We start from the raw sequence: 52,925 nt of genomic DNA, 5'->3' as shown, positions 1-52,925 counted from the left end.
GAGGCTCTGCTGATCTGCGGCTCCGCCGCGAGGGCGCGCGGGGGAACGGCAGCAGCACGGGACGGCCGGCGCAAGTGGTCACCCCGGGGGCGCGAGGCTCTGCTGATCTGCGGCTCCGCCGCGAGGGCGCGCGGGGGAACGGCAGCAGCACGGGACGGCCGGCGCAAGTGGTCACCCCGGGGGCGCGAGGAACTGCGCGAGTACGGAAGGCGGACCAGCGCTGGATCGGGGCAGGCGAGCCAGTTGCACGTGCTGCCGTTCCCCCGCGCGCAGTTCCCCGCGCCCCCGGGATTACCTGGGACGAGGCACTGTCAGGCGGACGGTGAGCCCCGTGGGGTCGACGGGGGTGAAGTCGAGGGAGCCGCCGCCGGCCAGGAGGAGGGTGCGGGCGATGGAGAGGCCGAGGCCGGAGCCGTCGACGTTCTGGTGGCGGGGGCTGCGCCAGAAGCGGTCGCCGATGCGGGCGAGCTCCTCCTCGGTGAGGCCGGGGCCTGCGTCGGAGACGGTGAGGGTGAGTTCGCGCTTGTCCTGTTCGAGGCCGAGGCGGACCGCCTCGCCGCCGGGCGTGAACTTGAGGGCGTTGTCGAGGACGGCGTCCAACGCGCTGCCGAGGCCGATCGGGTCCGCCAGCCCGACCGCCGTGGCGGGGCCCTCCCAGGCGAGGCGGATGCCGCGCTGGTCGGCGACCGGCCGCCAGGCGTCGATGCGGGCCAGGACGAGGGCGGTGAGGTCGACCCGCTCCGGTTCGGGGCGGGCGTGCTCGGCGGTGGCGAGGCCGAGCAGGTCGTCGAGGACGCGGGCCAGCCGGGTGCCCTCCTCGCGGACGGCGCCGAGCTCCTCCTCGTGGCCCTCGGGCAGCTCCAGGCCGAGGAGTTCGACCCGGAGCAGCAACGCGGCCAGCGGGTTGCGCAGTTGGTGGGAGGCGTCCGCGACGAAGGCCCGCTGCTGGTCGAGGGCGAGCAGCACGTTGTCCGCCATGTCGTTGAACGAGCGGGCCAGGCGCCGGAGTTCGGGCGGGCCGGAGCTGGGGGCGACCCGGGCGTTCATCCGTCCGGTGGCGATGTCGTGGGTGGCCCGGTCGAGGGTGCGCACGGGGCGCAGCACCCAGCGGGTGAGCCGGACGGCGAGCAGGACGGCGGCGACCATGGCGAGGGCCTCGCCGGCGCCGAGCCAGAGCCAGCGGTCCAGCACCCGGGAGCGGAGTTCGCCGGTGGGCGACTCGGTGATGACCACGGCGATGACGTCGCCGTCGCGGACCACCGGGGCGGCCACCGTGATGGTGCGCTCCGGGGTCCAGGGCCAGACCTGCGGCGGGTTCTTGCTGCGGCGGCCGTCCACCGCGTCCTGGAAGGCCCGGGCTCCGGGGCCGCCCTCGGGGACCTGCCAGCCGGCCGGGGCGACCGCGACGGCGCTGCCGTCGCGGTGGAAGACGCCGGCCCGGATGCCGTACAGCTCGTGGTAGCGCTGGACCTCGGCGGCCAGCGAGCGCAGCCGTCCGGTGTCGCCGTCCTCGGGGACGGCGGAGCCCTTGACGGCGGTGCCGGCCGGGGGCAGGCCCTGGGTGGGGAGCTGCTGGGCGAAGCGGGCGGCGTCGTCCATCCGGTCGACCACCACCAGGCTCTGCTCGGCGGCGGCCTTGGCGGCGGCCAGCGGGACCCCGAGGGCGGCCAGGACGGCGGCCATCAGGGAGAGCAGGATGCCGAGCAGGCGGGTGCGCACGGGGGTTCAGCTCTCCCGGGCGGGGGCTGACGGACCGTCGGAGGCCGGCTGCTCGGGCATCAGGCGGTAGCCGACCCCGCGCACCGCCTCGACCAGTCCGGGCAGCGCGAGCTTGGTGCGCAGCGAGCCGATGTGCACCTCGAGGGTGCGGCCGTTGCCCTCCCAGCCGGAGCGCCAGACCTCGCTGAAGATCTGCTCCCGCCGGTAGACCACGCCGGGGCTCTGGGCGAGCAGCGCCAGCAGGTCGAACTCCTTGCGGGTGAGCGGGACGTCGCGCCCGTGCACGCTGACCCGGCGGCGCTCGCGGTCGATCAGCACGCCGCGGGCCTCCAGCGGGCCGGGCTGGTCGACGGGCTCGGAGGGTTCGGCGGCCTGGCCGCGGCGGGCCACCGCGTGGATGCGGGCGAGCAGTTCGCCCATGTCGTAGGGCTTGGTGACGTAGTCGTCGGCGCCCAGGTTGAGGCCGTGGATGCGGGAGCGGATGTCGGCCCGGGCGGTCACCATGATCACCGGGACGCTGCTGTGGGCGCGGATCCGGCTGCACACCTCGAAGCCGTCCCGGTCGGGCAGGCCGAGGTCGAGCAGCACCACCCGGTACGGCTCGTTCCCGTCCGGCACCAGGGCGTCCAGCGCCTCGTGCCCGCTGCGGGCGTGCCGGACCTGGAAGCCGTGCCGGCCCAGCACCGCGACCAGGGCAGCGGCCACCCGGTCGTCGTCCTCGACGAGCAGCAGTCGCATGCGGGCCTCCCTCCGGTCCGGCTGTCACGCCTCTTCTGCGTGGGGTACCTGCGGAGTATCGTCCAGTCCGCCCGTTCTGTCACGGCCCGGCCGGCGCATGCCCCGGCGGCACTGCGACGGGTGACCGGGCGTGGCCGGATCGTGATGCTCAAGTTCCGCTCAGATCCGCTGACGTGACAATGTCAGCCGCCCTAGGGTCAGCCGGACCGGGGGCTGAGAGCTCCGCCGGCGACCAGCCCCCGGTACCAGTGCACGGACCCAAGCACCGCCCACGAGGGAGCCAGGCTCGATGACCGAGAACGCCGTGAGTGACTCCGCAGCCGCTCCCCTGGTGGTGCTGAGCGGTGTGAACAAGCACTTCGGCGCCCTGCACGTGCTCCAGGACATCGACCTGGAGATCAAGCAGGGCGAGGTGGTCGTGCTCATCGGCCCGTCCGGCTCCGGCAAGTCGACCCTCTGCCGCACCATCAACCGGCTGGAGACCATCGACTCGGGCGCCATCACCGTCGACGGGCAGCCGCTGCCGGCCGAGGGCCGCCAGCTGGCCAAGCTCCGTGCCGAGGTGGGCATGGTGTTCCAGTCCTTCAACCTCTTCGCGCACAAGACCGTGCTGGAGAACGTGGTGCTCGGCCAGGTGAAGGTGCGCAAGGTCGCGCGCCCCGAGGCCGAGAAGACCGCGCGGGCCCTGCTGGAGCGGGTCGGCCTGGCCGCGCACGCGGACAAGTTCCCGGCCCAGCTCTCCGGCGGCCAGCAGCAGCGCGTGGCGATCGCCCGCGCGCTGGCCATGAAGCCCAAGGTGATGCTCTTCGACGAGCCGACCTCGGCGCTGGACCCGGAGATGGTGAACGAGGTGCTCGAGGTCATGCGCGGCCTCGCGGCCGAGGGCATGACCATGGTCGTGGTCACCCACGAGATGGGCTTCGCCCGCTCCGCCGCCAACCGCGTGCTCTTCATGGCCGACGGCCGGATCGTCGAGGAGAACACCCCGGAGGCGTTCTTCACCGCGCCCCGCAGCGACCGGGCCAAGGACTTCCTTTCGAAGATCCTGCACCACTGACGCCCCGGCTGACCTACCGTCAGTCCCTGTCATGCCCAGAACTTCCCCGGCCCGGCTCCACCGTGCCCCCGATCGAGGAGACAGCTCCCGCATGAGGACCCGTCGTACCATCGCCGCCGCCCTGTCCGTGCTCGCGCTGACCGCCGTCGCCGCCTGCGGCAAGGAGGCCCCGAAGGCCGAAGACTCCGCGGCCAAGCTCCCCACCTACACGGTGAAGACCGACGCCAAGGTCGAGGGCTCGAAGGTCTTCGAGGAGGCCAAGAAGCGCGGCAAGCTGATCGTCGGCGCCAAGTCCGACCAGCCCTTCCTCGGCTTCGAGAACGTCACCACCAAGACCCGTGACGGCTTCGACATCGAGATCGCCAAGATGATCGCGGCCGACCTGGGCTTCGGCCCGGACAAGATCGAGTTCAAGACGATCGTCTCGGCCAACCGCGAGACCGCCCTCCAGGGCAGCCAGATCGACTACTACGTCGGCACCTACACCATCAACGCCGGCCGCAAGGAGAAGGTCGCCTTCGCGGGCCCGTACTACGTGGCCGGCCAGGACCTGCTGGTGAAGAAGGACAACACCGCGATCACCGGTCCCGAGTCCGTCGCGGGCAAGAAGGTCTGCTCGGCCACCGGTTCCACCTCGGTGAAGCAGATCAAGACGTACAACCCGGGCGAGACCATCGAGTACGAGACCTACGCCCAGTGCGTGGACAAGCTGCTCACCGACGAGGTCGACGCGGTCACCACCGACGACGCGATCCTCAAGGGCTTCGCGGCCAAGAACGCCGGCAAGCTCAAGGTCGTCGGCAAGCCGTTCTCCAAGGAGCCGTACGGCATCGGCGTCCAGAAGGAGGACCCGGCGTTCCAGCAGGCCGTCATCGCCGCGCTGAAGGCGCACGAGGACAACGGCGACTGGAAGAAGGCCTACGACGCCACCCTCGGTCTCTCGGGCTCCCCCGCCCCGGAGATCCCGGCGCTCACCAACTGACCCGTCTGGTAACGAAAGGAGGGCCGCCGGCATGGGCATACTCTTCGAGGACGGCAATTTCGAGCTGTTCCGGAACGGGTTCCTGCAGACGGTCGAACTCAGCGCGCTGAGCGCCCTGTTCGCCCTGCTGCTGGGTGTCCTGCTGGCGGCCTTCCGGGTCTCCCCGGTCCCGGTGCTGCGAGTCTTCGGCACCGTCTGGGTGAACATCTTCCGGAACACCCCGCTGACCGTCCTGTTCTTCGCGGTGGTCTTCGGACTCCCGCGCCTGGACGTGCACTTCGACCACTTCACCTTCGCGGTGATCGCACTCTCCGCCTACACCGCCTCGTTCGTCTGCGAGGTGATCCGGTCCGGCATCAACACCGTGCCGGTCGGGCAGGCGGAGGCGGCCCGCAGCCTCGGGATGACGTTCGGTCAGACCCTGACCCAGATCGTGCTGCCGCAGGCCGGGCGGACCGTGCTCGGCCCGCTCAGCAGCGTCTTCATCGCGCTCCCCCGCAACTCGGCGGTGGCCGGCGCGTTCAGCGTCCCCGAGCTGTTCAACTTCCAGGCCACGCTGACCGACAAGGGCGCCTCGATCCTGGCCATCTTCTTCTGGGTCGCGCTCGCCTACCTGTTCATCAGCGCCTGTGTCGCCCTGTTCTTCAAGTTCCTGGAATCCCGTCTGGCGGTGGCCCGTTGAGCGCCAAGAGCAGCGTCCTCTACGACGTCCCCGGGCCCCGGGCCCGGATCCGCAACCACGCCCTGAGCGTGGTTGCCGGCCTCGCCCTGCTGGGTGGCCTCTGGTACGTGTTCACCAGCCTGGACGACGCGGGCCAGTTCTCCGCCGAGATGTGGGACGTGTTCGCCTACAAGAACACGCAGGAGACCATCCTCACCGCGCTGCTGGACACCCTGAAGGCCTTCGCCACCGCCGCGGTGCTCTCGCTGGTGTTCGGCGCCCTGCTGGCGATCGGCCGGCTCTCCGACCACAAGCCGGTGCGCGCCGTCTGCACCGCGGTGGTGCAGTTCTTCCGCGCGATGCCGCTGCTGATCATGATCTTCGGGCTCTACGTGGCGGTCTTCACCGCCACCCCGTTCTGGGCCCTGGTGACCGGTCTGACTCTGTACAACGGCGCCGTCCAGGCCGAGATCATCCGCTCCGGCATGAACGCGGTGCCGCGCGGCCAGAGCGAGGCCGGCTACGCGCTCGGCCTGCGCAAGACCCAGGTCATGACGGTGATCCTCACCCCGCAGGCGATCCGGGCCATGCTGCCCGCGATCATCGGGCAGCTGGTGGTCACCCTCAAGGACACCTCGCTCGGGTACGTGATCACCTACCCCGAGCTGCTTTACGTCGGCAAGACGATCGCCGCCACCTGGGTCACCCCGGACGGCTACCCCTACATCCCGGTTGCCATCGTGATCGGCGTGATCTACATCCTCTGCTGCCTCCTGCTGACGGCGCTCGCCAAGTGGCTGGAGGGCTGGAGCCGCCGCGGCGCGAACCGGCGCACAACGTCCGCTGCTTGACGGACACGCAGGTGATCTGTTGCATTGCTCTTCGTGACACCACCCGGGACCCCTGACGCTCCGTCGGCCGCCGCTGCCCCAGCTCGGACCGACCGGTCCGAGGAGGTCCCGTCGTGGATCCGGTGATCATCGTCGGGGCCGGGCCGGTCGGCCTGGCCCTGGCGCTCGCGCTCGCCCGGCACGAGGTGCCGTCCATCGTCCTGGACGAGGGCGCCGGGGTCTGCTCCGAGGGCCCGCGCAGCGTGGTGCTCACCCAGCAGACCACCGGCTTCCTGACCCGGCTCGGCTACCAGCGGGCCGGGTCCGACGCCGTGTACTGGGACGCCTTCACCGTCTACCGGCGCCGCACCGAGGTGCTCCGGCTCCCGCTCACCGGGATCAGCCACCTCCCCCAGCACCGCCTGCACCGCGGCCTGCGGGACGCGGCCACCGCCACCCCGCTGATCCAGCTCACCCCGCACACCCGGCTGGTCGAGCTGGAGCAGGACGGGGACGGCGTCTCGGTCCGCACCCAGCACGTCCAGAACGGCACCTCCACCTGGTGGCGCGGCAGCCACCTGGTCGGCTGCGACGGGGCCCGCTCGGCCGTCCGCAAGCTGCTCAAGGTCCGCTTCCCCGGCCGCCCCGCGGTGGACCGGCACGCCGTCGCCACCCTCCGGGTGGACCTGCCCTTCCCCGGCGAGGCCCGGCTGCACCGCGAGCCGCCGTGGCGCGGCGACCGCGAGGCCTCCGCCCGCCCGCTCCCCGACGGCCTCTGGCGGCTGGACTGGCGGCTGCCGCCCGGCCGGCCGGCCCCCGAGACCCCGGTCGACCCGCACGCCACCTGGCCCGGCATCGTCACCGGCGACACCCTGCTGGCCCGGGTCCGCTCCACCCTGACCGGCTGGTGCGGCGAGCTCCCGAAGTTCGAGCTGCTGGCCGCCGCCGACCACACCGCCCAGCAGCGCCTGGCCGCCCGCTTCCGGGTCGGCCGCTGCTTCCTGGCCGGGGACGCGGCCCACCTGCACGGCGCGCTCGGCATGCAGAACCTCGCCGACGGCCTGCGGGACGTGGACAACCTCTCCTGGCGGCTCGCCCTGGCCTGGCACCTGCACTCCGCGGCCGGCGACGCCGAGTCCAGCCTGCTGGACGGGTACGAGACCGAGCGGCGCGGCGCGGTCGGCGCCCGGCTGCGCGCGGTGGACCAGTCGATGCCGCTGCTGCGGCCGCTGCGCGGCTGGGCCCAGACCAGGCGCTCGCTGCTGACCGGCTCCTTCCGCAAGCACGCCCCGCTGCTGACCGACGGCCAGCTCGGCACCGGACGCTTCGGCGGCGCCCCTGCCTACCCCGAGGCGCCCTCCGGCGTCCCGGGCCGGGTGCCGCCGCAGCGCGGCCCCAAGGGCACCGCGCTCACCGAGCAGCTCCCGCCGACCGCCCCCGGGGTGCTGGTCCCCGACCTCCCGGTGATCACCACCGAGGGCGCCCCCGACCACCTGCACGCCCGGCTCGGCGGCGGCTTCCTGCTGCTGCTGGTCGCCCCCGGTGCCACCGTCTGGTCCTCCCGGCACTGGCTCTCGGCCGGCCTGATGCCCCGGCTGACCGCGCTGGCCGCCTCGCTGCCGATCCCCGCCGAGGTGCTGGTCACCGACCAGTACCCGGCCGCCGACCCGCACACCGTGCTGCTGATCCGCCCCGACGGCCACGTGGTCGGCACCACCCACGGCGCCGAGCCGGACGCCCTGCACGCCCTCGCCCAGCACGCCCGCGGCGGCCCGGCCCCGATCACCAGCCCGGACCTGACCGGCTCCTGACGACGGGTCACTGGTCCCGGCGGCGCACCGCCAGGACGGTCACCACGACCGAGCCGGCCGCCCAGCAGGCGAACGTCAGCCAGGCGCCGCCCGGGGTGCCCGGGTAGGGCTGGTGGGCCAGCACGTCGGGGCGCTCGGCCAGGGTGGTCCAGGCCCGGTACGGGGTGGCGTTGCCGAGCAGGGCGGTCCAGTACCGGCGGGTGCTCAGGAAGACCGGTGCCACCAGCAGCAGGAGGGTGGTGGCGGTGACCGCCGAGGCCCCGTGCCGGAGCAGCGCGCCGACCGCCATCCCGGCCAGCGCGGAGACCGGCGCCAGCAGCGCCGAGGCCAGCAGCAGCCGGAGCGCGCCGGGGTGGTCGAGCATCACGGCGGCGTCGTAGCGGGCGAACTGTGCCTGGGTCAGCCAGAACGAGACCGCCGCCAGCAGCACCCCGAAGACCGAGGTGACGGCCGCCAGCACCAGCGCCTTGGCCGCCATCACCGAGCCGCGGGCGGGCACCGCGACGAAGGTGGTGCGGATCAGGCCGGTGCCGTACTCGCCGGTGACCGCGACCGCGCCGAACGCGCCCAGGGCGATCATCAGCACCGTCGCGCCGTTCCCGGTGAAGGCCGACAGCAGGGCCATCCCGTCCGCGACGAAGTCCGCGCGGTCGGCGGGCGCGTGTTCGCCCCAGTAGCGGACCTGGTCCCAGGCGGTGCCGACGTTCAGTCCGAGCACGGCCAGCGCGGTCAGCAGCAAGGTCCCGGTGGTGGAGCGCAGCGACCAGAGCTTGATCCACTCGGCGGCGACCAGGTCGGCGAGGCGGGCCCGGGGTTCGGTGGTGAGGGCCCGGGGTTCGGCGGTGAGGGCGGCGGTGGTCATCGGATGCTCCCGGCGTGGTCGGAGGTGAGGTCCATGAAGGCCTGTTCGAGCGAGGCGGTGCGCGGGCTGAGCTCGTGCAGCGGCAGGTGGTGACGGTGCGCCAGTTCGCCGATCTCGGCGGCGGCCAGGCCGCCGACGGTGAGCAGCTCGCCGTCGGTCCGCACCTGCGCGCCCCGCTCGGCCAGCAGCGCGGCCAGCTCGGCGTGGCCCGGGGTGCGGACGGTGACGGTGGCGCCGCCCCGGGCGGCGAAGGCGGTCAGGCTCTCGGCGGCGATCAGCTCGCCCCGGCCGATCACCACCAACTCGTCGGCGGTGTGCTCCATCTCGGTCATCAGGTGGCTGGAGACGAAGACCGTGCGGCCCTCGGCGGCCAGGCGCCGGAACAGCCCGCGCACCCAGCGCACGCCCTCCGGGTCGAGCCCGTTCAGCGGCTCGTCGAAGAGCAGCACCGGCGGGTCGCCGAGCAGCGCGCCGGCGATGCCCAGGCGTTGGCGCATGCCGAGCGAGTACCCGCCGATCCGGCGGCGGGCCGCGTCGGCGAGGCCGACCTCGGCCAGCACCTCCTCCACCCGGGAGCGCGGGATGCGGTTGCTCCGGGCCAGCGCCGTCAGGTGGGCCCGGCCGCTGCGGCCGCCGTGCACCTCGCTCGCGTCCAGCAGCGCGCCGACCTGCCGCAGCCCGCGCGGCCGGTCCCGGAACGGGCGGCCGTCGATCAGCACCGAGCCGCTGGTGGGGGCGTGCAGGCCGAGCACCATCCGCAGGGTGGTGCTCTTGCCGGAGCCGTTCGGCCCCAGGAAGCCCGTCACCCGGCCCGGACGGACGGTGAAGGTGAGTCCGTGCACGGCGGTCGTGGATCCGTAACGCTTCGTCAGTTCGTTGACCTCGATCATGGCTTCGAGCCTGCCGGGCGGGCCCGGGGCCGGGCGTCGGCCGGGCGGGGGCACCTGCGGGCGGCGGGTGTCCTCCACGGGTGTACGACCACGGGCCGATGACCGGGCCGTCCATGATCGCTAGCATCGGCGCCATGCGGATACCCCTGCTCGGGCGGTTCAGCCCGGCCACCTGGACGGTGCTCGCCTGGTGTGCGGGCACCCTGCTCACCGTGCTGTTCCGGGTGCGCCTCCCCGGCGAGTACGAATCGGCGATCGGCCCAGGGGTCGTCTTCCTGCGGTGGGACGGCGTCCTCTGGCACGCCGTGGCCGGTCTCGTCACCGCGTTCGGCGCACGGCGGCTGACCACCCGTCCGGCCCGCGGGCTGGGCTGGGTGCTGGCCGGGGCGGTCATCGGCGCGACCCCGCTCGGCGTGACGGAGCTCCCGCTCCAGCAGTACCTGGCGGTGGACGTGGCGGTCTACTTCCTGGCCACGGCCCTGCCCCGGCGCCGCTCGCTGGGGGCCCTCGGCGCGGCGCTCGGCCTGCTGGTCGCGTACCTCGGCGTCCGGCTGGTCTGCGGGTGGACGGCCGGGATCTCCACCGAACTCCCGGTCGCCCTGCTGGTGGTGATCGCCTGGCTGCTCGGCAGCTCCGAGCGGCGGAGCAGGGAGCACCACGAGGAGACCCGGACCCGGGCCACCGAACAGGCCGTCACCGACGAGCGGCTGCGGATCGCCCGCGAGCTGCACGACATGGTGGCCCACAGCCTGGGTGTGATCGCCCTCCAGGCGGGCGCCGCCAAGCGGGTGATCGACCGTCGGCCGGAGGCCGCCCGGGAGGCCCTGGGCACCATCGAGACCACCGGACGGGAGACCCTGGCCGGGCTGCGCCGGATGCTGGTCGCGCTGCGCACCGAGGAGCCGCTCGCGCCCGACCTCGGGGTGGCCGACCTGTTCCGGCTGGCCGAGTCCACCACCGCCGCCGGCCTCCGGGTGGAGCTGCGGCGCACCGGCGAAGCCGTACCGCTACCGCCGGAGGTCGACGTCTCCGCCTACCGGATCGTGCAGGAGTCGCTGACCAACGTGCTCAAGCACGCCCGCACCGACCACTGCCTGGTGACGGTCGATCAGCTCCCGGACGCCCTGCTGCTGGAGGTCACCGACCACGGGGCCGGGCCCGGCTCCGGTCCGACCGGCTTCGGGCTGGTCGGCATGCGCGAGCGGGTCGCCCTGCTGCACGGCGAGTTCACGGCCGGACCGCTGCCCGGCGGCGGCTTCCGGGTCACCGTCCGTCTCCCCCTCTCCGACTCCCTCCTGGAAGGAGCCCGATGACCGTCCGGGTCCTGCTCGCCGACGACCAGCCGCTGGTCCGCGCCGCGCTGAAGATGGTGATCACCGACGCCCCCGACCTGGAGCTGGCCGGGGAGGCCGGGAACGGCGCCGAGGCCGTCGCGCTGGCCGCCGAGCTGCGGCCCGACGTGGTGGTGATGGACCTGCGGATGCCGGTGCTGGACGGCATCGAGGCCACCCGGCGGATCACCTCGGGGGCGGCCGGCCCGCAGGTGGTCGTGCTGACCACCTTCGACGAGGACGAGAACGTGCACGGCGCGCTGCGGGCCGGCGCCTCCGGCTTCCTGGTCAAGGACATGGCGCTGGACGAGATCCTGTCCGCCGTCCGGGTGGTGGCGGGCGGCGAGGCACTGCTCGCCCCCTCCGTCACCCGCCGCCTGATCACCGAGTTCACCGCCCGCCCGGGCAGCGCCGCCCGGCGCGAGCTGACCGGCATCACCGACCGCGAGCGCGAGGTGCTCACCCTGGTCGGCCGGGGCCTGTCCAACGCGGAGATCTCCGAGCAGCTGGTGATCAGCCCCGCCACCACCAAGACCTACCTCAGCCGTCTGCTCGCCAAGCTCGACGCCCGCGACCGGGTCCGGCTGGTGATCCTGGCGTACGAGGCGGGCCTGGTCGGCGTCTGACCGGTCCGGCTGGTGGCCGTCCCGGACTCAGACCGGGACGGCCACCAGCCGGGTGCCGTCGCTGGTGCGGACCTCGAAGTGGTCGATCTGGCCGGAGGGCAGGCCCACCCCGCCGTGGGTGATCAGGCTGTCCGGCTGGCCCGGCAGCCCGTAGCCGGCCGGCGGGACGGCCCAGCTGGTGACGGTCTGCTGCTCGCCGGACCGGCCCACCGCGATCAGCGAGCAGCTCAGCGGCCCCCGCACTCCCGCCAGTTGGAGCGCGACGTGGGTGCCCCACTTGCGGTCCTCCAGCGCGACGGTGGCGACCGCCCCGGTCGACGCGTCGGTGGCCGAGTGGCGGACCCCGTGGTCCATCAACTCCTGGGCCGGGCTGGTGGAGCGGGCCACCGGACGGGCCTCCTCCGAGCCGCCGAGCGAGGCGCCGATCAGCGGCCCGCCGATCAGCACCGCCACGGCCGCCGCCACCAGGAACAGCCTCCTGGTGCGCGCCGCCCGCCGGCCGGCCGTGACCTCGGCGGTCAGCCGTTCCAGCAGCCGGCCGTCGTCGGCCGTCGGCACGGCGGGGCCGACGGCCTCCGCGTACTCCGCCAGCAGCGGTTCCAGCCCGGAGAGTTCGTCCGCCTCGGCGGTGCACCGGGCACACCCCGCCAGATGCGTGGCGAACTGCGCCATCTCCTCCGGTTCGAGCAGCCCGAGGACGTAGGCACCCACGTCGAGGTGCTGCTCCTGCGGGGACGTCACGATGTCACCCCTCGTTCCTCGAGAGCGTTCTTGAGCGATTTCAGCGCGTAGAAGACCCGGGACCTGACGGTGCCCGCCGGGATCCCGAGCTCGACGGCCGCCTCGTTGACGGTACGCCCCTTCAGGTAGGTCTCGACGATCACCTGCCGGTGCGGCTCGGTCAACGCGTCCAGGGCGTCGGAGATGGCCATCAGTCGCAGCGCGCGCTCCAGTTCGTCCTCGGCCGGCATCACGTCGAGCACCGCGTCGCCGACCTCGGACGGCCGGGCGAGGCGGCTGCGGTGGCCGTCGATGACGATCCGGCGGGCCACCGTCACCAGCCAGGGGCGCAACGAGTCGGCGGCCGGGTCGAGCCGGTGCAGGTTGCGCCAGGCCCGGACCAGCGTCTCCTGCACCACGTCCTCGGCCCGGTGCCGGTCGCCGCCGACCAGCCGGAGCACGAAGCTCATCAGGGCGGCGGCGTGCCGCTCGTGCAGGGCCCGGACCAACTCCTCGTCACGGTCCGGCGGTTGGGCCGCCGGCCGGTGGGGCGGGCCGGAGGCCGTCCGATCGCGCCGCATGCGCCCCTCCTCCTCGCGCAGCACCAGGGTCGGCGGGGTCATCAGTAGCCGCCGCCACCGCCGGACGTGGCGGCCGCCTTCTTCCCGTCCGGGGCGGCCGCGAACCAGGTGCCGCCGACGCCCTGACCGTTGGTCTCGCCCGGCGCCTTGTCCCCGGCGAAGCGGTACAGCGGCCAGCCGCCCAGGGTGAGTTGCTGCGTGCCGTCCGCCCGGGTCACCGTACCGACCAGGGCCCTGTCCACTCCCTGGAGGGTGCCCTGCGCGTTGACCGGCACCGGCGGCCACTTGGCCGCGCAGTCGCCGTCGCAGTTCGAGGCCGAGGGCTTGGCGGTGTCCTTGTCGAAGCGGTACAGCGTGTAGCCCAGGCCGTCCAGCACGGTCGGCCCGAAGCCGGCCGGGCGACCGACGGCCAGCGAGCCCTTGAGCACCGCCTTGTCCGCGGCGGGGGGCGCGGTGGTGGCCGCAGCCGTGGGCGCGGCGGCGGGTGCGGCTCCGGACGTGCCCTCCGAACCGCAGGCGGTGAGCAGCAGCAGGCCGGCCACGGCCGGAGCGGCGAGCAGGGCGGTGCGGCGAATCGTGCGCATGAGTGGTCTCCCCCACGGAGTCCGACGGGTGGTCACCCATCAGTACGGAGGGGAGCCGGGGAACACTCAAAGGCGGCCTGTGATTTTTCCGACGCGGCCCCCGGCCGCTACCGCGCCACCTCCACCGCCCGGGTCTCGCGGATCACCGTGACCCGGACCTGGCCGGGGAGGCTGACCTCCTCGGTGATCCGCTTGGCGATCTCCCGGGCCAGCACCTGGGCCGCGATGTCGTCCACCTGCTCCGGCTGGACCAGCACCCGGACCTCCCGGCCCGCCTGCATCGCATAGGCCTTGGTGACCCCGGGCTGGGCCACCGCGATCTCCTCCAGCCGGGCCAGCCGCCGGACGTAGTTCTCCGCCGACTCCTTGCGGGCGCCCGGCCGGCCGCCGGAGCAGGCGTCGGCGGCCTGCACCAGTACCGCCTCGACGGTCTGCGGGTCCACCTCGCCGTGGTGGGCGGCGATCGCGTGCACCACCTCGGCCTGCTCGCCCCAGCGGCGTGCGTAGTCGGCCCCGGCCAGGGCGTGGCTTCCGACCGCGTCCGAGGAGAGCGCCTTGCCGATGTCGTGCAGCAGCGCGGCCCGCCGCACCAGCGCCGCGTCCGCCCCCACCTCGGCCGCCAGCACCGCGCCCACCCGGGCCGACTCCACCAGGTGCGCCAGCACGTTCTGTCCATAGGAGGTGCGGTAGCGCAGCTGGCCCAGGGTGCGGACCAACTCCGGCTCCATCTCGCCGACCTGGGCCGCCAGCAGGGCGTCCTCCCCGGCCCGCACGCAGAGCCGCTCCACCTCGCGCAGGCTGCGGGCGTGCACCGCCTCGATCCTGGCGGGCTGGATCCGGCCGTCCGAGACCAGGGTCTCCAGGGTGAGCCGGGCGGCCTCCCGGCGGACCGGGTCGAAGCTGGAGAGCTGGACCACGCCCGGGGTCTCGTCCACCAGCAGGTTGACCCCGGTGACGGCCTCGAAGGCGCGGATGTTGCGCCCCTCCTTGCCGATGATCCGGCCCTTCAAGTCCTCGGCCGGGAGCCGGAAGACCGAGAGCACCGTCTCCGCCGTCTGCTCGCTCGCCACCCGCTGCACGGCGTTCGCGACGATGTCCCTGGCCAGGTCCTCGCCGTCCCGCCGGGCCGCGCGCTCGATCTCCCGGACGGTCACCGCGGCCTCCCGGCGGGCCGCCGCCTCGGCCACCCGCAGCACCTCGGCCCTGGCCTCCTCGGCCGTCAGCCCCGCCAGCCGCTCCAGCTCACGGCGCTGCTCGCCCTCACGCTCGGCCACCGCCGCCTCGCGCGCCGCCAACTCCGCCCGACGACTGCCGAGTTCCGCCTCGACCAGCCCGACCGCGCCGACCGCCCGCCGCTCGGTGCCGCGCATCCACCGGAACGCCAGCAGCAGCAGCGCCAACAGCAGAACCCCGAGGCACCCCGTCACGATCCACATAGGGTCCGCTCCCGTCCCGCTCAACCGCATTTCTGTGAGGCTAAGCGGGGGTCACGAAACGGTCAAGATACGCTCTCGAACCGACAGGCCCGGAAGCTGACGTTCTGTCACGTCGGCAGCTGGGACGCGGGCGGGACGGGTTCGGTTCCCCGAGGCCGCTCCGCCACCGACGGCCGGTCCGGTCAGTGCCCGCCCGCCTCCCACAGGTGGTCGAACCTCCCGGCCAGCAGGGCGTCCCGCAGCGCGCGCAGCTCCTGCGGTTCGACCAGCAGCACCTGGTGCCGGTCCGCGACGTTCGCCACCGCGATGCGGCACGCACCGGCCCGCGCCAGCACGAAGCCGGCCACGTCGCCGTGCTCGTCCACCGGCGCGGTGGCCTCCCACGGCAGACCGGGGTGGTCGACGGGGTAGTACTCGACCTCGCTCACCTCCGCCGCCCCCGCTCAGCCGCGCTCGGCGGTCCAGGCCCGGAACCCGCCCGGCTGGTCGTCCGGCGGGATCAGCTCGACCGGGTGGAGCGTGCGCTCAACCCCGCCGCGCAAGGGGCGGACGTAGACCTCCCCGGCCAGGAAGTCCATCACCCGCACCGCCTCGCGGGTGGCGCGGAGGTAGGCGGTCTGCCCCGGCTCGGGCGTCCATGCGCCGCCGTTCTGACGCTCGCTCATGGTTTGGTGGCTCCCCTTCGATCGGTCTCCGGCTTTCCACCCTCAGACTCGACGGCCCGGCAGTAGCCTGACCAGGCCCTGCGACCGAACAACTACGGTGCGTGAGAACGGAGCTGACGGATGACCAACCCGAAGGACCTCGACCCGGCCGAGTCCCCGCGCGCCTTCTACGGCTCGGAGCTACGCCGCCTTCGCGAGGCCAGGGGTCTGTCCCAGAGCGCCTTGGGCGAGCTGGTCTTCTGCTCCGGCAACTACATCGGCCAGATAGAAGCGGCCGTCCGACGCCCGCAGGAGGACCTGTCGGAACGCCTCGACACGGCGCTCGGCACCGACGGCCACTTCGCCCGGCTGTACCCGATGGTGACCCGGCCGCGCTTCGCGGAGTACTTCACGGCAGCAGCCGAGCTCCAAGCGATGGCCGTGACGATCAGCGAGTACGCTCCACTGCTCGTGCCTGGCCTGCTCCAGACTCCTGACTACGCACGGGCGGTCTTCCGGTCCGCCCAGCCGCTCCGCTCCGCATCTGCGAACGAGGATCTGGTCAACCGTCGGATGGAACGGGCGGCAATCCTGAGCGGTCCAACAAGACCGTTGTTCTGGGTGGTCATCGAGGAGGCCGTGCTGCTCCGCCCGACGGGCGGCTCCGCCGCGATGCACGAACAGCTGACCCATCTCGCTCAGCTCGTCGCCGACGGCCGGATCATCCTCCAGGTGATGCCGATCAGAAGCGGAGCACATGCTCTGCTCGAAGGGTCACTGAGTCTGATGACTTTTGCCGACTCTCCGCCCGCTGCGTACGTCGAAGGCCCTCACACGGGTGAACTGCTCGACGCCCCAGGCTCGTTCGCGGACTGCAAGCTATCGTTCGACCTAGTCCGGGCCGACGCTCTGCCGCCGGAGGCGTCCCTGGCCCAACTCAAATCGGCGGCGGAGGAACACGCGCATGGCCAGCACTGAGCAGTGGCGCAAGAGCACCCACAGCGGCGGCAACAACGGCAACTGCATCGAGCACGACGACGCCCACCCCGGCACCGTCCGCGACTCCAAGGACCCCCACGGCCCCCGCCTGCACTTCACCCCCAACGCCTGGACGGCCTTCGTCACCGCCACAAAGACCGGCGAATTCCCCACCACCACCCGCTAGGGAGACCTCGCATGGCCAGCACTGAGCAGTGGCGCAAGAGCACCCACAGCGGCGGCAACGACGGCAACTGCATCGAGCACGACGACGCCCACCCCGGCACCGTCCGCGACTCCAAGGACCCCCACGGCCCCCGCCTCCGCTTCACCCCCGACGCCTGGACCGCCTTCGTCACCGCCACAAAGACCGGCGAATTCCCCACCAACTGACGCGCTGTTGGGTTCAGCGCTCCGCCTCCAGCGCCTCCTTGGCGAGCCGGAAGGCCAGCCCCTCCGCGTAGCCGCGGCGGGCCAGGGCGCCTACCAGGCGGCGGAGTTTGGCCTGGTCGTCCAGGCCCCGCATGGTGCGCAGCCGCCGCTCGACGAAATCGCGGGCGGCGGCTTCCTCGTCGTCCTCGTCCACCTGGGCGAGGGCGCGCTCGGCCAACTCGGGGGCGACTCCGCGTTGGCGCAGCTCCTGGGAGAGCACCCGGCGACCGAGGCCGCGGGCGTTGTGGCGGGACTCCACCCAGGCCTCGGCGAAGGCGGCGTCGTCGATCAGGCCGACCTCCTGGAGGCGGTCGAGGACCTGCTCGGCCACCTCCTCCGGGATCTCCCGCTTGGCGAGTGCCTCGGCGAGCTGCTTGCGGGTCTTGGCGGCGCCGGTGAGCAGGCGCAGGCAGATCGCCCGGGCCCGCTCGGCCGGGTCGGCCTCCTCGGCGGCGCGCTGCTCCTTGCGGGCCTTGCGCGCGGCCTTCCGCTCCTCCTTGGTCAACTCCGGCTCGGGGGCCGGGCCCTCGGTGGGCGGGGCCATCCAGTCAGGACCCCCGCCCGGCTCTGCGGACTCGGCGGACTCGGCCGCCATCGCCGTCCGCCGGCGCCTCCGACCACCCGTCAGGTCCGAGGCGCGGAGCATCCCGTCGAACGCCGGGATGCCGGACTCGTCCTCCGAGTCCGGCATCCCGGTCGTGCTGTCGTGCGTCAAGACCGGCTCAGCTCTTCGCCGCCGCCGTCTTCTTGGCCGCGGTCTTCTTCGCCGCGGCGCCACCCGCCTCGTCCTCGGCACCCGGGGCGGCGGCCGGAGCGGCCTCCTCGCCCTCGGCCGGCTTCGGGCCGATGCCGAGCTTGCCCTTGATCTTGACCTCGATCTCGTCGGCCAGCTGCGGGTTGTCGCGCAGGAAGTTGCGGGCGTTCTCCTTGCCCTGGCCCAGCTGGTCGCCCTCGTAGGTGTACCAGGCGCCGGACTTGCGGATGAAGCCGTGCTCCACGCCCATGTCGATCAGGCCGCCCTCGCGGCTGATGCCGATGCCGTAGAGGATGTCGAACTCGGCCTGCTTGAACGGGGCGGCGACCTTGTTCTTCACCACCTTGACGCGGGTGCGGTTGCCGACCGCCTCGGTGCCGTCCTTCAGGGTCTCGATCCGGCGGATGTCGAGGCGCACGGAGGCGTAGAACTTCAGCGCGCGGCCACCGGTGGTGGTCTCCGGCGAGCCGAACATGACGCCGATCTTCTCGCGCAGCTGGTTGATGAAGATCGCGGTGGTGTTCGACTGGTTCAGCGCACCGGCGATCTTGCGGAGGGCCTGGCTCATCAGACGGGCCTGGAGGCCGACGTGCGAGTCGCCCATCTCGCCCTCGATCTCGGCGCGCGGAACCAGGGCGGCCACCGAGTCGATGATCACCAGGTCGATCGCGCCGGAGCGGATCAGCATGTCGGTGATCTCCAGCGCCTGCTCACCGGTGTCCGGCTGGCTGACCAGCAGGGCGTCGGTGTCCACGCCGAGCTTCTTGGCGTACTCCGGGTCGAGCGCGTGCTCCGCGTCGACGAAGGCCACCGTGCCGCCCTGGCGCTGGCAGTTGGCCGCTAGGTGCAGGGTCAGGGTGGTCTTGCCGGAGGACTCCGGGCCGTAGATCTCCACCACGCGGCCGCGCGGGATGCCGCCGACGCCGAGGGCGACGTCCAGCGCCGTCGAACCGGTCGGGATCACGTCGATCGGCTCGTTGGCCTTCTCGCCGAGCCGCATCACCGAGCCCTTGCCGAACTGCCGCTCGATCTGGGCGAGTGCGGTCTCAAGAGCCTTCTCGCGGTCCGTACCTGCCATGGCTTCCACCCTCGGGTTCTGTCCTGTGCGCTTCATCGTCCTCGACGCTAGCGCGTCCCACCGACAATCCGCCCCAAACGGGCTCGGCCTGTGGAAAACTCGCCGCGAGCCAGTATAGGGAACATCTGTTCGAATCAAGTCAACCGCCCCGCCGCCACGCCCTCGACCGCGTGAAACCACCAGGTCAGCGCCCTGAACCGCTACCTGTGGACGCATGATCACCACCGTCGGACGGCGCCGCACCGCCGCCGTCCTCCTCGCCCTGGCCGCCTTCCTGGCCCCCGCGGCCACCCCCGCCGGGGCCGCCGTCCACACCCCCGCCGTCCACGCGAGGGCCCTCCCCGAGCCCTCCCCCGCCGGGCACGCCCGCGACGAACTGGCCGAGCTGACCGTCGCCGAGCCGCACTCGATGGCCGGCTACAGCCGCGCCAAGTTCCCGCACTGGGTGAAGCAGTACGGCGAGTGCGACACTCGCGAGGTGGTGCTGGCCCGGGACGGCGAGGGCGTCACCCAGGACGAGCTCTGCCGGGCGGGCACCGGCGTCTGGCTCAGCCCGTACGACGGCAAGGTGCTGACCGCCGCCGCCCAGGTCGACATCGACCACGTGGTCCCGCTGGCCAACGCCTGGCGCTCCGGCGCCGACGAGTGGACCACCGCCGCCCGCAAGGCCTTCGCCAACGACCTGGAGCACTCCCAGCTGATCGCGGTCTCGGCCGCCTCCAACCGCTCCAAGGCCGACAAGTCCCCCGACCAGTGGTCCCCGCCGGACCCGGCCTACTGGTGCACCTACTCCCGGGCCTGGATCGACGTGAAGCACCTGTACCGCCTCAACGTCACCGAACCCGAGGCCGCCAGGCTCACCGAGATGCTCGACACCTGCGCCTGACACGCCGACGGGCGGCCACCCGTCAGGTGACCGCCCGTCAACTCCGCTTCCTAGTCGTCCCGGTGCTCGTGCCCGTCCCGGTGCGAGTTCCGCTCGCCGCGCACCATCCGGTGCAGCCGCCGCGCCGCCTCCCGCCGCCGGGCCCGCCGGCCCTTGCGGTCGGCGCCCCGGTCGATCCGCGGGTCGGTCTGCACCTCGTACCGCCGCACGTAGGTGCCGACGAAGCCCTGCAGGGTGGCCGCCACCGGGATGGCGATCAGCGCGCCGACCGCGCCGAGCAGCGCGGCCCCCGCGATCACCGAGCCGAAGGCCACCGCCGGGTGCACGTCCACCGTCTTCGCGGTGATCCTCGGGTGCAGCAGGTAGTTCTCGACCTGCTGGTAGACGATCACGAAGACCAGCACCCAGAGCGCGTCCATCGGGTCCACGGTCAGCGCGACCAGCACCGGCAGCGCGCCGGCCAGGTACGTCCCGATGGTCGGCACGAACTGCGACATGACGCCGACCCAGACCGCGAGCGCGGCCGCGTACGGCAGGCCCAGGACCGAGAACATGATCCAGTGCGCGATGGTCGAGGCGACCGCCAGCAGCGCCCGGGAGTAGAGGTAGCCGCCGGTCTTGGCGAGCGCGATCTCCCAGGCCCGCAGCACCTCGGCCTGCTTGGCCGGGGGGAGCAGCGAGCAGACCGTGCGCCGCACCCGGGGGCCGTCGGCGGTGAAGTAGAAGGTGAACAGGCCGACGGTGAACATCTGGAACAGTCCGCCGATCAGCGTGCTGGAGACGCCCCAGACGTTGTCGGCCGCCTGTTGGGCGTACTTCTCGATGTTGCCCGAGTCCTTCAGCAACTTCTCCTGGAGCTGGTCCAGCGAGAGGTTCTGGTTGAAGGTCCGGTTCACCCAGTCGATCAGGTTCTGCACCAGGTGCGGGAGGTCCCCGGCGATCTTGGCCACCTGGTCGACCAGCAGGGTGCCGAGCGCGGTCAGGAAGCCCGCGATGGCGACCCCCAGGCCGATGAAGACCAGGAAGGTCCCGAGGCCCCGGCGCACCCCGCGGGCGGCCATCCGGTCCACCGCCGGCTCCATCGCCAGCGAGAGGAAGAAGGCCACCAGCAGCATCACCAGCAGGTCGATGAGCTGGCGGAACGCCCAGTCGGCGAGCTGGAACAACCCGACCAGGACCAGCGCCATCACCATCGCCCGCGGCAGCCACCGGGGCATCCCCTTGCCCCAGATCGAGTGCGCCACCGACTCGGCGGCGCCTCCGCCGGCCCCGCTGCCGGCGGGGTCGAGCGGCTCCCCGGCGTCGGGCGGGGGCGCCTCGCCGGCCACGGGTGCCGCTGGTTCGGTCAGGGTCTCCTGGGGTGGGTGCTGGTCTTCCCGGTTCTCGGCCACCCGCCCAGTCTTACCCAAAGCTCAACGGAGCAACGTCGACACCCCCTGCGTGCTGCACACCACGCGCCAGACCTCCTTCGCCTCCCAACCCGCGTCCAGCGCCTGACGGACCGTCCGCCCGCCCAGCTCGCTCATCAGGTGGTCCTGGGCGAACGACTCCGCGTACGCCTCGCCGAAGTGCTCGTACATCCGTCGCCAGAACTCGGTCAGCCTCATGGCCCCAGTATCCCGGAGCCGGCCGGCGCGCTCCGGGCCGCGGCCCCGGCCGGTCGGGGCCGCGGCCCGGGTCCCCGGCTCAGCCGGCCGGCAGCGCGAGCACGCCCGCGCCGAAGAACTGCCGCTCCACGCAGGCACCCGGCGCGTACGGGCAGTTCCCGGCGGCCGCGTCGGCCAGCAGCGCGGTCAGCCGCTCCGGCCTCCACCCCGGGTGGGCCGCCGCCGCGACCGCCACCGCGCCGGTGACGTGAGCGGCCGCCATCGAGGTGCCGGCCAGCGCGGCGTACTGGCCGCCGGGCCAGGCCGAAACGATCGCGCCCTCGGCCCCGCCGTCCGGCTCCCCGCCGGGGGCCGCGATCGAGATCCGGCCGCGGCCGTAGTTGCTGTACCCGGAGGGGAGGCCGTTGCGGTCCACCGCGGCGACGGTCAGCACGCCCGGGAGCTCACCGGGGAGGCGGACGCACTCCGGGCCGAGGAAACGATTCTGCCCAGGACCCGAGAGCCGGTCGTTGGGGCTGCGCTGGTCGTGCCGGACCGCGCCCAGGTCCTGCCCGTCGTTGCCCGCCGAGGCCACCACCACCGCGCCCTGCCGCTGCGCGTACGCCACCGCGCGGCCCACCGCCAGGATCAGCGCGGCCTGGTCCGGGTCCTGCGGGCAGTTGTACTTCCAGGGGTCGGCGAAGTAGCTGTCGTTGATCGCCCTGGCCCCGTGGTCGGCCGACCAGAGCATCCCGCAGACGATGTTCTCCGCGTAGTACTGCCCCAGCGGGCCCAGCAGCCGGACGGCGGCGATCCGCACGCCCGGCGCCACCCCCGTCACGCCCTTCCCGTCCCGGGACGCCCCGACGATCCCCGCCACGTGGGTCCCGTGCCCGCTCTCCCCCACCCCCCGGTCCGGCCGCCACGCCCCGAACCGGGCGTCCGGGCGTCCGTCCGCGCAGGAGGCCGAGGCCGCCGGGTCCACCGCCGACCGCAGGTCCGGGTGGGTGTCGTCCACCCCCGAGTCCAGCACCGCGACCAGCACCCGGCGCAGCTCCTGACCGCCCGGTCGCGCACCGCCCGGGGTCCGGACCAGCGCCGCCGGGCGGGCGCCGGCCGCCGTCGCACGGTCGCCGCCGCCGATCATCGCCAGGTTCCAGTCCGCCGACTCGCCCGGATCCGGGGTCAGCGCCCCGTCGCCCTCCCCCTCCCCCGCGGCCTCCACCGCGTCCCCGCGCACCGCCGGGCCGAACTCCCCCTCCCCCTCCAGCGCCCCGGGAGGGCCCGGCACCCCCGTCGTCCTGGTCGCCCCCACCGCGGCTATGCCCTCCGCCCCGCGCAGCCGCTCCGCGAAGCCGCCCGTCGCGTACGCCAGCACCACACCGATCTGCGGGTACTCCTGCACCACCCGGCCGCCGGCCTGCCGCGCGCGATCGGCCGCGGTGCGGGCGCCGTCCGCGTCCTGACGGTCCGCCAGCACCAGGTAGCTCAGGTACGACCGGCCCGGCCCCGCCACGAACGGCACCGCCCCGCCGATCAGCAGGGCCACCATCAACACCCCCAACAGCACCCGGACCCGCACCTTCCGCGTCCGTACGGCGAGACCCAGCCGTTCCATCGCACGACCTCCGCTCGTCGGGTCCGATTCATCACGATATGACCCCATTTCGCATCACGCCCGGTCGCACTGGGGCACACGGGTGGTCACCTCCGGGGCGCGGGTCGTCGGTCACCCCGGGGGCGCGGGGAACTGCGCGAGTACGGAAGGCGGACCAGCGTGAGATCGGGGCAGGCGAGCCAGTTGCCCGTGCTGCCGTTCCCCCGCGCGCAGTTCCCCGCGCCCCCGGGATCACCACCTGCGTTCCTCGCGCCCCGGATTCCCCCTCCCTGTCACAGGGGCCGTGCACCATGGGGGCATGGCGCGGACTGAGCTGAGCGATCCGTTGGAGGGGTTCGCCCCGGCGACCAGGGCGTGGTTCTCGGGGGCGTTCGACGCGCCCACGGCCGCGCAGGCGCAGGCCTGGGAGGCGATCCGCAGCGGATCGGACGTGCTGGTGGTGGCGCCGACGGGGTCGGGGAAGACGCTCGCCGCGTTCCTGTCCGCGCTGGACCACCTGAGCCACACCCCGCCCCCGGCGGACCCGAAGCGCCGCTGCCGGGTGCTCTACATCTCGCCGATCAAGGCCCTGGCCGTGGACGTCGAGCGCAACCTCCGCTCCCCGCTGGCCGGGCTGCGCCAGGCGGCCGTCCGCCTCGGCCTGCCCGAGCCCGAGGTCCAGGTCGGCATCCGCTCCGGCGACACCCCCGCCGCCGAGCGCCGCAGGATCGCGACGCACCCGCCGGACATCCTGATCACCACCCCCGAGTCGCTCTTCCTCCTGCTGACCTCCGCCTCCCGCGAGGCACTGCGCGGCGTCGACACGGTGATCCTGGACGAGGTGCACGCCGTCGCCGGCACCAAGCGCGGCGCGCACCTCGCGCTCAGCCTGGAGCGCCTCGACGAGCTGCTGGACCGCCCGGCCCGCCGGATCGGCCTGTCCGCCACCGTCCGCCCGGTCGACGAGGTGGCCCGCTTCCTCTCCCCGCAGCGCGGGGCGAGGGTGGTCCAGCCGCCCGCCGCCAAGGAGTTCGACCTCTCCGTGGTGGTCCCGGTCGCCGACCTGGACGAACTGCCCGCCGGCAAGGGCACTGACGACCCGTCACCCCAGGCCTCGATCTGGCCGCACGTGGAGGAGCGGATCGTCGACCTGGTCCAGGCCCACCGCTCCACCATCGTGTTCGCCAACTCCCGCCGCCTCGCCGAGCGCCTGTGCAACCGGCTGAACGAGATCGCCCACGAGCGGGCCACCGGCGAGCCGCTCCCCGAGGCCCACGGCCCCGCCGCCCTGATGGGCGGCTCCGGAGCGGCGGCGGGGGCCCCACCGGTGATCGCGCGGGCGCACCACGGCTCGGTCTCCAAGGAGCAGCGCGCCCTGGTGGAGGAGGAGTTGAAGGCCGGCCGGCTGCCCGCGGTGGTGGCCACCTCCAGCCTGGAGCTGGGCATCGACATGGGTGCGGTGGACTTGGTGGTCCAGGTGGAGTCCCCGCCCTCGGTGGCCTCCGGGCTGCAGCGGGTCGGCCGGGCCGGGCACCAGGTGGGCGCGGTCTCCACCGGCGTGGTCTTCCCCAAGTACCGGGGCGACCTCGTCCAGTCGGCGGTGGTCACCGAGCGGATGCGCTCCGGCGGCATCGAGTCCCTGCGCGTCCCGCGCAACCCGCTCGACGTGCTGGCCCAGCAGCTGGTCGCGATCACCGCGCTCGACACCTGGGACGTGGACGAGCTGCTGGCCCTGGTCCGCCGGGCCGCACCGTTCGCCACCCTCCCGCAGTCCGCCTTCGACGGGGTGCTGGACATGCTGGCGGGCCGTTACCCCTCGGACGCCTTCGCCGAGCTGAGGCCCCGTCTGGTCTGGGACAGGGTGGCGGGCACCGTCACCGGCCGCCCCGGCGCCCAGCGCCTGGCCGTCACCTCCGGCGGCACCATCCCCGACCGCGGCCTGTTCGGGGTCTTCATCGCGGGTGCGGACCCCAAGAAGGGCGGGGGGCGGGTCGGCGAGCTGGACGAGGAGATGGTCTACGAGTCCCGGGTGGGCGACGTCTTCACCCTGGGCACCACCTCCTGGCGGATCCAGGAGATCACCCACGACAAGGTGCTGGTCACCCCGGCCCCCGGTGTGCCCGGCCGGCTGCCGTTCTGGAAGGGCGACAGCCTCGGCCGCCCGCTGGAGCTCGGCCGGGCCCTCGGCGCCTTCGTCCGCGAGCTGGGCGCCCTGACGCCCGATCGGGCCACCGCCCGCCTCAAGGCCGCCGGCCTGGACGACTGGGCCGCGCAGAACCTGCTCGGCTACCTGGCCGAGCAGCGCACCGCCACCGGCCACCTGCCCGACGACCGCACCATCGTGGTCGAGCGCTTCCGCGACGAGCTGGGCGACTGGCGGATCGTCGTCCACTCCCCGTTCGGCGCCCAGGTGCACGCCCCCTGGGCGCTGGCCATCGGCGCCCGCCTGCGCGAGAAGCACGGCCTGGACCCGCAGGTGATGCACGCCGACGACGGCATCGTGCTCCGCCTCCCCGACGCGGACCTGCTGGACTTCCCCAGCGACAAGCCCGTCACCGACGACGCCCCGGTCGGCGCCGACGCCACGCTCTTCGACAAGACCGAGATCGAGCAGCTGGTCACCGACCAGGTCGGCGGCTCCGCGCTGTTCGCCGCCCGCTTCCGGGAGTGCGCCGGCCGCGCCCTGCTGCTGCCCCGGCGCAGCCCGGGCAAGCGCACCCCGCTCTGGCAGCAGCGCCAGCGCGCCTCCCAGCTGCTGGAGGTGGCCGCCGAGTACGGCTCCTTCCCGATCGTGCTGGAGGCCGTCCGCGAGTGCCTCCAGGACGTCTTCGACGTGCCGGGCCTGGTCGAGCTGATGGGCGATCTGGAGTCGCGCGCCGTCCGGCTGGTGGAGGTCACCACCCAGGAGCCGTCCCCGTTCGCCCGCTCCCTGCTCTTCGGCTACGTCGCCCAGTACCTCTACGAGGGCGACTCGCCGCTGGCCGAGCGCCGCGCCGCCGCCCTCGCACTCGACTCCCGCCTGCTCTCCGAGCTGCTCGGCCAGGCCGAGCTGCGCGAGCTGCTGGACCCTCAGGTGCTGGCCGAGCTGGAGGCCGAGCTGCAGCGGCTCACCCCGGAGCGGCGGATCAAGGACGCCGAGGGCGTGGCCGACGCGCTGCGCCTGCTCGGCCCGCTCTCGGAGGCCGAGCTGACGGCCCGTGGGGCGCAGCCCGGCTGGGCGGCCGAGCTGCGGGCCGCCCGCCGGGCCGTCCTGGTGCGGATCGGCGGCGAGCAGCGCTGGGCCGCGATCGAGGACGCCGGGCGGCTGCGCGACGCGCTGGGCACCCCGCTGCCGGTCGGCGTCCCGGAGGCCTTCACCGAGCCGGTGAAGGACCCGCTGGGCGATCTGCTGGCCCGTTACGCCCGCACCCACGGTCCGTTCACCGCCGCCGAGGCCGGCGCCCGCTTCGGCCTGGGCACCGCCGTGGTCACCGGCACGCTGCACCGCCTGACCGCCGCCGGCCGTCTGGTCCAGGGCGAGTTCCGGCCCGGGGACGGCCACACCGGCACCGTCGAGTGGTGCGACGCCGAGGTGCTGCGCCGCCTGCGCCGGCGTTCGCTGGCCGCGCTGCGCCAGGAGGTGGAGGCCGTCCCGCCCCGGGCACTGGCCGCCTTCCTGCCGCAGTGGCAGCACCTGGCCGGGCACCGGCTGCGCGGGCCGGACGGGCTGCTCCGGGTGGTCGAGCAGCTCCAGGGCACCGCGCTGCCCGCCTCCGCACTGGAGAAGCTGATCCTGCCGGCCCGGCTGCTGGACTACTCCCCCGGGATGCTGGACGAGCTGATGGCGGCCGGCGAGGTCGGCTGGTCCGGTGCCGGCGCCCTGCCCGGCCAGGACGGCTGGCTGGCCCTGCACCTCCCGGAGACCGCCGACCTGCTCCGCCCCGAGCCGGTGCCGCCCGCCCTCACCCCGGTGCACGGCGCCCTGCTGGAGGCCCTGGCGGGCGGCTACGGCCTGTTCTTCCGTCAGCTGACCGACCGGGCCCGGGAGCTGACGGGCCAGGAGCTGCCCGAGGGCGAGCTGCTCGCCGCCCTCTGGGACCTGACCTGGGCCGGGTACGTCACCAACGACACCCTGGCCCCGCTCCGGGCGCTGCTCGGCTCCGGCCGCACCGCCGGGTCCACCGCGCACCGGGCGCCCCGGGCCGCCCCGCGCGGCCGCTACGGCGGCGGTTCCCGCGGCCTGGCCCGCCCGTCGGCCCGCTCCGGCCCGCCGACGGCGGCCGGGCGCTGGTCGCTGCTGCCCGCGCTGGCCACCGAGCCCACGGTGCGGGCCACCGCCCAGGCCCAGGCCCTGCTGGACCGGCACGGCGTGCTCACCCGGGGCGCGGTGGCGGCCGAGCGGGTGCCCGGCGGCTTCGCCGGGGTCTACCGGGTGCTCGCGGCCTTCGAGGAGCGCGGCCGGGCCCGCCGGGGCTACTTCGTGGAGGGCCTGGGCGGCGCCCAGTTCGCCATGGAGGGCGCGGCGGACCGCGTGCGCTCGGTCAGCTCCCGGCTGGAGCGCCTGGGCGGCGGCGAGTGGACGGCCGCCCCCGCGGCCGAGGCCCCGCAGGCCCTGGTGCTGGCGGCGGCCGATCCGGCGAACGCCTTCGGCGCCGCACTGCCCTGGCCCGAGCCCCCGGCGGGCGAGGGCGAGAAGACACACCGGCCGGGCCGGAAGGCGGGCGCCCTGGTCGTGCTGCTGGACGGTGAGCCCGCGCTGTACGTGGAGCGCGGCGGCAAGTCCCTGCTGGCCTGGGGCGAGCAGCCGGCCGCCTTCACCGCGCTGGCCGAGGCCGTCCGCGGCGGCGCCCTGGGCACCAGCGCCACGGTCGAGCGGATCAACGGCGCCCCGGCCCTCACGGCCCCCCTGGGCCGCCTCCTGGAGGACGCGGGCTTCCACGCGTCCCCCCGGGGCTACCGCCTACGGAGCTGAAAGTGGCGACCCCGGTTGCGCCCCGCAGGGGCGCGAGGAACTGCGCGCAGGGGAACGGCAGCACGTGCAACTGGCTGACGGCGGTTCAGTTGCCGGTGAGCCGCCTTCCGATTCGCGCAGTTCCTCGCGCCCCCAGGGTGACCACCTTCGTCACGGTCCGGGGGAGTTGACGGTTCCGGGGCCGTTGGGCGGATCCGGTCGTACTCCGTCAGGTGCGTGGCCGTCGGACGTGACGTCTTCACCCTTCCGGGGCAGTGACCGGTCGGCGTGGACCGGGATCAGGGCCAGGCCCCAACCGCCCGCCAGGACGGCCAGGGCGGCCGGGCCGGCGTGCAGGACACCGCCGCCGACCACGGCGGCTCCGAGCAGCACTGCGGGCCACCACCTCACGGCGGTGGCCCGCAGGGACCGTACGCTTCGCATCACTGGCCTCCTCGGTGGGAGGCCGGTGTCATGCCGCCACCACGTCCACGGCGGCGGCCTTCGGCGAGATGGAGCTCATCCGGTCGACGCCGGGTGACGGCAGCGACACGGGTTCGAGCACCGGCCTCAGCAGTTCACCCTCGGAGAGGGTGGCCATCGCCGCAAGTTCGGCCAGCGAGAGCTCGTCGCTGACCTCGCGCATCACCTCGGACATCCGGACGTCGAGTGCGTCGCAGATGGCGGAGAGCAGCTCGGAGGAGGCCTCCTTCTGTCCCCGCTCGACCTCGGAGAGGTAGCCGAGCGAAACCCTGGCGGCCGCCGACACCTCTCGGAGTGTGCGGCCCTGGCGCTGGCGCTGCCGACGCAGTACATCGCCCAGTAGGCGACGGAGCAGGATCATCGGTGCCTCCCTCCTCGGACTGCGGATCGAGATGTCACGACCCCACCGTACCGCCTCGTCCGCATCGCGTGCGGGGACCGTGGTCGTGTTCACTCTGGGCTGCAAGGCTGCCCCCTCCCCTGTTGTTCCCCGCCCGACTACCTGACTAGTGCCCACTCGGGGTATCTGATGTAACACGATCCTGCTGTCAACGGAGCCTGTTCAGGTGCTTTTCCATGAAGCCGGTCCGTGGAGGCGCTCAACGCGCTAGGCGGTCCAGCAGGAGGTCGAGGGCGGCGACGACGGTGTCACGTCGAATTGTTTCACGTGTCCCTGACAACCCAAGCGAAGCCGTGCGTGCTCCGTCGGGTCCGGAAAGCCCGATGTGCACCGTTCCGACCGGGTTCCCGTCCTGCTCCTCCGGGCCCGCCACCCCCGTGGTGGCCAGTCCGTACGTCGCCCCCAGCAGCCGCCGCACCCCGTCGGCCATCTGACGGGCCACCACCGGGTGGACGGCGCCGTGCACCTCCAGCAGGCCCTCGTCCACGCCCAGCACCGAGGCCTTGAGCTCGGTGGCGTACGCGGTGACCCCGCCGCGGTAGGTGGCGGAGGCCCCGGGCACGTCCACCAGGGCGGCAGAGAGCAGGCCGCCGGTCAGCGACTCGGCCACCGCCACGGTGGCGCCGTGCTCGCGCAGGGCCCGGTGCACCTCGGCGGCCGGCTGACGGTCCGTCATGACGAAGTCCCCCCGCTGCGGCGCAGCACCACGGCCTGCCGGACGTAGTCGAGACCGGTGCCCAGGGTCAGCAGCACGGCCGCGGTCATCACCACGGCGCGGGCGGTGGCCAGCCAGCCGGTCAGCTCCAGGACGTACATGCCGACCGCGATGCCCTGGGTCAGCGTCTTCAGCTTGCCGCCCCGGCTGGCCGGGATGACGCCGTAGCGGATCACCCAGAAGCGCATCAGGGTGATGCCGAGCTCGCGGGCCAGGATCAGCGCGGTGACCCACCAGGGCAGGTCCCCGAGGACCGAGAGGCCGATCAGGGCGGAGCCCATGATGGCCTTGTCGGCGATCGGGTCGGCGATCTTGCCGAAGTCGGTGACCAGGCCCTTGCGACGGGCCAGCTCCCCGTCGAACACGTCGGTGATCATCGCGACCGCGAAGGCCGCCCAGGCCACCGCCCGCCACTTGGGGTCGTGCCCGCCGTCCGCGAACAGCAGCAGCACGAAGACCGGCACGATCGCCAGCCGGAGCATGGTCAGCACGTTCGCGATGTTCCACAGCGAGGGCACGGGCGGGGCGGAGCCGGCCGGCTTGGCCGGGGCGGCGCCCGCCCCTCTGCTCATGCGCCGGCTCCGGCGAGCACCTCGGCGACCAGGTCCACGCCCTCGGTGCCGACCACGGTCGCGCGGTAGTACTCGCCCACCTTGGCGTCGTCGGCGCCCAGCAGGGTGGTCAGACCGTCCGTCTCCGGCGCCTGGTGGGCCGAGCGGCCCTCCACCACGCCGTCCTCGACCGACTCGACCAGCACCTCGACCTCGGTGCCGATCCGCTGCTCGGCCCGCTGGGCGGTCATCTCCTCGGCCAGCTTGGTGAGCCGGGCCACCCGCTCGGCGACCAGGTCCTCGGGCAGCTTGCCGTCGAAGGTGGCCGCCTCGGTGCCGTCCTCGTCCGAGTAGCCGAAGACGCCGATCGCGTCCAGGCCGGCCTCGGTGACGAAGCGCTCCAGCTCGGCGAAGTCCTCCTCGGTCTCACCGGGGAAGCCGACGATGAAGTTGGACCGGGCGCCGGCCTGCGGCGCCTTGGAGCGGATGGTGGAGAGCAGCTGGAGGAACTGCTCGGTGTTGCCGAAGCGGCGCATCTTCCGCAGCACCGCCGGGGCGGAGTGCTGGAAGGAGAGGTCGAAGTACGGGACGACGCCCGGGGTGGAGGTCATCACGTCGATCAGGCCGGGGCGCATCTCGGCGGGCTGCAGGTAGGAGACCCGGACCCGGCGCAGGCCCTCGACGGCCGCGATCTCGGTGAGCAGGGTCTCCAGCAGGCGGATGTCGCCGAGGTCCTTGCCGTACGAGGTGTTGTTCTCGCTGACCAGGACGGCCTCGGTGACGCCCTGGCCGGCCAGCCAGACCGCCTCGTTCAGCACGTCGGAGGGGCGGCGGGAGATGAAGGAGCCGCGGAAGGCCGGGATGGCGCAGAACGAACATCGCCGGTCGCAGCCGGAGGCCAGCTTGACCGAGGCGACCGGGTTGGAGTCCAGGCGCTTGCGCAGGGTGCGCGGACCGGAGGCGGGGGCCACGCCCTCGGGGAGGTCCTCGGGGGCGCCGTGGCCGGGCAGGGCCACCTCGGCGGCGGCCGCCTGGCGCTCGACCGGGGTGAGCGGGAGGAGGGTGCGGCGGTCGCGCGGCTTGTGGGCCTCCACGTGGCCGCCGGCCAGGATGGTCTGGAGGCGGCTGGAGATGTCGGTGTAGTCGTCGAAGCCGAGCACGCCGTCGGCCTCCGGGAGGGCGTCGGCCAGCTCCTTGCCGTAGCGCTCGGCCATGCAGCCGACCGCGACCACGGCCTGGGTCCGGCCGTGACCCTTGAGGTCGTTGGCCTCCAGCAGGGCGTCGACGGAGTCCTTCTTGGCGGCCTCCACGAAGCCGCAGGTGTTGACCACGGCGACATCGGCGTCGGAAGCGTCGTCGACCAGCTGCCAGCCGTCGGCCTCCAGTCGCCCGGCGAGTTCCTCGGAGTCCACCTCGTTGCGGGCGCATCCGAGCGTGACAAGGGCGACAGTACGGCGTTCAGGCATAGGGACAAGGTTAACGCGCGGCCCCCGGTGCCGTTCGCCCCGGAGGCCGCGTCGTGGGAACCGGCGTCCGGATCACCCGGCCTGCGGGTCGCCCGGGGTATAGGTCAGGTGCTTGACCTGGCCTTCCGCACCGGCCGGGCCGAGGTCCTTGCCGTTGACGTACAGGTGCACGGCCCCTGCGTTGCCGATCACCAGCTTGATCTGCTTCGGGTCCGTGAAGGTCTGCGAGCTGCTCTGCTCCAGGTTGTTCTGGAACAGCGACTTGCCCTTGCCGTCCAGCGCCGAGACCCAGCTCGTCCCGGACTCGGCGACCAGCTTGACCGTCACCCTGTCGGCCGGGGCGGCGGCGATCGCCTCCGCGCTGGGCGCCGGGGCCGGGGGCTGCACGCTGGCGGTGGGCGAGGCGGGGGCGGTGGCGGAGAGCGGGGCGCTGGCCTCGCCGACGGCGGCCGGGGTGCGGTCGCCGGAGAACAGGTTGAAGCCGATCAGCCCGACCACCACGAAGATCGCGGCCACCATGGCGGCGGTCCAGTTCGGCCGCCGGTGGTCGGTGACCTTGATCGGGCCGGCGTCCGGCAGCGGGAGCGGGCGCTTGGCGGACGGGGCGCCGCCGTTCGCGGCGTCGTACGCGGCCACCAGGGCCTCGCCGTCCACCCCGACCGTCTTGGCGATGGCCCGGATGTGCCCGCGGGCGTAGACGTCGCCGCCGCAGCGGGAGAAGTCCTCGTCCTCGATGGCGTGCAGGATCGGCACCCGGACCCGGGTGTCGGCGCTGACCTGATCGACCGTCAGCCCCGCCTGCCGTCGGGCGTCCGAGAGCACCCGGCCGATCGCCACCGGCGGGGCGGCGGGGACGGCGGGCTCCGGCACGGCTGAGGGGTCGGAGGACCGGTGCGAGGACTTGCCGATGGTCACTGAGCGCGCCTTTCGAGCGTTGGCCACCTGCTGAGAGAACAGTCTAGGGGCGGGCCCGGAGGCTTTCTCAAGCGGAGTGGGCCCGAACGTGCGGTGCCCGGGCGCCGGGCTGACGGCGGGTCAGCCCGGCCCCGACGGCTGCACGGTGGGACGTACCCGGACGGCGCACGGTTCCCCTCCTCCGATCGGGTGAGGAGTCGGTGAATTCACCGTGACGTCAGCTGCGCAAGGTGATGAGCACCGCGTCCAGCTCGTCCGGCTTGATCAGGACGTCGCGGGCCTTGGAGCCCTCGCTGGGACCGACGATGCCGCGGGACTCCATCAGGTCCATCAGCCGGCCCGCCTTGGCGAAGCCGACCCGGAGCTTGCGCTGGAGCATCGAGGTGGAGCCGAACTGGGTGGAGACCACCAGCTCGGCCGCCTGGATCAGCAGGTCCAGGTCGTCGCCGATCTCCTCGTCGATCTCCTTCTTGGGGCCGCCGCCGACCACCACGTCCTCGCGGTAGCGGGCCGTCAGCTGGTCCTTGCAGTGCTGCACCACCTTGGCGATCTCCGCCTCGGTGACGAAGGCGCCCTGCATCCGGACCGGCTTGGAGGCGCCCATCGGCAGGAAGAGCGCGTCGCCCTTGCCGATCAGCTTCTCCGCACCGGGCTGGTCCAGGATGACCCGGGAGTCGGCCATCGCCGAGGTGGCGAAGGCCAGCCGGGACGGCACGTTGGCCTTGATCAGGCCGGTCACCACGTCCACCGAGGGCCGCTGGGTGGCCAGCACCAGGTGGATGCCGGCCGCGCGGGCCAGCTGGGTGATCCGGACCACCGAGTCCTCGACGTCGCGCGGGGCGACCATCATCAGGTCGGCCAGCTCGTCGACGATCACCAGCAGGTACGGATAGGGCGTCAACTCCCGCTCGCTGCCCAGCGGGGGCTTCAGCGTCCCGCTGCGCACCGCGGCGTTGAAGTCGTCCACGTGCCGGAAGCCGAAGGCCGCCAGGTCGTCGTAGCGCATGTCCATCTCGCGCACGACCCACTGCAGCGCCTCGGCCGCCTTCTTCGGGTTGGTGATGATCGGGGTGATCAGGTGCGGGATGCCCTCGTACGCGGTCAGCTCGACCCGCTTGGGGTCGACCAGCACCATCCGCACCTCGTCCGGCGTGGCCCGCACCAGCACCGAGGTGATCAGGCAGTTGATGCAGGAGGACTTGCCCGCGCCGGTGGCGCCGGCCACCAGCACGTGCGGCATCTTCGCGAGGTTGGCCATCACGGTGTGGCCCTCGACGTCCTTGCCCATGCCGACCACCATCGGGTGGGTGTCCTCGGCGGCCGTGCGCGAGCGCAGCAGGTCCCCCAGGGTCACCATCTCGCGGTCCCGGTTGGGGATCTCCACGCCGACCGCGGACTTGCCCGGGATGGGCGAGATGATCCGCACGTCCGGGGTGGCCACCGCGTAGGCGATGTTCTTCGCCAGGGCGGTGATCCGCTCGACCTTCACCGCGGGGCCGAGCTCGACCTCGTAGCGGGTGACCGTCGGGCCGCGGGTGAAGCCGGTCACCCGGGCGTCGACCTTGAACTCGGTCATCACCCCGGTGAGCTGGGCCACCACCTCGTCGTTGAGCGCGCTGCGGGCCTTGGCCGGGCCGCCGCGCTCCAGCAGCTCCAGGGAGGGCAGCGCGTAGCTGATGTCCCCGGAGAGCTGGAGCTGCTCCATCCGGGCCGGGGCGGGTGAGTGGCCGTCAGGAGCGTCCGAGGCGCGGGCGGCCGGGACCCCGGGCTCCTCGGGCGGGGCGGTGTGGTCCTTGACCTGGTGCAGCATGCTGGCCACCGCCGGGGAGGCGGGCACGCCGTAGGTCAGGGCGCCGTCCAGGTCGGCGGCCACGCCGGCGGCGATGTCCCGGGTCTGGAACGGGTCCGGGACCGCGGCCTGGTGCTCGGGCTCGTCCAGCCGCTTGCGACGGCGCCGGCGGCGGGCGCCCACCTCGTCCCCGGCGTCCTCGACCGTGAACGGCATCGCGTCCGGGTCGGCGTCCTCCGGCGGGGCGGTGGAGTACTCGCGGTCCGGCGCGGCCTCGTCCTCCGGCAGCTCGGCCGGCTCCACCACGCCGAGCTTCTCGCCCAGCAGGCGCAGCCGCTCGGGGATCCGGTTGACCGGCGTGGCGGTCACCACCAGCAGCCCGAAGAAGCTCAGCAGGAGCAGCAGCGGCACCGCGAGCAGCGGCCCGGCCGCGGCCATCAGCGGCGTCGAGGAGGCCCAGCCGAGGATCCCGCCGGCGGCCCTGATCTTCGACGCCCCGCTGCCCATCGCCGGTGCCCCGCAGCCGATGTGCACCAGCCCGAGGACGCCCAGCGCCAAGGCGCTCAGGCCGACCGCGACCCGGCCGTTGGCGTCCTGGTCCGGCCCGCCGGGGTGGCGCATCAGGCGGACCGAGACGGCGAGGAGCAGGAACGGGACCAGTACGTCGAGGCGGCCGAAGAGGCCGGAGACGACGGCGGTGGCCGCCTCCCCGAGCCACCCTTGCGGGCTGAACCACGTCCCGGCCGCGGTCACCAGCGCGAGGGCCAGCAGGAGCAGCGCGACGCCGTCCTTGCGGTGCGCCGGGTCCAGGTTCTTCGCGCCGTCGCCGAAGCCGCGGAAGACGGCCCCCACGGCGTGCGCGAGGCCCAGCCAGACGGCGCGGACGGCGCGGAAGAGTATCGGGCGGCGCGCGGGGGCCTGCGGGGGCGCGGGGCGGCTCGCGGCCGCCTTCTTGGCGGGCGCCTTCTTCGCCGCCGCGGCCTTCTTCGCGGGAGCCGCGGCCTTCTTCGCCGGTGCCTTCTTGGCCGGCCCGGACTTCGGGTTGCGCGCTGCCGCGCCGGGCGTACGTGTGGCCATGGGACAGCAGCCTACCGGCGCACCGAGGCACTGGACACGTGCTCGAGCACCCGTGTGTCGCACCGTCAATTGGCGCTCGCGGCAGGGCAGGCGCTCAGGGGCGCGAGGAACTGCGCGCAGGGGAACGGCAGCACCTGCAACTGGCTGACGGTGGTTCAGTTGCCGGTGGTCCGCCTTCCGACTCGCGCAGTTCCTCGCGCCCCTGAGGCCGCTGCCCTACCGAAGGCCGCTGACTAGCTCGCGCCGGGGCGCAGCGCGTCGAGGGCCTTGCGCAGGCCCGCGAGCTTGCGTTCCAGATGGGCGGCGGTGGCGGCGGCCGTGGTGTCGGAGGAGTCGCCGAGCTGCTTGCCGAGGGCCTCGGCCTGCTCCTCGACGGCGGCCAGGCGGGCGGAGAGCTCGCCGAGCACGGTGGCCTCGCCCTGCTCGACCTGCAGGCGCAGCAGCGCGGCCTGCTCCTTGAGCTGACAGTTCTTCACGTACAGGTCGACGAAGACCGAGACCTTGGCGCGCAGCACCCACGGGTCGAAGGGCTTGGAGATGTAGTCGACCGCGCCGGCCGCGTAGCCGCGGAAGGTGTGGTGCGGCCCGTGGTTGATCGCGGTCAGGAAGATGATCGGGATGTCCCGCGTCCGCTCCCGCCGCTTGATGTGGGAGGCGGTCTCGAAGCCGTCCATGCCGGGCATCTGGACGTCCAGCAGGATGACCGCGAAGTCGTCGGTGAGCAGCGCCTTGAGCGCCTCCTCGCCCGACGAGGCGCGGACCAGCGTCTGGTCCAGCGCGGAGAGGATGGCCTCCAGGGCCAGCAGGTTCTCCGGCCGGTCGTCGACCAGGAGGATCTTCGCCTTCTGCACCACGACCCGCCCTCCTGCCGCTTGTCTGCCGATCGCGGCCGTCTTGGTACCGCTCATCACCGCACCGGTCATGCTAGCCGCACCCCCTCGCCCGCCAGGCCGCTCCGAGCGATCCGGCACCGTGGCAGTGCCGAATCCCACAGCGGAGCAGGGCGGAGCCTGAGCACCACGTCACCATTCGGTCACTGTTCGCAACGATGCGCGACCTTACCCCGTTCCCGGCCGGACCCGCCAGTGCGGTGGGAGAGCGCGCCCCCGGCGGTTACTTGCCCGTGGCGGAAGAGAGCCAGTGGCGCATCACCGCCAACAGGTGGTCGGCCTCCACCGGCTTGGTCACGTGGTCGGTGGCGCCGGCCGCGAGACTCTTCTCCTTGTCGCCCTTCATCGCCTTGGCGGTCAGCGCGATGATCGGCAGCCCGGCGAACTGCGGCATCCGCCGGATCGCCTCGGTGGTCGCGTAACCGTCCATCTCCGGCATCATGATGTCCATCAGCACCAGGGCCACGTCCTCGTGCTGCTCCAGCACCTCGATGCCCTCGCGGCCGTTCTCCGCGTACAGCACGGTCAGGCCGTACTGCTCCAGCACGCTGGTGAGCGCGAAGACGTTGCGGATGTCGTCGTCGACGATCAGCACCTGCTCGCCGGCGAAGCGGCCGGCGAACTGCGCGGGCACCGACACGGCCGGCTCCTGACGGACCGTCGGGGCGTCCTCGGCGGCCGCGCGGCGGCGTTCGGCGGCGCCCCGGCGGCGCACCTCGGCCAGTTCGCGGACCTCCTGGGCCCAGTGCTCGGCCGGGTTCTCGTTGACCGGGACGGGCGTGCCGACCGGGGTGACGGCGATGGTGGCCCGGATCGGGCCGGGCAGGGCGAGGCGCTCCTGGCCGGGGAGTTCGGGGGCCTCGCTGCGCAGCGGCAGGTAGAGGGTGAAGGTGGAGCCGGTGCCGAGCTCGCTCTCGGCGTGGATCTCGCCGCCGAGCAGGCGGGCGATCTCGCGGCTGATGGAGAGTCCGAGGCCGGTGCCGGCGTACTTGCGGCTGATGCCGCCGTCGGCCTGCTTGAAGGCCTCGAAGATCTCCCGGAGCTTGTTGCGCGGGATGCCGATGCCGGTGTCGGAGACCGAGAAGGCGATCAGCGGCTCGTCGGCGTCGCCGATCCCGCCGTTCTCCAGCAGCTGCTCGCGGACGTGCTGCGGGACGTCGCGCTCCTCGGCCTTGCGGATGCGCAGTTCGACGGCGCCGCTGTCGGTGAACTTGACCGCGTTGGAGAGCAGGTTGCGCAGCACCTGCTGGAGGCGCTGCTCGTCGGTGTGCAGGGTGACCGGAAGGTCGGGCGAGACCACCACCGCGAAGTCCAGGTTCTTGTCCAGGGTCAGCGGGCGGAAGGCGGCCTCGACGTAGTCGACCAGCTGGACCAGGGCGATCTTGGCCGGGCGGACGTCCATCTTGCCGGCCTCGACCTTGGAGAGGTCGAGGATGTCGTTGATCAGCTGGAGCAGGTCGGAGCCCGCGCCGTGGATGGTCTCGGCGAACTCGACCTGCTTGGGCGAGAGGTTGCCCTCGTTGTTGTCGGAGAGCAGCTTGGCCAGGATCAGCAGCGAGTTGAGCGGGGTGCGCAGCTCGTGCGACATGTTGGCGAGGAACTCGCTCTTGTAGCGCGAGGCCAGCGCGAGCTGCTCGGCGCGCTCCTCCAGGATCTGCCGGGCCTCCTCGATCTCGCTGTTCTTGATCTCGATGTCGCGGTTCTGCTGGGCGAGCTGCTCGGCCTTCTCCTGGAGCTCCTCGTTGGTGCGCTCCAGCTCCTCCTGGCGGGCCTCCAACTCGGCGGATCGCATGGAGAGTTCGGCGGTCAGGCGCTGGGACTCCAGCAGCAGGCCCTCGGTCTTGGTGTTGACGCTGATGGTGTTGACGGTCACCCCGATCAGATCGGCGATCTGCTCCAGGAAGTCGAGCGCCACCGTGGTGAAGGAGGAGAAGGTGGCCAGCTCGATCACGCCGAGCAGCCGGCCCTCGAACATCACCGGGAGCACCACCACGTGCGCCGGGCTGGCCTCGCCGAGGCCGGAGGCGATCTTGAGGTAGCCGGGCGGGGTCTCCTTGAGGATGATCGAGCGCTTCTCCACCGCGGCCTGGCCGATCAGGCCCTCGCCGGGCCGGAAGGTGGTCGGCATCGAGCGGCGCTGGTAGCCGTAGGAGCCGATCAGCCGCAGCACGGTGTCGTTCTCGTCGTCGTCCTCGGCGATCAACTCGGCGTTGCGGCCAGCCGGTTGGGCCAGGAAGAAGGCGCCGTGCTGGGCCGAGACGGTCATCGTCAGCTCGGTCATGATGAGCGAGGCGACGGCTTCGAGGTCACGGCGGCCCTGCAGCAGACCGGAGATCCGGGCCAGGTTGGTCTTCAGCCAGTCCTGCTCCTGGTTGGTCCGGGTGGTCTCGCGCAGGTTGCCGATCATCTGGTTGATGTTGTCCTTGAGCTCGTCGAGCTCACCGGACGCGTCCACGTCGATCCGCAGGGAGAGGTCGCCGCGGGTCACCGCGGTGGCGACCTGGGCGATGGCGCGCACCTGCCGGGTCAGGTTGTTGGCGAGTTCGTTCACCGACTCGGTCAGGTCCTGCCAGGTGCCGTCCACGCCCGGTACGCGGGCCTGGCCGCCGAGGCGGCCGTCGGTGCCCACCTCGCGGGCGACGCGGGTGACCTCGTCGGCGAAGCCGGAGAGCTGGTCGACCATGGTGTTGATGCTGGTCTTGAGCTCCAGGATCTCGCCCCGGGCGTCCACGTCGATCTTCTGCGAGAGGTCACCGCGGGCGGTGGCGGTGATGACCAGGGCGATGTTGCGGACCTGGCCGGTCAGGTTGTTGGCCATCAGGTTGACGTTGTCGGTCAGGTCCTTCCAGATCCCGGCGACGCCGGGCACGCCGGCCTGGCCGCCCAGGATGCCGTCGGTGCCGACCTCGCGGGCCACCCGGGTCACCTCGACGGCGAAGGCCGACAGCTGGTCGACCATCGTGTTCAGGGTGCCGGCCAGCGCCGCGACCTCGCCCTGGGCCTCGATGGTGATCTTCTTGGAGAGGTCACCGCGGGCCACCGCGGTGGCGACCTCGGCGATGTTGCGCACCTGCGAGGTCAGGTTGGAGGCCATGAAGTTCACGTTGTCGGTCAGGTCCCGCCAGATGCCGGAGACGCCGGAGACCCGGGCCTGACCGCCGAGGATCCCCTCGGTGCCGACCTCGCGGGCCACCCGGGTCACCTCGTCCGCGAAGGCGGACAGCTGGTCGACCATGGTGTTGACGGTGAGCACCAGCTCGCGGATCTCGCCGCGGGCGTCGACGGTGATCTTCTTGGAGACGTCGCCGCGCGCCACCGCCGTGGTCACCTCGGCGATGTTGCGGACCTGGCTGGTCAGGTTGTTGGCCATCAGGTTCACGCTGTTGGTGAGGTCCTTCCAGGTGCCCGAGACCCCGGGCACGCTGGCCTGGCCGCCGAGGATGCCTTCGGTGCCGACGTCCCGGGCGACCCGGGTGACCTCGTCGGCGAAGGCGCCGAGCTGGTCGACCATCGTGTTGATGGTGTTCTTCAGCTCCAGGATCTCGCCGCGCGCGTCCACCTGGATCTTCTGCGAGAGGTCGCCCTTGGCGACCGCGGTGGTCACCTGGGCGATGTTGCGCACCTGGGAGGTGAGGTTGTTGGCCATCGAGTTGACGTTCTCGGTCAGGTCCTTCCAGACCCCGGCCACGCCGGGGACCTGCGCCTGACCGCCCAGGATGCCCTCGGTGCCCACCGCGCGCGCCACCCTGGTCACCTGCTCGGCGAAGCCGGAGAGCTGGTCGACCATCGTGTTGATGGTGTTCTTCAGCTCCAGGATCTCGCCCCGGGCGTCGACCTCGATCTTGCGGGAGAGGTCGCCCTTGGCGACCGCAGTGGTCACCTCGGCGATGTTGCGGACCTGGTCGGTCAGGTTGTTGGCCATGAAGTTCACCGAGTCGGTGAGGTCACGCCAGACGCCGGCCACGCCGGGCACCTGGGCCTGGCCGCCGAGCCGGCCCTCGGTGCCCACGTCGCGGGCCACCCTGGTGACCTGCGCGGCGAAGGAGTTGAGCTGGTCCACCATGGTGTTCACGGTGTTCTTCAGCTCCAGCATCTCGCCGGCCACGTCCACCGTGACCTTGTGCGAGAGGTCGCCCTTGGCGACCGCGGTGGTCACCTCGGCGATGTTGCGGACCTGGGCGGTGAGGCGGCCGGCCATGGTGTTGACCGAGTCCGCCAGGTCCTTCCAACTCCCGGACATGCCACGGACCCTGGCCTGGCCACCGAGCTTGCCCTCGGTGCCCACCTCGACCGCGACCCTGGTCACCTCGGCGGTGAACTCGCCGAGCTGGTCCACCAGTCCGTTCACCGTCCGGCCGACCTTGAGGAACTCCCCGCGCAGCGGGTGGCTGGCCCCGTTGGTGTGGATCGAGCGCAGCTCCATCCGCTGGTCCAGGTCGCCCTCGGAGATGGAGGTGAGCACCCGGCCGACCTCGGCCATCGGGCGGGCCAGGTCGTCGATCAGCGCGTTGCAGTTGTCGACCGCCGCCATCCAGGCGCCCTCGCCGACCCCGCTCTCCAGCCGCTCGGACAGCCTGCCCTCGCGGCCCACCGCCCGGCGGACCCGGGCCAGTTCGCCGGTCAGGTGCTGGTTGCGCTCGGCCACCTCGTTGAAGACCGCGGCGATCTCGGCCAGCGGGCCGTCGCCGGGAACGGTGAGGCGGCGGCGGAAGTTGCCGTCGCGCATCGCGGTGAGCGCGGCCAGCAGCTTGCGCAGGTCGGCCGGCTCGGCCCCCCGGTTGTGGTTCGGGCGCCTCCCGGGCGCAGGGCGGGATGCCGGACGGCCACCGCTGCGGCCGGCGGCCGGGGTGGTGCCGGGTACGTCCTTGGTGGCCGAACTCACGTCGAGGTCCTCCCGCATCGTGACCGTCTCCGCGCCACCCCCCTTCCGGGGCGGCCACCGGCCCGCCGCACTCGGGGCGGACGCCGGCGCACCTCGACCGTAACCTGACGGCCGGGTGCTGCGGACCCCCCAGTCTGGCAGCACCGCCGCCGAGTGTCCGTACCGTTGCACAGGGTCTGCACCGAGGTGGTGCAAACCGGCCGCCTAAATCACCCTCTGGTGCTTCTTTCCGCGCCCGGGCCCCACACAGTGCCCACCGGTAAGTAGGGTGGGACGCTGCACCGGTCCCGGCTCCGCCCGAAGACGGGGACGGACCTGGCAGTCGGAGCTGATGGGAGACGTGGCACGTGGTCACCGCGCGCGCAGCCGCCGCCTTCGAGCCGGAGGGCCGCTCGGCCGGTGCCGCACGCGGTTTCGTCCGGGACGCCCTGCTCGGCTGGGGCCTGCCCGAGGTGGTCGACGACGCCGTGGTGCTGGTCTCCGAACTGGTCACCAACGCGGTGGTGCACGCCGGGACGGCCGCCGACGTGGCCGTGCTGCGCGAGGAGGAGACCGTCCGGATCGAGGTGACGGACCGTCACCCGGAGCGCGGCCTGCCCGCCTTCGCCAACGTCCCCGCGCACGGCTCCGAGCACTTCGGCGACCCGGACGGCGAGGGCGGCCGCGGCCTGCTGATGTGCTCCGCCATCTCCACCTGCTGGGGCGTCGAGTACTCGGCCGGGCGCAAGACCGTGTGGTTCCGCCTCGCGCTGCCCGAGCACCACGTCGGCACCCGCTTCGCGCTGCCCAGTCTGCCCGGCGGCGAACTGCCCGACACCGACGGCCCGGTGCTGGTCGGCGTGGTGCGGATCGACGAGCAGGGCACCGTCCGCTCCTGCAACCCGGACGCCGAGCTGCTGCTGCGCCTGCCCGCCGACCAGCTGCTCGGCCGCGCCTGGGCCGAGCTGGTCGACTGGCCCGCGCCGGGCCTCAGCCTCGCCGAGACGCTCCGGTTGGCCCGCTGGGAGGGCGGCTTCGGCCTCCTCGCCGACGGGGCCGAGCTCTACGCCGTCCAGGTCCGGGTCCGCGACACCCATGGGGAGCCCTCCACCCTCGCCCTGCTGGTCCGCGAGGCCGACCGCGCGGTGCTGCGCTCCCCCGTCACCGCCGTCGACGCCCCCGCCGGGGCCGAGCCGCTGGACCTGCTGGTCGGCCACCTCGGCCCGGACGACCTGGGCGGGCTGCTCCAGCGCATCGTCGAGCGGGCCCGGGACCTGCTGGACGCGGACGCCGCGTACCTGCTGCTGACCACCGACGACGAGACCGAGTTCGAGCTGCGCGCGGCCACCGGCCTGCCCGGCGGCCTGCGCCGGCACGCCCCGATCCCGGTGGAGTCCGGGGCCGGCCGGTACGACTCGGCCCGGCTTCCCGCCGTCCACGAGGACCTCGCGGTGCGCCCCAACGTCGTTCCGCTGCTGGCCGGTTCGGGCCTGCGCTCGCTGATCACCGTCCCGCTCAAGGTGGACGGCCGGCTGACCGGCTCGCTCGGCGTGGCCGCCACCGCCGCCGGCCGGTACGACAACGAGGACGCGCTGCGCCTGCAGTTCGCCGCCGACCGGGTCGCGCTCGCGCTGGAGAGCGCCCGGCTGACCGAGCTGGAGCGGCTGCGCCGGGGCTCGCTCTCCTTCCTGGTGGAGGCCTCCGACCTGCTCGCCGGCACCCTCGAACTCGGCCAGACCCTGGCCCTGATGGCGCAGATGGCGGTCCCCACGCTGGCCTCCTGGTGCGCCGTCTACACCAGCGCCGACGCCGGTGCCGACCTCGCCTTCGTGCTGCACCAGGACGAGGACCGGATCGACCGGCTGCGCGACCTGCTCGACAAGACGCCTCCGCCGGACGCCGCCCGGGACTCCGGGGTGACCTTCTGGTCCGCGCCCGCCGAGACCGCCCGGCAGGCCGGGCTGACGGACAGTCCGGAGCTGGCCGGACTGCTCGGCGAGACCGTGGTGCTCCCGCTGGTGGCCCGCAACCGGGTGATCGGCCTGCTGGTGCTCGGGGTCTCCACCGGCCAGCGGTTCCGCCAGGAGATGCTGGAGCTGGCCGAGGACCTGTCCCGCCGGGCCGCCCTGGCACTGGACAACTCCCGGCTCTACTCCGAGCGCACCGCCACCAGCCAGGCCTTCCAACGCGCCCTGCTGCCACCCGAGTTGCCCACCATCCCGGGCCTGGAGGTGGAGGTCTTCTACCAGGCCGCCGGAGAGGGCAACGAGGTCGGCGGCGACTTCTACGACATCTTCCCGATCCGCGAGGGCACCTACGGCTTCGCGATCGGCGACGTCTGCGGCACCGGCCCCGAGGCCGCCGCCGTCACCGGCCTGGCCCGGCACGCCCTGCGCCTGCTGGCCCGCGAGGGCCTCGACGGCCCGCAGCTGCTCTCCCGCCTCAACAGCGCCATCCTCGACGAGGGCAGCCGCTCGCGCTTCCTCACCCTGCTCTACGGCGAGCTGACCCCGCGCCAGGACGGCTGCACCGAGCTGTCCCTGGTCTGCGCCGGGCACCCGCTGCCGCTGCGCCTGCGCACCGACGGGCAGGTCAGTCCGGCCGCCACCCCGCAGCCGCTGCTCGGCGTGCTGGAGGAGCTGGAGCTGACCGCCGAGCAGGTGGTGCTGGAGCCCGGCGAGGTACTGCTCTGCGTCACCGACGGCGTGACCGAACGCCGGGAGGGGCAGCGGATGCTGGGCGACGACGGCCTGGCCGCCGTGCTCACCGGCTGCACCGGCCTGACCGCCGGAGCGGTGGCCGCCCGGGTGCAGCGGGCAGTGGAGCGCTTCGCCCCCGAGCCGCCCTCGGACGACATGGCCATCCTCACCCTGCGCGTCCCGGAGCAGCGCACGAGCTGATCACGCTCGGACCGGAAACGGTCAAGGGTCGCCGCCCCACAGCTGACGACCCGACAAATTGTGGGATTCACAAGGGTACAAGCCGGTACCGGGTGGGTACACAGATCTCACCGGGGAAGACCCCGGTAGGGGACTCGCCGGCAGCTCCGACCTGCCGGTTCATCACTTCGCCGCCGCCGCCCGCACCGTGGGACAGCCCTGTCCCGTGCGCTCCCCGGCCCCGGCACGCGCACCCACTCCACGCACAGCTCCCTGCCGCCCTGAAGCGGCACGCCATGAGTGAAAGGAGCCTCCGGTGAGCAACGAAGCCTCCGGGGCGAACACCCGTTCCGCCGACGCCGGCAACCTCGGTTACCTGGCCCTCGGTCTGACCCTCCTCGCCTACGGGCTGCTCGGCACCGGCATCCTCTCCGGCGCGGGCGTCAAGGACGCCGCCGGACTGGCCCACCTGGTCGGCGGCCTCACCCTGTTCGTCGCCGGCCTCTGGCAGCTGCGCAGCGGCGACGGCTTCACCGGCACCGCCTTCACCTCCCTCGGCGCCTTCTGGGCCGTCTGGTCAGCGGGCGGCGGCGCGAGCAAGAACGCCACCGGCCTCTTCCTGCTGCTCTGGGCCCTGCTCGTGCTCAGCCTGGCGCTGGCCGCCTGGGGTTCGGGCCTGCTGGGGCGCGTCCTCTGGGGCCTGTTCTTCCTCTCCCTGGTGCTCAGCGCGCTCGGCGTGCTGAACGGCAGCAGCGGCCTCGGCAAGGCCGGTGCCTGGCTGGCGGCCGTCGCGGGCCTCGCGGCCTGGTACTCGGCCACCGCCGCCCTCGCCGAGAGCGGCTGGGGCCGGGCGCTCCTCCCCACCAAGTGACCCACCCCACTGGGTAGTCCGGGTCCTGCGGGCGCCCCACCGCCCGCAGGACCCACACCGCCCCCATCGAAGCCGGGCCACCCCACCACGGGGTGGTCCGGCTCCGTTTCACCCTCCTGAGGCCGGTCCGCGAAACCGCGGGCAACGGTTCGGCCCCCTCCCGGGCTCTGGGAGGGTGAGGAGGTGCTCATGAGAGAACCGGAGAACCGACGGGACGCCGAGTTCCGGTCGTTCATCGCCACGGCCTGGCCCCGGCTGCTGCGGACCGCGTTCCTGCTGTCCGGCGAGCAGCACGCGGGCGAGGACCTGGTCCAGCAGACCCTGGAGCGCGCGTACGTCGCCTGGCCCAAGGTCAGCCGCGCCGACGACCCGTACGCCTACGTCCGCCGCATCCTGGTCAACGAGCACGCCCGGCGCTTCCGCCGCCGGCTGCCCGAACGGTTGGTCACCAGCGTGCCCGAGACCGCCGCGCCCGACGGCTACGGGCGGCTCGACGAGCGCGCGGCGCTTCTCACCGCCCTGGCGGCCCTGCCGCCGCGCCAGCGCCAGGCCGTGGTGCTGCGGTACTGGGAGGACCTGAGCGAGGGTCAGGCCGCGCTCGCCATGGGCTGCTCGGTGGGCACGGTGAAGAGCCAGGCCTCGAAGGGCATCGCCCGGCTGCGCACCGCCTCCGTCCTGACCGGCCTGACCCACGTGACGGACCTGACCGGCCTGACCAGCATCGGAGGAACAGCGTGACCACGGAAGAGCTGACCGACCACCAGGACCCGGGCCGGGCGGCCGGGGTGACGGCGGCCCTCACCGAACTGGCCGCAGCCGTGCACCCCGGGCCGGTGCCCGCCGCCGCCGTGCTGGCCGGCGGCCGGCGCAGGCTGCGCCGCCGCCGGGCCGCGCTGACCGGGGCGGCGGCGCTGGCCATGGCGGCCGTGGTCGGCGGAGCCGCCGTGCTGACGGCACCGCGCACCGTCGCACCGGCCGGTACCACCTCGGCCCCGTCGTCCTACGCCCCGGCCCCCGCGCGCGACCCGTTCGCCCCCGTCCGGGTCCTGCTCGCCGAAGGCATCGGCGGGGGCGGCGGGGGCGCGCGGAGCTGGCAGGCCTGGGCCGCGCTCTGGCCGCAGGCACCGAAGACGGACGCGCTCCGGCAGTACCGCGCGATCTGGGAGGACCAGGGCCGGCCCGCCCGCCCCGGAGCCGCCGAGCCGGACACCGCGTTCGTCGAGGAACACTGGCGCCCGGGCACGGACGTCCTGAACCTCTACCTGACCGTGGACGGCAGGCGGCAGGCCGAGGACATCCGCCTCTCCCTCCCCGCACCGGGCGGCCCGGCCGGACAAGGGGAAACGCCCACGGGCGAGTTGGGCAGCATCACCGACGGACCGGTCCTGCTGGCCCTGCTCCCGGTCGGCCCGGAGGTCGCCAAGGTGACGGCCGGCACCCCCGGGGCCACCGGCTGGGAGGTGCAGCCGCTCACCGTAGGGGACTCGCCGATCCGCTGGGTCGCGGCGGTCAAACTGCCCGGCAAGCCACTCACCCTGCGCACCTGGGACACCGCCGGCACGCTGCTCGCCACCCACAACCGGGCCGCCTGAGCGCCCAGACCCTAGGGCAGCACCACGACCCCGAGCGGCAGCCGGCCCACCGCCTGACGGTGCGTCGTTCCGGTGGCCAGGTCCACCACCGTGATGCCGTCCCAGCCGCCCGGGCGGGAGAAGCCGCCGGTGACGTAGGCGGTGCGGCCGTCCCGGGAGAGCGCGACCTCCTCGTGCGGGCCGTCGAGCGGGATCACCCGCTCGGCGCCGTCGGGGGCCCGGACGGTGAGCGAAGGCCCGTGGTCGCCGCTGCCGATCGGGCCGGTGCCGACCACCAGCAGGGTGCCGTCCGGGGCCAGGGCGGTGCCGTGCTGGTGGGTGTCGGCCGTCATCGGACGGACCGTCACCTGGCCGCTGCCCGGATCGAGCACCGCCAGCCGCTCCCCCTCGAAGGGCAGCAACAGCCGTCCGTCGGCGGCGACTTCGGCGTAGTGCGGCTTCAGCCAGGAGCCCAGCCCGCCCTCGGTGCCGTACGGGGCGACCTCCATCCGGCGCGGCCGCAGGGTGCCCGCGTCCACCGCCGTGACGTCGAAGGAGTCGTGCCCGACGGCGTACACCTCGTGCCCGTCCCGGGCCACCACCACGTCGAACGGCCGCCGCCCGACCGGCACCACGTCGGTGACCTGCCGGGTCGCCGTGTCGATGACCTCCAACACCCCAGGCTTCCCCGGCACGTTGACCCCGACGTACACCCGCCGGCCGTCCGGCGAGACCGCGATGCCCATGCCGCCGCCGCGGTACTCGCCCGTGGTCACCGGCCCGCTCGCGGTCCGGTACGGCACCGTGCCCGTCACCCGCCGGGAGGCCGTGTCCACCACGGCCACCCCCTCGGCCGCCGCCACCCAGGCCCGCCCGTCCGGCCCCAGCGCGACGCCCCACGGCGCCGTCCCCACCTTGGCCGAACCCACCTCCGCCGACCCGACCGGCCCGGCAGACGGATCCACGAAGGTCACCGTGTCACCCCCGAAGTCGGCCACCAGCAGGGTCTCCCCGGCCCGCACGGCCGACGGCCCGGCCGTGGGAGACGCGGACGACGGGGCCGCCGCCGAAGGGGAGGCGCCCGAAGGGGTCGGCGTGGACGGAGCGGCCTGCCCGCACCCGGCCAGCACCACCGCCACCAGCCCGATCCCCGACCAGCGCGCCCTGCCGCCGCCACCCATGCCGTCCTCCGTCCGTCAGCCTCCCTGCCATCCTCCGGCGGCCGCCCCCTCCGCCGGGTCCACCGATCGGCTGACCCGCCCGTCACCCCGTGAGCCGCTCCCGCACGTGCTCCGGGAGCAGCACCGCCTCTCGCCGCAGCACCGCGGCCAGCTCCGCCGTGAGCGGGTCGGGCGCGCTGCGGGCGTACACCGCGAGCCGCCGACGGACCGGCGGCACCGGGCGGAACAGCCGGCCGGGCAGTCCGGGCGGGAGGGCGTGGGCGGCGGCCAGAGTCGGGCCGATCCCGGCCGAGGCGAGGAGCGGACCGGCTGCGGTCTGCTCGGTGCGGACGGCCGCCACCGGGCGGAAGCCGGCTGCCGCGCAGGCCCGGTCCAGCAGCTCGGCCAGCCCGTTCCCGGCGGCGTAGTGCACCCAGCTCCGCTCGGCCAGGGCCGCCAGCTCCAGCTCGCCGCCGGGCACGGCTCCCGACGGGTCGTCAGCCGGGAGGACCAGGAGGAACTCCTCCTCCCCGAGCTCCCACAGCGGCCCGGCCCACCCCTGTGGCCGCGGCCCCAGCGCCAGGTCCGCCACGCCCCCGGCCACCGCCTCCGCCAACTCCTCGGCGTGCCGGTACTCGTGCAGCCGGACGGCCGCCCCGGGCCGCTCCCGGTGCCAGACCCGCAGCACCGCGGGCAGCACCCCCAGGCTGTACCCGTACAGCGTCGCCAACTCCACCTCTCCCGCACCGGAGCTCGCGCACGCCCGGGCCGCCGCCACCGCGCGCCCCGCCTCGGCCAGCGCGGCCCGCGCGTGCGGCAGCACCGCCCGCCCCATCGGGGTGGCCCGCACCTGCCGGTGCAGCCGCTCCAGCAGCGGGCCGCCGAGCAGCCCCTCCATCACCCGCACCTGGTGCGACAGCGCGGGCTGGCTGACGTGCAGCAGCTCGGCGGCGCGGGTGAACGAGCCCTGCTCGACGATGGTGACCAGGTACTCCAACTGCCGCAGCGTCAGCATGACCTGAGCTTATGTCAGGCGGAAGGAACCGGTCTTGGACTCATGCCCGCCCAGCGGACGATGATCGGTCACGAACCCGCCGCACCATCCGCCAGGAGGCCGCCGTGACCACCACCGACCGCAAGACCGCCCTCGTCGTCGGCGCCAACGGGGTGATCGGCCGCAACCTCACCGAGCACCTGCTCGCGCTCGGCGACTGGGACGTCATCGGCCTCTCCCGCCGCGGCGGCGAGGGCGAGGACCGTCTGCGGCACATCAGCGTCGACCTGCTCGACGCCACCGACAGCAAGGAGAAGCTCGGCGGCCTGCACGAGGTCACCCACGTCTTCTACGCCGCCTACCAGGACCGCCCGGGCTGGGCCGAGCTGGTCGCCCCCAACCTCACCATGCTCACCAACGTCCTCGACACCGTCGTCCCGGCCGCCGCCGGTCTGCGGCACGTCAGCCTGATGCAGGGCTACAAGGTCTACGGCGCGCACCTCGGTCCGTTCCGCACCCCCGCCAAGGAGAGCGACCCGAACTTCATGCCGCCCGAGTTCATGCACGCCCAGCAGACCCTGCTGGAGCAGCGCCAGGCCGGGCAGCCCTGGAGCTGGACCGCGATCCGCCCCTCCGTGGTCACCGGCTTCGCCCTCGGCAACCCGATGAACCTCGCCATGGTGATCGCCGTCTACGCCGCGATCTCCAAGGAGCTCGGCCTCCCGCTCCGCTTCCCCGGCAAGCCCGGCGCCTACGACTCCCTGCTGGAGGTCACCGACGCCGGCCTGCTCGCCAAGGCCACCGTCTGGGCCGCCACCGAGGAGCGCTGCGCCAACCAGGCGTTCAACGTCAACAACGGCGACCTGTTCCGCTGGAGCGGACTCTGGCCGGCCATCGCCCGCTTCTTCGAACTCGACGTCGCCCCCGGCGTCCCGCTGAAGCTGGCCGAGGTGATGGCCGACAAGGAGCCGCTCTGGGAGGCCATGGTGGAGAAGTACGGCCTCGCCCACTCCTACGCGGAGGTCTCCTCCTGGGCCTTCGGCGACTTCGTCCTCTCCTGGGACTACGACCTGTTCGCCGACGGCTCCAAGGCCCGTCGGCTCGGCTTCCACGAGTACGTGGACACCGAGGCGATGTTCCTGGAGATCTTCGCCGACTTCCGCCGCCGCCGCGTGATCCCCTGACGGCGGCTTCCGGAACCAGGTGTTCCGGTCCGGGCACAATCGGGAGATGCGCTTCGTACCGCTGCTGCCCGCCGACCGTCCGGACGCCCACCGCCCGCCCGGGCGGTGGCTCCTGGAGGCCGTGGTCGGCGGCTGCGTGCTGCTTGCCACCTTCGCCGCCCTGCACAGCGTCGGCCTCAGCGGGCTCTTCGACCGCAGCACCCTGGTCGCCCTCGGCGCCCTCGCCCTGCTGCTCTCCCTCGCCCGGCACCGCTACCCCGACGCCGCACTGCTCGGGCTGGCCGCCCTGGTCGGCATCCTCCCCAGTGCCGCCATGCTCACCGCGATCGTCGCCTACACCACCTCCCGCCGCGCCGCCCGCGCCCTGCGCCGCGACCTGCTGCTGGTCGCCGCCGCCCTGCTCCCCCTGCTCACCAGCGAGGTCCGGCTGGACTACTGGCAGGGCGGCCGCTGGCAGTACGCCATCGCCCAGGGCGGGGTGCTGGCCGTGGTCGCGGTGCTCATCCCCGGCCTGGTCGGCACCGCCGCCGGCCAGCAGGACCAACTGGTCGGCGCCCTGCGCGAACGCACCGCCGCCGCCGAACGGGCCAAGCGCTCCGCCGAGAACGAGTCCCGGCTGCACGAACGCTCGCGGATCGCCGCCGAGATGCACGACCTGGTCGGCCACCGGCTCAGCCTGATCTCCCTGCACGCCGGCGGCCTGGAACTGGCCCTCGACCGACAGGCCCCCGAACTCCGCGACGAGGCCGAGCAGCTCCGCCGGGCCAGCCGGGACGCCATGGACGAGCTGCGCCAGGTGCTCGGCGTGCTCGGCCCGGTCGGCCGGGACACCGGCACCGACGCGCTCACCGACGCCACCGGCACCCGGGCCGACGTCCTCGCCCTGGTCGAGGAGTCCCGCGCGGCCGGGGTCCCGGTCGCCTTCCACTGGGAGGGCGAGGACCTCACCGAGGTCCGCCCCCAGGTCCGCCGGGCCGTCAACCGCGTGGTCCGCGAGTCGCTCACCAACATCCACCGCTACGCCCTGGGCTCCGCCGTCGAGGTGACGGTCGAACAGCTCCCCGGCAGCGTCGAGGTGGTGGTCCACAACGGCCGCCCGCCCGTCCCGCCCGCCGTCACCACCGGCCTCGGCAGCGGCCGCGGCCTGGACCAGCTGCGCGAACGGGTCGCCGTGCTCGACGGCCGCCTCACCGTCGGCCCCGTCCCGGACGGCTACGAGGTCCGCGCGGTGCTGCCCACCGAACCGCCCTCCACCGGCCGCCGGACCGACAGCGCACCCACCGCCCCCGGCACCGACGTCCCCGTCCTGGCCGGCGGCCCCGCCGCCCGGCTCCGCCGCCAGCTGGCCAGCGCCGTCTCCGCCGCCCTCGGCCTGGCCGGGCTCGGCGTGATCCTGCTGCTCGGCCTCGGCCTGGTCCAGCAGACCCGCCCCTACGACGGCCCGCCGCCGACCAGTGCCGTCCACCCCGGCATGACGGAGGGCCAGGTGGTCTCGGTGGTCGGCCCGGACAGCCCCTCCGTCCGCTCCGCCGCCTCGGGGCGCGAGCCCGCCCGCCCCGAGGGCACCACCAGCTGCGTCTTCCCGTACACCAGTCGGCTGACGAGCAGCGACCGGCTCTACGTGACCCGTTACTGTTTCGAGGACGGCACTCTCACCGAAATCACCACATTCACGACACCGCTGGCGCCCTGACCCACCACCAGAGCCGGAGCCGCACATGACCGACCATCAGGTGACCGACCAGCCGGGCGAGCACACCGCCCCCATCCGGGTCCTGCTCGCCGACGACGAACCCGGCATCCGGGCCGGCCTGCGCCTGGTCCTCAGGCACGCCGAGGACATCGAGATCACGGCCGAGGCCTCCGACGGCGCCGAGGCCGTCGCCCACGCCACCCGCACCCCGGTGGACGTCGTCCTGCTCGACATCCGGATGCCCGTCCTCGACGGCCTGGCCGCGATCGACCAGTTGGTCCGGCTCGACCCCAAGCCCGCCGTCGTCATGCTCACCACCTTCGGCGAGGAGGAGAACGTCACCCGCGCCCTGCGCTCCGGCGCCACCGGCTTCCTCCTCAAGGACGACAGCCCGCAGGAGCTCATCAGCGCCGTCCGCGCCGCAGCCGCCGGTGACGCGGTGCTCTCCCCCGGCGTCACCGGCCTGGTGGTCCGCCGGATGCTCGACGGCGGCCCCGCCGAACCGGCCGACCCCACCACCGAGGCCGAACGACGGATCGCCGCCCTCGACCCCACCGAGCGGGAAGTGCTCGCCCTGCTCGGCGACGGCATGCCCAACCTGGAGATCGCGCTGCGCCTCGGCATCGGCCCCGACCGGGTCCGCACCCTGGTCGACGGCGTCCTCGACCGCACCGGCTCGGACACCCGGGTCCAGGCCGCCCTACTCGCCGCCCAGGCCGGCCTGAGCTCCTGAGCCGTCCGCCCCCGGGCACCCACCCTCAGCCGGCGGCCGTCTCCTTCTCCTGCTCCCACCGCACGGCCGCCGGCTGCTCCTCGCCCGTCGCCCGCCACCCCGCGGCCGCGTGCAGCACCAGGTAGGCGATCATCAGCAGCCCGACCGCCACCAGCCCGTCCGCCCAGAAGTGATTGGCCGTCACCACGACCACGTACACCGTGGCCAATGGGTGCAGCACCGCCAGCCACCGCCAGGGCGAGCGCGCGATCACCACCACCGCCACCGCCACGATCACGCACCACGCCACGTGCACCGAGGGCATCGCGGACAGCTGGGCCTCCACCACTCCGCCGACCGCACCCCCGTAGACCGACTGCCCGTACTCGGCCGCGACGTCCACGAACCCGTTCCCCGGCAGCATCCGCGGCGGCGCCACCGGCAGGAACTGGATCAGCAGACAGGCCGCCGTGGTCAGCACCACCGTGTTCCGCACCCAGGCGTACCGCGCGCGGCGCCGCACGAACACCCAGACCAGCAGCGCGATCATCGCCCCGAAGTGCATCGTCGCGTAGTAGTAGTTGGACGCCGAGATCAACCACGGATGCTCCCGCGCCGCCCGCTGCCAGGCCGCCTCGTCCGGCAGCCCCCAGTCCAGCTCGGTCCGGTGGATCCACTCCGCCCGGTCCAGGGCGTGCTCCGTGCTCAGCAACGACAGGTGCCCGACCAGCTGCCAGAGCGTGAACAGCGCCAGCAGCGTCCCCGCCTCCCGACAGGCCACCCCCAGCCCCGGCTTCCCCCACCATCGCTTGGCCGCGTACGCCGCACCGAACAGCGCGACGCCGGCAGTGCCGGAGGTCTGCCAGGTAAGGGTCAGGTTCTGCATTGGCGAAGGTTAACGCAGAAAAGCCCCCTGACGAATCGTCAGGGGGCTTCTCTTGAATGATTGTTCGGCGGCGTCCTACTCTCCCACAGGGTCCCCCCTGCAGTACCATCGGCGC

46 protein-coding genes are annotated in these 52,925 nt (G+C 73.5%); 19 read left to right on the top strand and 27 right to left on the bottom strand.

Annotated elements, in window-relative coordinates; all coding sequences use genetic code 11:
• Positions 1 to 291: 291 nt before the first annotated feature.
• Complete coding sequence (locus ACWCYY_RS27835; protein ID WP_345288824.1) at positions 292 to 1,719, bottom strand: sensor histidine kinase; 1,428 nt, start codon at positions 1,717 to 1,719, stop codon at positions 292 to 294.
• Positions 1,720 to 1,725: 6 nt separating this feature from the next.
• Positions 1,726 to 2,457 carry a response regulator transcription factor gene (locus ACWCYY_RS27830; protein WP_345288823.1) on the bottom strand — a complete coding sequence of 244 codons (732 nt, stop codon included), beginning with the start codon at positions 2,455 to 2,457 and terminating at the stop codon, positions 1,726 to 1,728.
• A 289-nt stretch (positions 2,458 to 2,746) separates the two neighbouring features.
• Here ACWCYY_RS27830 and ACWCYY_RS27825 point away from each other — a divergent pair, with 289 nt between their 5' ends.
• The 5 genes from ACWCYY_RS27825 to ACWCYY_RS27805 all read left to right on the top strand — a co-directional run bounded on the left by ACWCYY_RS27825 (position 2,747) and on the right by ACWCYY_RS27805 (position 7,798).
• A complete protein-coding gene (locus ACWCYY_RS27825; protein WP_380149841.1) occupies positions 2,747 to 3,514 on the top strand; it encodes an amino acid ABC transporter ATP-binding protein in 768 nt (255 codons plus the stop codon).
• Between the two features lie 91 nt (positions 3,515 to 3,605).
• Positions 3,606 to 4,496: a glutamate ABC transporter substrate-binding protein gene (locus ACWCYY_RS27820; RefSeq protein WP_345288822.1), complete on the top strand. Its 891-nt coding sequence runs from the start codon at positions 3,606 to 3,608 to the stop codon at positions 4,494 to 4,496.
• 31 nt (positions 4,497 to 4,527) lie between these two features.
• On the top strand, positions 4,528 to 5,178 hold the full coding sequence (locus tag ACWCYY_RS27815; protein WP_345288821.1) for an amino acid ABC transporter permease: 651 nt from the start codon (positions 4,528 to 4,530) through the stop codon (positions 5,176 to 5,178).
• Positions 5,175 to 6,008 (top strand): amino acid ABC transporter permease, encoded by an 834-nt coding sequence (locus tag ACWCYY_RS27810; RefSeq protein WP_345288820.1) that lies wholly within the window; start codon positions 5,175 to 5,177, stop codon positions 6,006 to 6,008. The genes ACWCYY_RS27815 and ACWCYY_RS27810 overlap by 4 nt, the downstream gene beginning before the upstream one ends.
• Positions 6,009 to 6,121: 113 nt before the next feature.
• On the top strand, positions 6,122 to 7,798 hold the full coding sequence (locus ACWCYY_RS27805; protein WP_449797588.1) for an FAD-dependent monooxygenase: 1,677 nt from the start codon (positions 6,122 to 6,124) through the stop codon (positions 7,796 to 7,798).
• A gap of 7 nt (positions 7,799 to 7,805) precedes the next feature.
• Here the strand turns inward: ACWCYY_RS27805 and ACWCYY_RS27800 are convergent, their stop codons facing one another.
• Positions 7,806 to 8,660 carry an ABC transporter permease gene (locus tag ACWCYY_RS27800; protein ID WP_449797587.1) on the bottom strand — a complete coding sequence of 285 codons (855 nt, stop codon included), beginning with the start codon at positions 8,658 to 8,660 and terminating at the stop codon, positions 7,806 to 7,808.
• Entirely contained in the window at positions 8,657 to 9,550 is an 894-nt protein-coding gene (locus ACWCYY_RS27795; RefSeq protein ID WP_345288817.1) for an ABC transporter ATP-binding protein, read from the bottom strand. Before ACWCYY_RS27795 ends, ACWCYY_RS27800 begins: the two co-directional genes overlap by 4 nt.
• A 134-nt stretch (positions 9,551 to 9,684) precedes the next feature.
• Here ACWCYY_RS27795 and ACWCYY_RS27790 point away from each other — a divergent pair, with 134 nt between their 5' ends.
• Both ACWCYY_RS27790 and ACWCYY_RS27785 read left to right on the top strand, forming a co-directional pair.
• The gene (locus ACWCYY_RS27790; protein ID WP_380149839.1) at positions 9,685 to 10,863 is read left to right on the top strand and encodes a sensor histidine kinase; all 1,179 of its coding nucleotides are present in this window, start codon (positions 9,685 to 9,687) and stop codon (positions 10,861 to 10,863) included.
• A complete protein-coding gene (locus ACWCYY_RS27785) occupies positions 10,860 to 11,507 on the top strand; it encodes a response regulator (protein ID WP_449797586.1) in 648 nt (215 codons plus the stop codon). Before ACWCYY_RS27790 ends, ACWCYY_RS27785 begins: the two co-directional genes overlap by 4 nt.
• Before the next feature lie 27 nt (positions 11,508 to 11,534).
• Here the strand turns inward: ACWCYY_RS27785 and ACWCYY_RS27780 are convergent, their stop codons facing one another.
• The 6 genes from ACWCYY_RS27780 to ACWCYY_RS27755 form a co-directional block, all read right to left on the bottom strand.
• The gene (locus ACWCYY_RS27780; protein WP_449797585.1) at positions 11,535 to 12,248 is read right to left on the bottom strand and encodes an anti-sigma factor family protein; all 714 of its coding nucleotides are present in this window, start codon (positions 12,246 to 12,248) and stop codon (positions 11,535 to 11,537) included.
• Positions 12,245 to 12,808, bottom strand: a complete 564-nt coding sequence (locus tag ACWCYY_RS27775) for a sigma-70 family RNA polymerase sigma factor (protein WP_345288841.1) — start codon at positions 12,806 to 12,808, stop codon at positions 12,245 to 12,247. The genes ACWCYY_RS27780 and ACWCYY_RS27775 overlap by 4 nt, the downstream gene beginning before the upstream one ends.
• Before the next feature lie 41 nt (positions 12,809 to 12,849).
• Entirely contained in the window at positions 12,850 to 13,392 is a 543-nt protein-coding gene (locus tag ACWCYY_RS27770; protein ID WP_345288813.1) for a hypothetical protein, read from the bottom strand.
• 107 nt (positions 13,393 to 13,499) lie between these two features.
• Positions 13,500 to 14,828: a ribonuclease Y gene (rny, locus tag ACWCYY_RS27765; RefSeq protein WP_345288812.1), complete on the bottom strand. Its 1,329-nt coding sequence runs from the start codon at positions 14,826 to 14,828 to the stop codon at positions 13,500 to 13,502.
• Positions 14,829 to 15,010: 182 nt separating this feature from the next.
• Entirely contained in the window at positions 15,011 to 15,256 is a 246-nt protein-coding gene (locus tag ACWCYY_RS27760) for a hypothetical protein (RefSeq protein WP_449797584.1), read from the bottom strand.
• 15 nt (positions 15,257 to 15,271) lie between these two features.
• Positions 15,272 to 15,493: a hypothetical protein gene (locus tag ACWCYY_RS27755; RefSeq protein ID WP_345288810.1), complete on the bottom strand. Its 222-nt coding sequence runs from the start codon at positions 15,491 to 15,493 to the stop codon at positions 15,272 to 15,274.
• Between the two features lie 120 nt (positions 15,494 to 15,613).
• Between ACWCYY_RS27755 and ACWCYY_RS27750 the strand changes: the two genes are divergently transcribed.
• Genes ACWCYY_RS27750 through ACWCYY_RS27740 form a run of 3 tightly spaced genes read left to right on the top strand, consistent with a single transcriptional unit; the run spans position 15,614 to position 16,843 of the window.
• Complete coding sequence (locus ACWCYY_RS27750) at positions 15,614 to 16,450, top strand: helix-turn-helix domain-containing protein (protein ID WP_345288809.1); 837 nt, start codon at positions 15,614 to 15,616, stop codon at positions 16,448 to 16,450.
• Positions 16,437 to 16,637 (top strand): DUF397 domain-containing protein, encoded by a 201-nt coding sequence (locus tag ACWCYY_RS27745; protein ID WP_345288808.1) that lies wholly within the window; start codon positions 16,437 to 16,439, stop codon positions 16,635 to 16,637. The genes ACWCYY_RS27750 and ACWCYY_RS27745 overlap by 14 nt, the downstream gene beginning before the upstream one ends.
• Before the next feature lie 11 nt (positions 16,638 to 16,648).
• Complete coding sequence (locus tag ACWCYY_RS27740; RefSeq protein ID WP_449797583.1) at positions 16,649 to 16,843, top strand: DUF397 domain-containing protein; 195 nt, start codon at positions 16,649 to 16,651, stop codon at positions 16,841 to 16,843.
• Positions 16,844 to 16,856: 13 nt separating this feature from the next.
• On the opposite strand, the gene ACWCYY_RS27735 is transcribed toward ACWCYY_RS27740, so the two are convergent.
• On the bottom strand, positions 16,857 to 17,597 hold the full coding sequence (locus ACWCYY_RS27735) for a regulatory protein RecX (RefSeq protein WP_449797582.1): 741 nt from the start codon (positions 17,595 to 17,597) through the stop codon (positions 16,857 to 16,859).
• Between the two features lie 7 nt (positions 17,598 to 17,604).
• Complete coding sequence (gene recA, locus ACWCYY_RS27730) at positions 17,605 to 18,714, bottom strand: recombinase RecA (RefSeq protein ID WP_449797581.1); 1,110 nt, start codon at positions 18,712 to 18,714, stop codon at positions 17,605 to 17,607.
• A 214-nt stretch (positions 18,715 to 18,928) separates the two neighbouring features.
• Between recA and ACWCYY_RS27725 the strand changes: the two genes are divergently transcribed.
• Positions 18,929 to 19,600 (top strand): HNH endonuclease family protein, encoded by a 672-nt coding sequence (locus tag ACWCYY_RS27725; RefSeq protein WP_449797580.1) that lies wholly within the window; start codon positions 18,929 to 18,931, stop codon positions 19,598 to 19,600.
• 50 nt (positions 19,601 to 19,650) lie between these two features.
• On the opposite strand, the gene ACWCYY_RS27720 is transcribed toward ACWCYY_RS27725, so the two are convergent.
• The 3 genes from ACWCYY_RS27720 to ACWCYY_RS27710 form a co-directional block, all read right to left on the bottom strand.
• Positions 19,651 to 20,991 carry an AI-2E family transporter gene (locus ACWCYY_RS27720; RefSeq protein ID WP_380149837.1) on the bottom strand — a complete coding sequence of 447 codons (1,341 nt, stop codon included), beginning with the start codon at positions 20,989 to 20,991 and terminating at the stop codon, positions 19,651 to 19,653.
• 21 nt (positions 20,992 to 21,012) lie between these two features.
• Entirely contained in the window at positions 21,013 to 21,207 is a 195-nt protein-coding gene (locus tag ACWCYY_RS27715; protein WP_345288803.1) for a DUF3046 domain-containing protein, read from the bottom strand.
• Positions 21,208 to 21,286: 79 nt separating this feature from the next.
• Positions 21,287 to 22,804, bottom strand: a complete 1,518-nt coding sequence (locus tag ACWCYY_RS27710) for a S8 family serine peptidase (RefSeq protein WP_449797579.1) — start codon at positions 22,802 to 22,804, stop codon at positions 21,287 to 21,289.
• Positions 22,805 to 23,102: 298 nt separating this feature from the next.
• Between ACWCYY_RS27710 and ACWCYY_RS27705 the strand changes: the two genes are divergently transcribed.
• Positions 23,103 to 27,734 (top strand): ATP-dependent helicase, encoded by a 4,632-nt coding sequence (locus ACWCYY_RS27705; RefSeq protein WP_449797578.1) that lies wholly within the window; start codon positions 23,103 to 23,105, stop codon positions 27,732 to 27,734.
• Between the two features lie 150 nt (positions 27,735 to 27,884).
• Here the strand turns inward: ACWCYY_RS27705 and ACWCYY_RS27700 are convergent, their stop codons facing one another.
• The 9 genes from ACWCYY_RS27700 to ACWCYY_RS27660 form a co-directional block, all read right to left on the bottom strand.
• Positions 27,885 to 28,157: a hypothetical protein gene (locus ACWCYY_RS27700; RefSeq protein ID WP_345288801.1), complete on the bottom strand. Its 273-nt coding sequence runs from the start codon at positions 28,155 to 28,157 to the stop codon at positions 27,885 to 27,887.
• 28 nt (positions 28,158 to 28,185) lie between these two features.
• Positions 28,186 to 28,557, bottom strand: a complete 372-nt coding sequence (locus ACWCYY_RS27695) for a helix-turn-helix domain-containing protein (RefSeq protein WP_345288800.1) — start codon at positions 28,555 to 28,557, stop codon at positions 28,186 to 28,188.
• 238 nt (positions 28,558 to 28,795) lie between these two features.
• Positions 28,796 to 29,272 (bottom strand): CinA family protein, encoded by a 477-nt coding sequence (locus tag ACWCYY_RS27690; RefSeq protein WP_345288799.1) that lies wholly within the window; start codon positions 29,270 to 29,272, stop codon positions 28,796 to 28,798.
• Positions 29,269 to 29,883 carry a CDP-diacylglycerol--glycerol-3-phosphate 3-phosphatidyltransferase gene (gene pgsA / locus ACWCYY_RS27685; protein WP_345288798.1) on the bottom strand — a complete coding sequence of 205 codons (615 nt, stop codon included), beginning with the start codon at positions 29,881 to 29,883 and terminating at the stop codon, positions 29,269 to 29,271. Before pgsA ends, ACWCYY_RS27690 begins: the two co-directional genes overlap by 4 nt.
• Positions 29,880 to 31,328: a 30S ribosomal protein S12 methylthiotransferase RimO gene (gene rimO / locus ACWCYY_RS27680; RefSeq protein ID WP_345288797.1), complete on the bottom strand. Its 1,449-nt coding sequence runs from the start codon at positions 31,326 to 31,328 to the stop codon at positions 29,880 to 29,882. The genes pgsA and rimO overlap by 4 nt, the downstream gene beginning before the upstream one ends.
• Before the next feature lie 72 nt (positions 31,329 to 31,400).
• A complete protein-coding gene (locus ACWCYY_RS27675; protein WP_449797577.1) occupies positions 31,401 to 32,243 on the bottom strand; it encodes a helix-turn-helix domain-containing protein in 843 nt (280 codons plus the stop codon).
• 217 nt (positions 32,244 to 32,460) lie between these two features.
• Complete coding sequence (locus ACWCYY_RS27670; protein ID WP_449797576.1) at positions 32,461 to 35,109, bottom strand: DNA translocase FtsK; 2,649 nt, start codon at positions 35,107 to 35,109, stop codon at positions 32,461 to 32,463.
• A gap of 233 nt (positions 35,110 to 35,342) precedes the next feature.
• Positions 35,343 to 35,963, bottom strand: a complete 621-nt coding sequence (locus ACWCYY_RS27665; protein WP_345288838.1) for a response regulator — start codon at positions 35,961 to 35,963, stop codon at positions 35,343 to 35,345.
• 259 nt (positions 35,964 to 36,222) lie between these two features.
• The gene (locus ACWCYY_RS27660) at positions 36,223 to 40,725 is read right to left on the bottom strand and encodes a HAMP domain-containing protein (protein WP_449797627.1); all 4,503 of its coding nucleotides are present in this window, start codon (positions 40,723 to 40,725) and stop codon (positions 36,223 to 36,225) included.
• A 503-nt stretch (positions 40,726 to 41,228) separates the two neighbouring features.
• Between ACWCYY_RS27660 and ACWCYY_RS27655 the strand changes: the two genes are divergently transcribed.
• The 4 genes from ACWCYY_RS27655 (at position 41,229) to ACWCYY_RS27640 (ending at position 46,202) form a co-directional block, all read left to right on the top strand.
• Complete coding sequence (locus ACWCYY_RS27655; RefSeq protein ID WP_449797575.1) at positions 41,229 to 43,760, top strand: SpoIIE family protein phosphatase; 2,532 nt, start codon at positions 41,229 to 41,231, stop codon at positions 43,758 to 43,760.
• Between the two features lie 295 nt (positions 43,761 to 44,055).
• Complete coding sequence (locus ACWCYY_RS27650; RefSeq protein WP_449797574.1) at positions 44,056 to 44,610, top strand: GPR1/FUN34/YaaH family transporter; 555 nt, start codon at positions 44,056 to 44,058, stop codon at positions 44,608 to 44,610.
• A gap of 189 nt (positions 44,611 to 44,799) precedes the next feature.
• Positions 44,800 to 45,348, top strand: a complete 549-nt coding sequence (locus tag ACWCYY_RS27645; RefSeq protein WP_345288790.1) for a SigE family RNA polymerase sigma factor — start codon at positions 44,800 to 44,802, stop codon at positions 45,346 to 45,348.
• Complete coding sequence (locus tag ACWCYY_RS27640) at positions 45,345 to 46,202, top strand: hypothetical protein (RefSeq protein WP_449797573.1); 858 nt, start codon at positions 45,345 to 45,347, stop codon at positions 46,200 to 46,202. Before ACWCYY_RS27645 ends, ACWCYY_RS27640 begins: the two co-directional genes overlap by 4 nt.
• Positions 46,203 to 46,213: 11 nt before the next feature.
• Here the strand turns inward: ACWCYY_RS27640 and ACWCYY_RS27635 are convergent, their stop codons facing one another.
• Both ACWCYY_RS27635 and ACWCYY_RS27630 read right to left on the bottom strand, forming a co-directional pair.
• Positions 46,214 to 47,362, bottom strand: a complete 1,149-nt coding sequence (locus ACWCYY_RS27635; RefSeq protein ID WP_449797572.1) for a YncE family protein — start codon at positions 47,360 to 47,362, stop codon at positions 46,214 to 46,216.
• A gap of 82 nt (positions 47,363 to 47,444) precedes the next feature.
• Positions 47,445 to 48,356 carry a LysR family transcriptional regulator gene (locus ACWCYY_RS27630; protein WP_449797571.1) on the bottom strand — a complete coding sequence of 304 codons (912 nt, stop codon included), beginning with the start codon at positions 48,354 to 48,356 and terminating at the stop codon, positions 47,445 to 47,447.
• Positions 48,357 to 48,460: 104 nt separating this feature from the next.
• On the opposite strand from ACWCYY_RS27630, the gene ACWCYY_RS27625 reads away from it, so the two are divergent.
• The 3 genes from ACWCYY_RS27625 to ACWCYY_RS27615 are packed head-to-tail and all read left to right on the top strand — an operon-like array spanning position 48,461 to position 51,945.
• A complete protein-coding gene (locus ACWCYY_RS27625; protein ID WP_345288785.1) occupies positions 48,461 to 49,519 on the top strand; it encodes an SDR family oxidoreductase in 1,059 nt (352 codons plus the stop codon).
• Positions 49,520 to 49,565: 46 nt separating this feature from the next.
• On the top strand, positions 49,566 to 51,212 hold the full coding sequence (locus tag ACWCYY_RS27620) for a sensor histidine kinase (protein ID WP_449797570.1): 1,647 nt from the start codon (positions 49,566 to 49,568) through the stop codon (positions 51,210 to 51,212).
• 25 nt (positions 51,213 to 51,237) lie between these two features.
• Positions 51,238 to 51,945 (top strand): response regulator, encoded by a 708-nt coding sequence (locus tag ACWCYY_RS27615; RefSeq protein ID WP_449797569.1) that lies wholly within the window; start codon positions 51,238 to 51,240, stop codon positions 51,943 to 51,945.
• Between the two features lie 25 nt (positions 51,946 to 51,970).
• Here the strand turns inward: ACWCYY_RS27615 and ACWCYY_RS27610 are convergent, their stop codons facing one another.
• The gene (locus ACWCYY_RS27610; RefSeq protein ID WP_449797568.1) at positions 51,971 to 52,810 is read right to left on the bottom strand and encodes a phosphatase PAP2 family protein; all 840 of its coding nucleotides are present in this window, start codon (positions 52,808 to 52,810) and stop codon (positions 51,971 to 51,973) included.
• Positions 52,811 to 52,925 lie beyond the last annotated feature (115 nt).

This window comes from Kitasatospora sp. NPDC001664 (assembly GCF_053596675.1).
Note: the sequence above shows the minus strand (reverse complement) of the source record. Positions and strands in the feature narration are given on the sequence as shown.

Coding starts and splice junctions, on each gene's coding strand:
- pgsA (WP_345288798.1), bottom strand. CDS start 29,883: ATGAGCAGAGGGGCGGGCGCCGCCCCGGCCAAGCCGGCCGGCTCCGCC.
- ACWCYY_RS27785 (WP_449797586.1), top strand. CDS start 10,860: ATGACCGTCCGGGTCCTGCTCGCCGACGACCAGCCGCTGGTCCGCGCC.
- ACWCYY_RS27620 (WP_449797570.1), top strand. CDS start 49,566: ATGCGCTTCGTACCGCTGCTGCCCGCCGACCGTCCGGACGCCCACCGC.
- ACWCYY_RS27715 (WP_345288803.1), bottom strand. CDS start 21,207: ATGAGGCTGACCGAGTTCTGGCGACGGATGTACGAGCACTTCGGCGAG.
- ACWCYY_RS27770 (WP_345288813.1), bottom strand. CDS start 13,392: ATGCGCACGATTCGCCGCACCGCCCTGCTCGCCGCTCCGGCCGTGGCC.
- rny (WP_345288812.1), bottom strand. CDS start 14,828: ATGTGGATCGTGACGGGGTGCCTCGGGGTTCTGCTGTTGGCGCTGCTG.
- ACWCYY_RS27695 (WP_345288800.1), bottom strand. CDS start 28,557: ATGATCCTGCTCCGTCGCCTACTGGGCGATGTACTGCGTCGGCAGCGC.
- ACWCYY_RS27635 (WP_449797572.1), bottom strand. CDS start 47,362: ATGGGTGGCGGCGGCAGGGCGCGCTGGTCGGGGATCGGGCTGGTGGCG.
- ACWCYY_RS27610 (WP_449797568.1), bottom strand. CDS start 52,810: ATGCAGAACCTGACCCTTACCTGGCAGACCTCCGGCACTGCCGGCGTC.
- ACWCYY_RS27790 (WP_380149839.1), top strand. CDS start 9,685: ATGCGGATACCCCTGCTCGGGCGGTTCAGCCCGGCCACCTGGACGGTG.
- ACWCYY_RS27800 (WP_449797587.1), bottom strand. CDS start 8,660: ATGACCACCGCCGCCCTCACCGCCGAACCCCGGGCCCTCACCACCGAA.
- ACWCYY_RS27745 (WP_345288808.1), top strand. CDS start 16,437: ATGGCCAGCACTGAGCAGTGGCGCAAGAGCACCCACAGCGGCGGCAAC.
- ACWCYY_RS27815 (WP_345288821.1), top strand. CDS start 4,528: ATGGGCATACTCTTCGAGGACGGCAATTTCGAGCTGTTCCGGAACGGG.
- rimO (WP_345288797.1), bottom strand. CDS start 31,328: ATGCCTGAACGCCGTACTGTCGCCCTTGTCACGCTCGGATGCGCCCGC.
- ACWCYY_RS27725 (WP_449797580.1), top strand. CDS start 18,929: ATGATCACCACCGTCGGACGGCGCCGCACCGCCGCCGTCCTCCTCGCC.
- ACWCYY_RS27740 (WP_449797583.1), top strand. CDS start 16,649: ATGGCCAGCACTGAGCAGTGGCGCAAGAGCACCCACAGCGGCGGCAAC.
- ACWCYY_RS27825 (WP_380149841.1), top strand. CDS start 2,747: ATGACCGAGAACGCCGTGAGTGACTCCGCAGCCGCTCCCCTGGTGGTG.
- ACWCYY_RS27670 (WP_449797576.1), bottom strand. CDS start 35,109: ATGGCCACACGTACGCCCGGCGCGGCAGCGCGCAACCCGAAGTCCGGG.
- ACWCYY_RS27645 (WP_345288790.1), top strand. CDS start 44,800: ATGAGAGAACCGGAGAACCGACGGGACGCCGAGTTCCGGTCGTTCATC.
- ACWCYY_RS27660 (WP_449797627.1), bottom strand. CDS start 40,725: ATGCGCGACGGCAACTTCCGCCGCCGCCTCACCGTTCCCGGCGACGGC.
- ACWCYY_RS27700 (WP_345288801.1), bottom strand. CDS start 28,157: ATGCGAAGCGTACGGTCCCTGCGGGCCACCGCCGTGAGGTGGTGGCCC.
- ACWCYY_RS27690 (WP_345288799.1), bottom strand. CDS start 29,272: ATGACGGACCGTCAGCCGGCCGCCGAGGTGCACCGGGCCCTGCGCGAG.
- ACWCYY_RS27630 (WP_449797571.1), bottom strand. CDS start 48,356: ATGCTGACGCTGCGGCAGTTGGAGTACCTGGTCACCATCGTCGAGCAG.
- ACWCYY_RS27830 (WP_345288823.1), bottom strand. CDS start 2,457: ATGCGACTGCTGCTCGTCGAGGACGACGACCGGGTGGCCGCTGCCCTG.
- ACWCYY_RS27820 (WP_345288822.1), top strand. CDS start 3,606: ATGAGGACCCGTCGTACCATCGCCGCCGCCCTGTCCGTGCTCGCGCTG.
- ACWCYY_RS27750 (WP_345288809.1), top strand. CDS start 15,614: ATGACCAACCCGAAGGACCTCGACCCGGCCGAGTCCCCGCGCGCCTTC.
- ACWCYY_RS27710 (WP_449797579.1), bottom strand. CDS start 22,804: ATGGAACGGCTGGGTCTCGCCGTACGGACGCGGAAGGTGCGGGTCCGG.
- ACWCYY_RS27775 (WP_345288841.1), bottom strand. CDS start 12,808: ATGCGGCGCGATCGGACGGCCTCCGGCCCGCCCCACCGGCCGGCGGCC.
- recA (WP_449797581.1), bottom strand. CDS start 18,714: ATGGCAGGTACGGACCGCGAGAAGGCTCTTGAGACCGCACTCGCCCAG.
- ACWCYY_RS27705 (WP_449797578.1), top strand. CDS start 23,103: ATGGCGCGGACTGAGCTGAGCGATCCGTTGGAGGGGTTCGCCCCGGCG.
- ACWCYY_RS27615 (WP_449797569.1), top strand. CDS start 51,238: ATGACCGACCATCAGGTGACCGACCAGCCGGGCGAGCACACCGCCCCC.
- ACWCYY_RS27795 (WP_345288817.1), bottom strand. CDS start 9,550: ATGATCGAGGTCAACGAACTGACGAAGCGTTACGGATCCACGACCGCC.
- ACWCYY_RS27755 (WP_345288810.1), bottom strand. CDS start 15,493: ATGAGCGAGCGTCAGAACGGCGGCGCATGGACGCCCGAGCCGGGGCAG.